Origin of the sequence: Kordiimonas sp. (genome assembly GCF_048260245.1) — a bacterium.
Lineage (GTDB): Bacteria > Pseudomonadota > Alphaproteobacteria > Sphingomonadales > Kordiimonadaceae > Kordiimonas.
This window is the reverse complement of sequence record NZ_JBLXGZ010000020.1, coordinates 1-57,671: the sequence shown is the minus strand read 5'-3', so window position 1 is coordinate 57,671 and position 57,671 is coordinate 1. Positions and strand designations below refer to the sequence as shown.

Below are 57,671 nucleotides of genomic sequence, written 5' to 3'. Positions count from 1 at the left end.
GCGATAACGTCATAGCCCATGTCCAGAAGGTCCTTTACCAGTGGTACCAGCGCATATTTGTCGTTGTCGCGCACGGAAACAAACACCTGTCCTTCGGTCGGCAGTTTTACGCCGGCCGCAAGCTGGGACTTGTAGAAGGCCATGGCGAAGGTCTGGTCGATGCCCATCACTTCACCGGTTGATTTCATCTCAGGGCCGAGAAGCACGTCAACGCCCGGAAAGCGTGCCCACGGGATCACCACTTCTTTTACCGCCACATGGTCGGTAATCGGGTCCTTGAGCACAAAATCTGTCAGCTTGGCGCCCGCCATGACCTGTGCGGCAATCGCCGCAACCGGGTAACCCACGGCCTTGGCGACAAACGGCACCGTGCGGCTGGCGCGCGGGTTGACCTCAATCAGGTAAACCTCGCGGTCTTTCACCGCGAACTGCACGTTCATAAGGCCCACAACGTTCAGGGCCTTGGCCAGTTGTTTTGCCTGACGTTTGATTTCGTTCACGATACCGACAGGCAGGCTGTAGGGCGGCAGGCTGCACGCGCTGTCGCCTGAATGGATACCGGCTTCCTCGATATGTTCCATGATGCCGGCGATATGGATGTTGGTGCCGTCGGATAACGCGTCCACATCTACTTCAATGGCGTCTCGCAGGAAGGCGTCCACCAGCACGGGGCTGTCGCCCGAGACCTGCACCGCTTCGTTGATGTAGCGGTCAAGCCCTTCCTGGTCATGCACAATTTCCATCGCGCGGCCGCCCAGCACATAACTTGGGCGCAACAGCACAGGATAGCCAATGCGGTTGGCAACCTCGATAGCTTCGGCATGGCTGCGGGCAAGGCCGTTTTGCGGCTGCTTGAGGCCAAGGCGTTCAACGAGGTCCTGGAACCGTTCACGGTCTTCGGCAAGGTCGATGGCGTCCGGGCTGGTGCCCAAAATCGGGATGCCCGCAGCCTCAAGCGCGCTGGCGAGCTTGAGCGGGGTCTGTCCGCCAAACTGCACGATCACCCCTTTGACAGTGCCGTTTTCCTGCTCCTTGCGGATGATCTCGATCACATCTTCGGCGGTCAGCGGCTCAAAATACAGTCGGTCCGACGTGTCATAGTCGGTGGAGACCGTCTCAGGGTTGCAGTTGACCATGATCGTTTCATAGCCTGCGTCCGAGAGCGAAAAACAGGCATGACAGCAGCAATAGTCGAACTCGATACCTTGGCCGATGCGGTTGGGACCACCTCCAAGGATGATGACTTTTTCACGGTCGGTCGGGTTGGCTTCGCATTCCGCTACTTCGCCTGCTGCAAATGTCTCGTAAGCCGAGTACATGTATGGTGTGCGGGCGTCAAACTCGGCGGCGCAGGTGTCGATCCGCTTGTAGGTCGGGCGCACACCCATGTCATGGCGCGCCTTGAAGACCTCTGCTTCCGGCACACCGGCCAGCTGGCCAAGGCGGGCGTCTGAGAATCCAAGCATCTTGAGCTTCCTCAGCGCGCGCTCGTCTTTTGGAATGCCGCCGTCGGCGACCGTCTTCTCGGCGTCCACAATGCCCTTGAGCTGGCGCAGGAACCACGGCTCATAGTGTGTGATGGCGTTGATGTTCTCAAGGCTCATGCCCTCACGGATCGCCTGTGTGATGCGCAGAATACGATCCGGCTTGGCGACGCCAAGGTCACGTTTGATCGGTTTCAGGTCGCCTGAGCCGGGCTCATAACCGTCAAACTCGACCTCATTCAGCCCGGTTAGCCCGGTCTCCATCGAGCGCATGGCTTTTTGCAGGCTCTCCGAGAAGTTCCGACCCACGGCCATGGCCTCACCCACCGATTTCATCGACGTGCTCAGCACTTCCTGGCTACCGGCAAATTTCTCGAAGGTGAAGCGTGGCACCTTGGTAACCACATAGTCGATCGTCGGCTCAAACGACGCAGGCGTGACGCCGGTGATGTCGTTGTCGAGCTCATCCAGTGTGTAACCAACCGCCAGCTTGGCGGCGACCTTGGCGATCGGGAACCCCGTTGCCTTGGAGGCCAGCGCGGACGAGCGGCTGACACGCGGGTTCATCTCGATGACGATCAGGCGGCCGCTTTTCGGGTCCACCGCGAACTGCACGTTCGAGCCGCCGGTTTCCACGCCAATCTCGCGCAGTACCGCCACTGAGGCATTGCGCATCATCTGGTATTCTTTGTCTGTGAGCGTCAGGGCAGGGGCCACGGTGATGCTGTCACCGGTGTGCACGCCCATGGGGTCGACGTTTTCGATTGAGCAGATGATGATGCAGTTGTCGTTTTTGTCGCGCACCACCTCCATCTCATATTCTTTCCAGCCGAGGATGCTTTCCTCAACCAGCACTTCGTTGGTGGGGGAAGCATCAATGCCCGAGGCGACGATTTCAAGGAACTCTTCCTTGTTGTAAGCCACGCCGCCGCCGGTGCCACCCATGGTGAACGAGGGGCGGATAATGGCAGGCAGGCCGATCCACTCAAGGATTTCCAGCGCTTCCTCGACCGAGTGCGCGGTTTTACCCCGGCAGACCTCTAGGCCGATTTTTTCCATGGCTGCATTGAAGCGACGGCGGTCTTCTGCCTTGTCGATCGCATCTTCAGAGGCGCCGATAAGCTGCACACCGTATTTCTCCAGCGTGCCGTCCTGTGACAGCGCCAGTGCGGTATTGAGGCCTGTCTGGCCGCCCATGGTGGGCAGCACAGCGTCAGGGCGCTCTTTCTCGATAATCTTGGCGACAACCTCGGGCGTGATGGGTTCCACATAGGTGGCGTCTGCAAGCTCGGGGTCGGTCATGATGGTCGCGGGGTTGGAGTTCACGAGGATAACCCGGTACCCCTCTTCCCGAAGCGCCTTACATGCCTGCGTGCCCGAATAATCGAACTCACACGCCTGACCGATCACAATGGGACCGGCGCCGATGATCAGAATGCTTTTGATGTCGGTTCTTTTGGGCATTGGTGGTCCCTTATGTCTTAGGCTGCGGTTTTATGTTTTTGGATCATGTCCATGAACTCCTGGAACAGATAGAAGCTGTCCTGCGGTCCGGGGCTGGCTTCGGGGTGCTGCTGCACCGAGAAAATCGGCTTGTCGGTGCATTCAATGCCGCACACGGTTTTGTCGAACAGCGAGATATGGCTGATTTTGACATTCTCGGGCAGGCTGTCGCCGTCCACGCTGAAGCCGTGGTTCATGCTGGTGATTTCCACCTTGCCGCTACGTAGGTCCTGCACCGGATGGTTGGCGCCGCGGTGGCCCTGGTGCATCTTGTAGGTCTTGCCGCCGAAGGCAAGGGCCAGAAGCTGGTGGCCAAGGCAGATACCAAAGATCGGCAGGCCGGTGTCGATCAGCTTTTTAACGACAGGCAGGGCATATTCCCCGGTGGCCGCCGGGTCACCCGGGCCGTTGGCAAGAAAGATGCCGTCCGGGTTCAGCTTCATGATGTCGTCAAAGCTGGCGGTGGCGGGCACCACGGTCACCCGTGCGCCGGTCTCGGCGAGGCAGCGCAGAATATTATCCTTGGCGCCATAATCAACCGCCACCACATGGGCCTTGGCGTCCTTGAGCGTGCCGTAACCGTCCTTGACTGTCCATCGGGTGCCGTCCCAGTCGCGGTTTTCTGTTGCCGACACCTCTTTGGCGAGATCCATGCCTTTCAGTCCCGGCCAGTCTTGCGCTTTTTTCATGAGCGCGGGCAGGTCGAACGCACCGGCTTTATTATAGGCAACCACACCTGAGGGTGCACCCTTGGCGCGGATAAGGCGTGTCAGCTTGCGCGTATCGATGCCCGAAATGCCAACGAGGCCAACGCTTTCTGCCCAGTCGTGTAAATGCCCTTCCGAGCGGAAGTTGGCCGGGTCGGTTACATTTTCGCGCACCACAAGCCCGCGTGAGGCCGCGACATCACGTTCCATGTCCTCATGATTGGTGCCGACATTACCTATATGCGGGAAGGTGAAGGTGATGATCTGGCCCGCGTAGGACGGGTCGGTCAGAATTTCCTGATAGCCGGTCATGGAGGTATTGAAACAGACTTCGCCAACAGCGTCGCCCTCTCTACCAAAACCATATCCCCAGAAAACAGTGCCGTCACCGAGCACAAGAACAGCAGTGATATCGTCTGCCGGTGGTTTAGTGGGTAGTGTGGATTCGGTCATGGGGGCGTTTTCCTCCTGCCTCTCGGGTCACACATATCCCTTGATAATCAAGGGATTAGCTGCAGAAACCGCCCGCGTTAAGCGGTTGCTTGGCTGCAGCCAAATTGACGGGACAATAAGCGTAAGCCTCTGGCTGGTCAAGTAAAGATTTTATAAAAATATCTAATAAAATCAATGGGTTAAAAGGACCCTTCTTGTTTGCTTCAGATGCTGGCTTCAGGTATGATCTCGCCTTCCTTTTCGTGGAATTAAGGTGACAGGGCAATGTTACGGGACGAACTCAATCAGGCGATGAAAGCTGCAATGCGGGCGAAAGAAGCGCGCAAGCTGTCGACAATCCGCCTTATTCTTGCGGCGATTAAAGAAAAAGACATCGAACTCAGGACCGCCAATGCGGATGACCGCGACGATGATGCCGTGATCACCGACATCCTGTCGAAGATGGTCAAGCAGCGCAATGACAGCATCAAGGCCTATGAAGAAGCCGGACGCTGTGAACTGGCCGAGCGTGAACGCGACGAGATCGGCACCATTCAGGAGTTTCTGCCCAAGCAGTTGACGGACGCCGAGATCACCTCGGCCTGCCGCGAAGTGGTGGCGGAAATCGGTGCTTCGGGCCTCAAGGATATCGGCCGCTGTATGGCGGTGCTCAAGGAACGCTACGCGGGCCAGATGGATTTCGCCAAGGCAAGCGGTATGATCAAAAAGCTGCTGAACTAGTAGCACAGCGGATTTTTAGAAAAAAAACACCGGCACGGCTTGTTCGTGTCCGGTGTTTTTTATGCGGCATGCCGCGATCAGTGGGGTGGCATTAATCACGGTGTCTCTCTGTCGACTGGTTCACCGGTCTATCGCCCGGCAAGGGTGGTGAGCTCGCTTGTAGGCGCACCTTTCCGGCGCTTCTTGTCCTCTTTTTTATCATGCACTTTTTGCAGGCTGCGCGTGGTGTGAAGTATGATCTCGTCCTGCGGTGCCCATAGCGCGGCAAGTTTGCTCCAGAAACCGACATCACTGTGTTTGGCTTTGTATTTCTTGCCCATTGTTATCCTCCTGTGTGGCTGTTATCATTGATATCGCTGATCTTAGCATGAACACAAATTCATACTTTTAAGTCTGAGGCTTAGTTTTATTAAGGCAAGTCTATGCGCTATCGTTTGCAATCCCTCTCCGGTCTTCTAGCTTTTGACGCGGCCGCGAGGCATGGCAGTTTGACACTTGCCGCCCGGGAACTTGGGCGCACGCAGTCAGCTGTTAGCCAGCAGGTGAAAGGGCTGGAGGAGCAGGTTGGGGTGACGCTTTTCTCTCGGCGCCCGCGCGCTATTGAGCTGACAGGCGCCGGCCGTGTGCTGGCGCGCGCTGTTGCCCGCGCCCTTGAGGGCATTGATGCCTCGGTGAGTGAGATCAGCCGCAAGCATGAGCCCAATGTCATTCGCTTGACCGCCTATCACTCTTTTGCCATGCACTGGCTTATCCCGCGGCTGGCGCGTTTTAACCTCAGGCATCCGGAAGTTGACGTGCGGCTCAATGCTGATGACCGGGTGATTGATCTGGCGGCAGAAGGCTATGACCTTGCTGTCCGTGGTGGCCGCATCGGCTATCTGCCGGAGGGCGCGCAATCCATCCGGGATGAGGAGTATCTGCCGGTTTATGCACCGCAACTCGCGCCGGGCAAGGACCTGACGATTGAAGATGTCAGGAGCTACCCATTGCTGGGCTATGACGTGAAGGACTATCCGCTGCCCGGCAGTGAGGAAAGTAATCATTGGCGGCGTTGGTTTGATGTGAACGGCCTCAAGGGGGCGGAGCCCGTCATCAGTCGCAATTACAGCCATTCCGGCTTGCTGATTCAGGCTGCGCTTGTCGGCGCGGGCATTGGCATTGCGCCGCTGACAAATGCGTCGGAAGCTCTCGCGGACGGGCGGCTTAAATGTGTGCGTGGTGTGCCGCTGTCGGGCAACCAGTGTTTCTATCTTGTTCCGGCGCAGAAGCCCGCGCCGGAGGCAGTGGCCATGTTCGCGTCTTGGATTCGCGACGAGATGGCCGACATGGAAACAAGGCTTGGCGCTTTGAAAGTGGGAGAGGGCTAGATTTTTTGCGCCTTCCAGGCTGTATGGGAATTCACGCTATTATCTAAAGTGACCATGCGCTAAAAGCATGGTTTGCCGAAATATTGTTCTGGTTGGGTAATCGATGGCGCTTAGCCCGCAATTTCTTGATGAACTGAAGCACCGCTTCACGCTCTCTGACGTGGTTGGGCGGCAGGTGAAGCTTGTGCATCGCGGGCGTGAGCATTCCGGCCTGTGTCCGTTCCACAATGAAAAGTCACCGTCTTTCACTGTGAATGACCAGAAGGGTTTTTACCACTGTTTCGGCTGCGGTGCCCATGGCAGCGTGATCGACTTTGTCATGAACACCCAGGGCATGGAGTTCATGGAAGCGGTGGAAGTGCTGGCGGGCGAAGCGGGCATGGATGTGCCCAAGCCAAGCCGCGAGCAGGTGGAGCGTGACAAGAAACGCTCAACCCTGGCCGAGGTGATGGACACGGTAGCCAAATGGTATATGGCGCAGCTCAAGGGCCAGATTGGCCGCGCGGCATACGACTATATCAAAGGGCGGGGCCTGACAGACGAGACACTCACCCGGTTCCAGATGGGCTATGCGCCGGCAAACCGCACCGCGCTCAAGGACGCGATGATCGCGCGTGACATCGGCGAAGATCAACTTATCGAGACCGGCATGCTGATCAAGCCCGAGGGCGGCGGCGCATCCTACGACCGCTTCCGCGACAGGCTGATGTTCCCGATCACTGACCGGCAGGGGCGGGTGATTGCGTTCGGCGGGCGGGCGCTCAGTAAAGATGCCAAAGCCAAATATCTCAACAGCCCTGAAACCACGATCTTCCACAAGGGCGCCACGCTGTATAATTGGGCCAACGCGCGGGCCGCTTCCTATGACGCGGGGCAGGTCATGGTGGTTGAAGGCTATATGGATGTGATCGCGCTGGCGCAGGCGGGTATTGATTATGCTGTCGCACCCCTTGGTACCGCGCTGACGGAAGAGCAGATTTCCCACCTGTGGCAAATGGCCGATGAGCCGATCCTGTCATTTGATGGTGACAACGCGGGCATTCGGGCGGCAGGCCGTGCGGTCGAGCGCGCGTTACCGATGCTCAAAGCAGGCAAGTCGCTCAGGTTTATCATCATGCCGGACGGCGAAGACCCGGACAGCCTTGTGCAGAAAGAGGGCCGTCAGGCGATTGAACGGTTGATCGACAGCGCGAGCCCCCTTGTGAATGTATTGTGGACCAATCTGACGACCGCCGTGGCGTCGGATACGCCGGAGCGCCGCGCGGGGCTGGAGAAAAAAATCTTCGGTGCACTGTCGGAGATTGAAGACGAAAATATCAAAAAACTGTACCAAAGCGAATTCCGTAGCCGCCTGTGGGAACTGTTCAAGCCGGTACGTAAATCCGGTGGCCAGCGCAGTCAGGGCCGGGGCGGGCAAAATGGCGGCTTTCAAAGTGGCGGGTATCAGGGAGGGCGCAGCAAGGGCGGCTATCGTCCGCGCGAGCCAATGGCGACCGGTCTTCTGGGCCAAACCTCTATCGGGCGCGGGCGTGGCAGCGGGCCGGTGACCGACCGGATCGAGAAGGTGATTATCCTCACTCTGGTGCATCATCCGGAGATCATGATCAAACATGAGGAAGAGGTCGCACGGCTTGAGTTCACCTATCCGGGGCTTGACGGCATACGCAATGCGCTATTAGAGAAGGCCGCGCTCGCGGAAAGACTTGACCATGAGGCTGTCATTACCCATTTGGAAGGCAGACCCGAAATGGTGGTTCTTGAGAAATTGATGCATGAGCGCGGATTGCGCGACGACTGGTTTGCGTGGGACGATGCGGCGCTTTCTGATGCGCTGACGGGTTTTGAGCATATTGTCTCGCGATTCCAGCATATTACAGCGGCACACGCTGAATATGTGCAGGCGGAAGCCGATTATGCGGCGGATATGACAGACGAAAATCACGCGCGGTTTGTGGCAGCACAAGAGGCCTACCGCGCACTGGAAGAAAAAGAAGCCGACAAAGATGGCTACCGCCTCGAATCAGGACGGTTTTCTTTCAATTAATATGGTATAGACTGCGATTCGCGCAGATCTGGAGAGAAAATACATGGCAAAAGATGCGAATCAGGACGACGACAAGGACACCGGCGGGGAAGAAACTACCTCTGGCCCGATCGTCGATTCTGCGGAAGCTGCTGTCAAAAAGATGATCGCCAAGGCGAAGGAGCGAGGCTACATCTCCTATGATGAGCTCAATAACGCCCTTCCGACCGAGGAAATGTCATCTGAGAAAATCGAAGACATCATGACGATGCTGTCCGAAATGGGCATCAACGTGATCGACGGCGACGACCCTGACGAACAGGAAGGGGAAGCCGAATCGAAAAAAGATGATGACGAGGAAGAACAGGAAGAGTTCAAACCCGCTGACAAGAAGGAAGCGGGCGACCGCACCGACGACCCTGTGCGCATGTATCTGCGCGAGATGGGCTCGGTAGAACTTCTGTCACGTGAGGGCGAGATCGCCATCGCGAAGCGTATTGAGGCCGGCCGCGCCACGATGATCGAGGGGCTATGCATGAGCCCGCTCACCTTCCGTGCCATTATCGAATGGGCCGAGCGTCTCGAGAACGAAGAGATGCTGCTGCGTGATATCATCGACCTTGAAGCCACTTTGGGCAAAGAGCCCAACAGTGCTGACCTTGAGGACGAAGATGGCGGCGATGTGCTGAAGGAAGGCAAGGAAGGCAAGGAAGGCGAGTCCGCTACCGATGCGGAAGGCAAGGAGCCTGCCAAAGCCGAAGACAGCACGCAGGAGGAGAAAGCTGCCGTGCGCTCGACGTCTGACGAAGATGACGAGGAAGGCGGCGAAGGCGACGGTGAAGCCAAAAGTCGCGACGATGACGATGACGATGATGACGAGGAAGCGGCCATGTCGCTTTCCGCCATGGAGGCGCACCTCAAGCCGGAAACCATCGAGAAATTCCAGCTCATCACCGGCACCTATAAAAAATATGCCAAGCTGCAGGACGCGCGTCTCGCGGCGGCGGTATCCAACGATACGCTGTCGACACCGCAGGAGCGCCGCTTCAAGAACCTGCGTGAGGAATTGATCGCGCTCGTGAGCTCAGTCAAGTTCAACAATATGCGTATTGAAGAGCTGGTAGACGAGCTTTACGGCCTGAATAAGCGCCTGATGAGCTTGTCTGGCCGCTTGCTGCGTCTTGCAGAAAGCCACAAGGTCAGCCGTGTTGCTTTCCTTGAGGAATATCAGGGTAACGAGCTTGAGGAAGACTGGGCCGAACGGGTTGGTAAACTCAAAGGCAAAGGCTGGGCATCGTTTGTTGCTGGCGAAGCTGTTGCCATTAACAATATCCGCGATCAGGTTAGCGAAGTTGTTGGCCGCACTGGCCTGCATGTGGCTGAATTCCGCCGTATCGTACGCACGGTGCAAAAGGGTGAAAAAGAAGCCCGTATCGCCAAGAAAGAAATGGTGGAGGCCAACCTCCGCCTCGTGATTTCGATTGCGAAAAAATATACTAACCGTGGCTTGCAGTTCCTCGATCTCATTCAGGAAGGTAACATCGGCCTGATGAAGGCGGTGGACAAGTTCGAATATCGCCGTGGCTATAAATTCTCGACCTACGCCACATGGTGGATCAGGCAGGCAATAACCCGCTCGATCGCCGATCAGGCGCGCACAATTCGTATTCCGGTGCACATGATCGAGACGATCAACAAGCTGGTACGCACGGGTCGCCAGATGCTGCACGAAATTGGCCGCGAGGCGACGCCGGAAGAACTGGCGGAACGTCTTTCGATGCCGCTTGAAAAAGTGCGCAAGGTGATGAAGATCGCCAAAGAGCCAATCTCGCTTGAAACACCCATCGGTGACGAGGAAGACAGCCACCTTGGTGACTTCATCGAAGATAAAAACGCCATCCTGCCGGTGGATGCGGCGATCCAGAGTAACCTGCGTGAAACCACCACGCGCGTACTGGCATCCCTCACCCCGCGTGAGGAGCGCGTGCTCAGGATGCGGTTTGGTATCGGCATGAACACCGACCATACGCTTGAGGAAGTGGGCCAGCAATTCTCGGTCACGCGGGAACGTATCCGCCAGATCGAGGCCAAGGCGCTGAGGAAACTCAAGCACCCAAGCCGGTCGCGGCAGCTCAGAAGCTTCCTCGATACCTAAGGGTATGGGGGCGAGACGCACATCAAATGGGGGTAGCCTTCGCTGGCTGCCCCTTTTTGTTTTGGCTGTGCTTTGCACCGCCGCCGTGCGGGCAGGCGACTATATAACCATATCCGACAATCATGGTCGCCGCCTTGTTGACACCCAGGTTGATGGTCACGGCAGCTTCCCGTTCCTGCTTGATACCGCTGCGAGCCATACAGTGGTGTACCGGAAGCTTGTCAGCGAGGCGGGGCTGGCGGCGATCCCTTTACGGTCGAGCACGGTTTTTACCGCGACAGGCAGGCGGGAAATGCAGATATACCGCATTACAGCCGTCACGGCCCTTGGAAGGGTGATGCCGGTCGGTGAAACCGTCGCCATGCCGGACCCGGGCGGCGGGCCAGCGACGCCGTATGGTATTCTGGGGGCCGATTTCCTGCGCGGCCATGTTCTGGTGGTTGACGGTGGGCGTGTCCGCCTTTTGTCAGGCAGGGCAGCATTTCAACCCGATACGGACCCTGATTATCGTTGGCACGCTGTCGCAGGGCGGGCAGTGGGGCGCGGCTCGGTTGCGGTGGACGTTGTGGTGGCCGGGCTTGTGATGCCTGCAATCATTGATACCGGTGCGGCTGCAACGGTTATCAACCCGCGTGCGGCTGACCGGCTCAGGCAGGACACATCAGGCGATATTGATTTTAACGCTGCAACCCTGTCAGCGGCAGCGGGGCGCATGCAGGCGGAAAGCCTGCACGTTCCCAGGCTGGACGTCGGCGGTGTGGTGCTTCGGGATGTTGACATTCTGTCGGCCAACCTGCCGGTGTTCACCACCTACGGGGCCGCGCGGGCGCCTGCTATGATCTTGGGCGCCGATATCCTGTTTGGCCAGCCTGTCGCGATCGATTTTGAGCACAGGGTGGTTTATCTCGGCCAGCAAAAAAACTGACTGAAGGCAAGGCTGAGGTCAGGTTTCGCCCTTTCCTGAAGTGGGCGAGGCTGAAAATTTCCACGGCATTTTAGCTAAGTGTTGGTTTTATTCAAAAATTAACATATTAACTTTCTGTTAACCGCGTTTGGGGCGCCTAATTACAATTCTACATGATACCGAAAGGGAACAAGGAAACCTAAGTTTCCGAAGTGTTTTCCCTGCGGCACGCTTCAAGCCAGAACAGAATTTTTAAACCTGGTGATTTTTGGAGCGACCAATATGCCTGTCCTTTCCAGCCTGAATGGCCTGACCTACACCGAGAACGCATCCCCGACATTATTAGATACGAACGTGACGTTCGCGGATGACGAGCAGGATTTCGACGGTGGCACGGTTGTGGTTTCTGGCTTGCTGGCGGAAGATATTGTTTCCATCAACAATGCGGGAACAGGTGTCGGTGAGATCGGGTTTGATGGTACAAACATTACCTATGAAGGCATAATAATCGGGACGGCGGCAGGCGGAGAGGGCGCAAGTCTGACCATTACACTGAATGCCAGCGCCGACAATGCAGGTGTTGAGGCGCTGATCGAGGCGCTGACCTATGAAAATACATCGGATGTTCCGACTGTCTTGCATGGATTGAGCATCAATGTCACGGACGCGGGCGACAATGATTCCCGTGTCGACCAGTTCGTAAGTTACACTGGTGTCCATAATCCGTTCGATGGTCTCGACGTTGGTGCCCGCAGTTCTATTAGCCTTGCCGACGTCGATAATGATGGCGATCTCGACGCTTTCATCGGTGATAACGTGGGGTCCATTCGTTATTACGAAAACACTGGCGATGTGGACAATGCCGAATTCATCCGGCGTACCGGCGAAGATAACCCGTTGGACAGCGTTTTGGTGCAATATGGTTCCGATGCGGCCTTTGTGGACATAGACAACGACGGCGACCTCGATGTGTTTGTTGGCCAAGGGCTGGGTAAACTTGAATTTTTTGAGAATACCGGCAATGCCGATGCGCCTGAATTTACGGAGCAGACCGGTAGCGATAACCCGCTAGATGCGATCAGCTCTACGTTTGCACTGCGCGCGACATTTCTTGATATGGATGGTGACGGGGACCAAGACGTACTGGTTGGTTACCGGCATGGCACAGTTCGGTATTTTGAGAATACCGGCAACGCAGACAGTCCCGAGTTCGCCGAACGCACGGGAGGGGACAACCCACTCAGCAGTATTAATTTTGGCTCCGAATCATATGTCAATCCCTTCGCTGTCGATTATGACGATGATGGTGATATGGATCTCGTGGTCGGTCATGATAATGGCCAGCTTATTTATTATGAGAATACGGGTAATGAGGACAGCCCTGTCTTTACCCGGCGGACAGGAGTAGATAATCCCTTCGATGGCATTGACGTAGGTGACCAGTCGTCGCCCGAAATCGTGGATATCGACAACGACGGTGATCTGGATTTCTTTTCCGGCAACTGGGATGGGCGGATTGTCCATTCGAACTATAATGTTTTCCCTGTCATATCGGTCTATACCATTGCCGTTGATGATCCGGCGAGCTTTGGCGGTGACCTGACGGGTTCGCTGAATGAGGATACGGATACACTCGGTGGTTCCGCGACAGTAACGGACCCTGAGAGTGCCAACCAGTTTACGGCTGAGACGGTGGGCGGCACCTACGGTGAGTTGACGATCGCTGCCAACGGCGACTGGGTCTATGACCTTGACGAAGCCAACACGGACGTGCAGGCGCTGGGTGCCGGCGATACGCTGGGTGACACGCTGACGATTGAAGCGGCTGACGGCACGGAGCAGGACATCACGATCACCATCAATGGTGCGAATGATGCCGCCACCTTCGGCGGCAATCTGACGGGTGCACTGAATGAAGATACTGACAGTGTCAGTGGTTCCGCGACGGTAACGGACCCTGAGAGCGCCAACCAGTTCACCGCTGAGACGGTGGGCGGCACCTATGGTGACCTGACGATCGCTGCCAATGGTGATTGGGTCTATGACCTTGACGAGGCCAACACGGACGTTCAGGCACTTGGTGCCGGCGATACGCTGGGTGACACGCTGACGGTTGAATCTGCTGACGGTACAGAGCAGAGCATTGTGATCACCGTCAGCGGTGTCAACGATGCAGCCAGCTTTGGCGGTACGCTGACCGGTAGTCTGAACGAAGATACTGATAGTATCAGTGGTTCAGCGACGGTAACGGATCCGGAGAGCGCCAACCAGTTCACCGCAGAGACGGTGGGTGGCACCTTTGGTGACCTGACGATCGCGGCAAACGGCGACTGGGTCTATGACCTTGACGAAGCCAACACGGATGTTCAGGCGCTGGATGCTGGTGATACAGTAGATGACACGCTGACGGTTGAAGCGGCCGACGGCACAGAGCAGAGCATTGTGATCACCGTCAGCGGTGTCAACGACGCGGCCACCTTCGGCGGCGACCTGACGGGTAGCCTGAATGAAGATACCGACAGTGTTGGTGGTTCAGCGACGGTGACGGACCCGGAGAGCGCCAACCAGTTCACGGCGGAGACGGTGGGTGGCACCTATGGTGACCTGACGATCGCCGCCAACGGGGACTGGGTCTATGACCTTGACGTGGCCAATGTAAATGTCCAGAGCCTGGGCGCAGGCGATACGCTGGGTGACACCGTAACCGTACAGTCCGCAGATGGTACCGAACAGGATATCGTTCTGACCATCGGTGGGGCCGATGACGCACCCACCGCGCCCAACCTCAGCAGCGCTGAAGTTACGGAAAACAAGGTCGGCGCTTTTGTTGGGACTTTGTCATCCGACGATGCGGAAGGCGGCGTGACCAGTTACCGGGTTGATGACGATCGTTTCCATATTGAAGGCAACCAGCTGTGGCTGAAGGACGGTGTCTCGCTGGATTATGAGAGCGAACAGGAAGTTCGGATCCGGGTGACGGCGCTCGATGAAGAAGGTTTTGCCAGCAGCACGCTCATGCGCATTAAAGTGCTGGATGTGGACGATGAGGGTTACGGTAGTGCCGGTAATGATATGCTTGTCGGAACGTCCTCCGCAGATATGCTTGTTGGCAATGGCGGCAAGGATACCCTGCGGGGCGGAGAGGGTGACGATACCCTGCTGGCCGGCGGCTGGAAGGACGACGGGGACGGCATCTTTGAAGTGGGTGAGCAAAGCGGCGGCACAGATGACAGTTTCCTCTGGAGCGGTGCTGGTAATGACGTGGTGATGGGCGCTGCGGGGGCGGATGTTATCGGCGGCAATGCGGGTGATGACCTGATCCATGCGGGTGACGGCAAGGATACGCTTTTTGGTGCCATGGGTGATGATACGCTGTCGGGTGATGCCGGTGATGACCTGATCTATAATGGTGCGGGTGCGGATAGCGTTGATGGCGGCGCCGGGGATGATACCCTGTGGGCTGGCGCGGGGGACGACATCCTCAGTGGCGGTGCCGGGGCTGACGTTTTCCGCTTCGGCGCCACATCAGGCAATGACACCATCAGCGACTTTGATGTGGATGAGGATGCCCTTGACCTGAGCGCTTGGCAATTTGCTGACCTCAGTGCGCTAAGCGCCGCAGCTAGTGACGCGACAGTAGCCGGTGAAACTGGGCTGCTGATCACGCTGGATGGCGGGCAAAGTATTTTCCTTGTCGGGCTTGATGTAGCGCACCTCGCAGATATGACTGTCACGCTCTGACCTGACGGTACCGCTTGAGAAAAAAGCCCGGCTGTATGGCCGGGCTTTTTGCTATCAAGCTTTTGTCTGCAGCGGTCGCGTGCGGCTCAACTTTCGAACAGGCCGAGGATGGAGGCCGGTTGTTTGTTGGCGATCGACAGGCTTTGAATGCCAAGCGCCTGCCGTACCTTGTTGGCCTCAAAGCTGGCGTTTGTTGACGCGAGGTTGGCATCAACAAGGTTGCCGATACCTTCCTCGGTGGTGTTCGACAGCGCCTCGGTGAAATCCTTGGTTTGCTGCAGGCGGTTTGAGCCTGCGCCAATTTCGGCAAGTGCACTTGAAACATTGGTGAGCGAGTCTTCAATCGCGCTCACCGCGGCTTGGGCTTCGGCCAGCGTGCCAATGCCTTGCGTGGCTGTCAGTGAGACATTATCACCGCCCAGAGAGAGGTCTTGCGCAGCTACTGTCAGGCTGCCGTCACCTTCGGCTCCGCTGATGGCGACAATATCCTCACCGCCTGATTTGACGGCATTGGTGCCGTTAAATTCGGCGCTGCCGACAATGCCGCTGATCTGGTCACGTAGCGCGCTGAACTCATTGTTGAGCGCTTGTCTGCTGGCGTCGTCAAGGCCGGGGTCAGCAGCCGTTACCGCTTTTTCCTTCAACTCTAGCAAGAGCTCAGAGACCCCTTGGCCGGCAGAGAGCGCCACGTCAGATGTAGACAGCGCACGGTCAAGCGAGTTCTTTACACTGCCGAGGCCTGCAAGGTCACTCTCCAGCAGTTGCGAAACCGCGAGTATGGCCGCGTTATCTTTGACATCGTTCACCTTTTTGCCGGTTGCCAGTTCCTTCTGGTCCGTGCGCAAAAGCGAGCTTGTTTTATTCAATGAGCGAACGCCCTGCAAACTGCCAGCGTTGGTATTGATCGAATCAACCATTTCAGCACCATTTCACAATCCCCTTGGTCCCCACCAAAGGGTGATAAACTACCCAGAGGGCATTATGGCAGAAACGCAGGGCTTTTTGAAGGGCTAGCTAAAATTGCACCTTATTTGTCGTGGCTTATGAAGGCGGCAATGGCGTCTTTGAGCGCAAGCACGTCCATCTTGTCGCTAACGGCATAGGGCGTATGGATCGACAGCACCGGCACGCCGAAGTCGATGGTGTCGATATTATAGCGGGCCAGCTCCGATCCAAGGGTGCCGCCGCCAGCTCGCCCTACCTTATAGGTTGATGTCTGCCATGGCACCTTGCGTGCATCAAGCGCCGCGCGGGTCCAGGCGGTAAATTCGCTGTTGGCATTAAAGCCGCGGCCATAAAGCTTGATGTTGACGCCGAAGCCAAGGCGCGGTGCGTTGGTCAGCTCCCATGCACCCGGGCTCATGGGGTTCACACCCGGATTAACATCGATGGAGAGCGCTTTGGATGCCCTGAGTGCTCGTGCCAGATGCGGCTGGCGGTAGTTGTCGCCCAGTTCAGCATACAGAAGCTCACCGATAAGGTCGGTCAGGAATGTAGACGACGCCCCGGTGACATTCACATTGCCGCTTTCCTCATTGTCGGCGAGGTGAATGAGCGTGGTTTGTGGCGGTGTGTTGATTTCAACCGCGGCTTTCAGGCTGGCGAAGGCCGACAACCGGTCATCCTGCCCATAAGCCGCTGTCAGGCGGCGGTCAAAGCCAACGTCACGCGGGCGCGTTGCAGGCACCAGCGCCAGTTCCGCCGAGACAAGGTCAGCCGCGTCGATCCCGTATGTTTCCTTCAGATGCTCAAAAACCCAATCGGCCACCGCAGTTTCGCCGTGTGGGCCAGAAGCGGCAATAGGGTCAAGGTCCTCATGGGCCACAACTTCGCGGGCGTTTTTCTTCATTTGGTCGCGCGCGGTATGCGGCGAAAGGTCCGGGATGATAAAAATGGGGTCATCGGCGTCGAGGCCGATTGAGACCTCAATCATCTTGCCGTCCTTCTGGTCAACACGCCCGACCAGTGCCAGCGGGATGTTAGTCCACTGATAGGTTTTGATGCCGCCATGATAATTGGTCTGGAAAAGCGCGAAACCCTGGGCATTATCCACCGGCCGACCCTTCAATTCCAGCCGGGGGCTGTCGATATGGCTGGCAACCAGCCGTACACCTTTGGCGATGTCGTCGCGTCCACCGATGACGAGTGTGAGTGCCCGGTCCCGATTGTGGATGTAATAGCGGCTGCCAGAGGTGATGCGGTTACCCTGCTGCCATTCGCTAAAGCCCATGCTGCGCGCCATCTTGATCGCCGATGTCACGGTCATCAACTCGGTGCGGGCGCCGTCAAGAAACCGGGCGTAATCCTTTGCCAGTCCCATCGCGTTCGCTACCTTGCCTTTGTCGGCATCTTTCCAAGCGCTGTCGCAGGTGCCTTGGGCGCAGGGCGCGGCATTCGCGGCCTGGGTAATGGATGTTGCACCTACCAGTAGCGCTGTGATGAGCGATTTTCTCAGTGTCACGGGATGGGCCTCCTGTCTTATTTCCCTTTTTATCCTGTCTTAGAATGAGAATTGACCCATTGCAATCACGATACGGTGAACCTATATCGAATTGATACAAGGGGAATAAACCATAGACAGTGGAGGGTTGCAGGATGACCGTATACGGGATGGTCGCATTTATCGTTTTCATCGTGATGGTCTCGGTCGTGACGATGAAAGTCATCTCCGCCAAGGCAGCGGGCAAAAGTACCCAGCAAAAAGACGACGTAGCAAACGCACGCATTGATGCGCTAGAGGAGCGGGTACGGGTGCTTGAGAAAATAGCCACCGACAAAAGTTCCCGGCTTAAGGATGAAATTGACGCGCTTTAAAAATGGTGCGCAGGACGGACGACACAACGCGAGGACAGGATTATGGAAGACGGCCAGATATTTGTATTGACGATCATTTTTGGATCATTCGTTTTTGCGGGCTTCAGTCAATGGATGAAGGCCAAGACTGATGCAATGAAAAACGCCGCCCGTGAGGGCGACAATGCACTCAAGCGTGAGGTCAGAGCGCTTGAGGAACGGGTGCGGGTGCTGGAACGTATCGCAACCGATAAACGCTCGCGCCTGAAGGAGGAGATCGACGCACTTTAGATGTGGCGTTCAGCTTTATAACTTTTGGTGTGTTCCAAAAAGCACAGGGCTGGATATTTTGCAATCTTTGGTGGTTTTTCTTCATCTTTTTCGCGATCAAGGACAGCGTAGGTAAGAGGTGTTATCCAGCATTTTGTGGCTGAGTATGGCTGGCTGTACACGGTTATCGTATTCATTTTTTTGAATTAATCTTAATTTAAGCATTCAGGGCGTATCACTCCAGCCATGGGGTCGAGTTAACTTCACAAACGCAACAGGAGTATGGTTATGCGTTGGAAGATAGCTGACTGGCCGATGATGATAAAGCTTGGGCTTGGTCCCCTGCTCGCTCTCATTATGATGGCCGTAATATCTTGGATAGGAACGTCAAGCCTGAACAATCAGGTTTCACAACTTACCAGTGTTGTAGAAAATAATCTGAAGGGCGGTGCCGAGCTTTCCGAGCTGAGAACCGAACTTTCTTCTGTTAATGGTGAATTATACCGGATCGCGACGCTTCAGGCGGCCGAGGCCGAGGAACTTGACCTCACGGGCGCCATGGAAGCGCTGCGCGGGCGGGTAAACGACATCATTGCGGGGCTTGAAGGCTACAAAACCCGTTACATGAATGACACGGATGCGAGTGCGATCGATCAGTCGGTTGAAGAACTGGCGCAGTACCGTGATTCCATTGAGGTTGTGGAGTCCATGCTGGAAATCGATTTTGCCAGCGCTGTCTCTCTCATGAAGCCGTTCAAAGACAATTATATGAAAGTCAGCAACAACCTGACCGCTGTGGTCGAGCAGGGGGTTGCCGATTCCGAAAGCCGTGCGGTCGAGGCGCAGGAAGATGCATCCGCTTCAACAGCAACTTTCCTTGCTTTTACCATTGGCGCTATTGTTATTGTGGTCGCCATCTCAGTTGTTGTGTCTTTGAACACCATTCGCTCAACGACGGCTATCGCTGCCGCGACGCAGCGCTTGGCGGAAGGCGACAAGAATATCGACACCACGAGCATGCACCGGCTGGATGAACTCGGCGGCATCGTGACCTCGCTCGAATTCTTCCGCGATACCATTATTCGCAACGAAGCGATGCAACAGGAACAGGAAGAAAACCGCCTGCGCGCCGAAGCTGAACAGGCTGCACGCGAAGAGGAAGAGCGTCAGCGTGAAGAAGAGGCGGCCAATCAACTACGCGCAGAAAGACAGCGCGCAGAGGAAGAACGCCGTGCCGCTCTGCTGACACTCGCAGACAACTTCGATGCAAGCGTCAACAGTCTGGTTGCCAGCGCATCAACCTCGGTGAAAAATGTTTACGACAGTGCCGCGGGCGTGTTTGAACGCACGCAACGCACCATGGCGGGTTCGGGCGAACTGGATAATCTCATTCAGACAGTGTCCGGCAGCATGTCGACTGTTTCTGCCGCAACAGAAGAACTGACATCTTCTATCGCTGAAATCAGCCGTCAGGTGCGTGAGTCTGCCAATGTGGCAAGTGATGCCGTGCAGGAAACGCAGCGTACCAGTAAATCGGTGGCAGACTTGTCAGAGGCTGCGAACCGCATTGGTGAAGTTGTCAAACTGATCAATGACATTGCAGAACAAACTAACCTGCTAGCGCTCAACGCGACGATCGAAGCCGCGAGAGCCGGTGAAGCGGGCAAGGGTTTTGCCGTCGTTGCCAGTGAGGTCAAGTCGCTTGCGAACCAGACGGCAAAAGCCACTCAGGAAATAGCGGGTCAGGTGCACCAGATGCAAGCGGTCACGCAGGAAGTGGTGGAAGCTACAGCATCGATCAATCGCATCAATGAGCGCGTGAACGAGATCGCGGGTGATATCTCCGTCGCTGTTGATGAGCAGGGATCGGCCACCAACGAGATTGCCCGCACAGTGCAGGAGGCTACCTTTGGTCTTTCCGGTATCGCGGACAATAGTTCCATTGTGTCCTCAGCCGCTACGGAAAACGGTAAATCGGCAGGCAATATGGTTGAAATCTCTCAATCGCTTCAAGCCCAGTTCGAGGACCTGAGCGGTGAGGTTAATAACTTCGTCGTGAAAATTCGCGCCGAATAAGTCCCACCAAAAAATTTAATATTGGAGTTGTCATGATCAGTAAAATGTTCAGGAAACCGGTTACCTGTGGCCTGATGGCCCTTGCGATAACCACTTTGCCAACCACAGTTTCAGCCGCACCGAGTGAAAAAGATGTGCTGGTTGCAAGTCGGGCACTGAACTTTATCAGCCCGAAACCGTCTGGCGAAATAACAGCTGCAATCATTTATGACGCATCGAACGCAGCGTCAAAAGCTGACGCGGAAGGCCTTGCAGCTATTATCGGTGGCGGCATGAAGGCAGGCAAGGTCACCCTGGTTGGCAAACTTGTCGATGTAAACGACATGGCGGCTATGAAAGGCTCAGCCATTGCCTTTGTAGCCGAAGGCACAGCAGCGCATCACAGCGCGATTGCTGCGGCAGTATCAGGCGCAGGTATCCTGACGGCATCAACCGACTTGTCGTGTGTCCGTAGTGCGCAGTGTGCGCTTGGTGTCAGTACCGATCCTAAAGTCGAAATTTTTGTCAATAAATCCGCTGCGTCCGCAGCGGGCGTGGAGTTCCTTCCGGCCTTCCTCATGATGGTGAAAGAGGTTTGATCGCGGCTGCCACGACAATAGGCGCAACCTCACCCGCGCAGTAGCAGAACCGCATAAATTCAAAGGATCGAGTAAATGACTATGAAAAAAGCTTTGTTGAGCACAACCGCCATTCTGATGGCATCAACCATGGCACAAGCACAAACCATTGATTATGGCGGCCTTGAAATGATGTTCGGCGAGCCGGTTACCGAGGGTGCCACAGGTACCCCGAAACGCGCTTCCGATACGCCGATCAACATGACAATCGTGACTGCAGAAGAGATCGAGCGCAGTGGCGCCCGTGATATTCCTGAAATTCTACGCCGGGTTGCGGGTGTGGACGTTCAGCGCATGGGACAGTTCGGCGCAAGTGTAAGTATTCGTGGCCGTAACCATGACGGACAGCGCCTGCGCGTGCTGATCAACGGCCGTGACACCTTCCGGGCCTATGAAGGCACCACCGTATGGAACTCGCTGCCGGTCTCGATGGAAGAAATTCGCCAGATCGAAGTTGTCCGTGGCCCGGCCACAGCGCTTTACGGTGCCAACGCTGTTACCGGTGTTGTCAACATCATTACCTTCAGCCCGCTTTATGATCGCCCGAACACTGTCACCGCCAAATATGGTGACAATGGCCTTCGTGAGGTCTCTGCTGTTTCCACGCTAGGCCTCGGTGATGCCGGTGGCATACGGCTGTCTGGTGGTTACACCGAGATGGACATTGCAGGTGCAACCCTGACTGCCAGCCAGATACTTGCCCGCGAGGAAGAGCCGGACATGGTGCGTTTCTCAGGCGACGGCCTCTTTAACCTCTCAAGCAGCCTGAAGGTTGGCTTTGAAGGCACATACTTCAAGGGCGATACGCTGGCGCAAAGCCAGTTCGGTATTGCGGATGCAGGCACATCCGAAGACTATTCCCTGCGGCTTTACGCAGCGCTTGACAGCAGCATAGGCCGCTGGACCTTCCAAGCGTTCCAGAACGTCAATGACGAATCCAGGAATAACGTGCTCAACCTCAGTAGTGGCAACTCAGTCGTTTATACTCAGTCTATTGCGGCCAAAACCAAATATGTTGATCTCAGCAACGCACAAAGCCTTGGCGCAACAAATGTGCGTTTCACGGTTGGGTACCGTGAGGACGCCGTTGATCAGTTTGGTAACACCGCCGCATTAGGCACCGGGCAGGTGGGCTACAAGACATTCTTCGTTTCGGGCCTTGCGGATCATACTTTCTCCGATACCCTGTCGCTGGCTGTTTCTGCTCGCTACGACAGCTTGGATGCCTTCCGTACAGCGGATGAGTTGCCATTGGTGGTGCCGTTTACCAACGATGACTTTGGGACCTACAATGAAATCAGCGTAAACGCAGGCCTGACATACAAGATGTCGGATGTTGACACGCTTAAGGTAATGTACGCCCGCGGCTTCCAGGCACCGAACCTGTTCCAGCTTGGCGGCGAGAGTGTTGCGACATCCGTCTTTCCTGGTACGGTCGGTATTGGTGGTTCGCCGCTCGTCGAATCCGCGATTTCAACCCAGTATGAGCTGCAGTATCTGCGTTCGCTCGCTGATATTAATGGTTCCCTCAGTGTGTCGGTCTTCTACCGTAAGGACGCGGACGGTATTGCCCGCAGTATTCAAGGGTCGTTACTCCCACTGGATAACGGCACGCTTTACCTCGGGTCTGATAACATCGGCAACGCTGAGACGCTGGGCTTTGAGGTTGACCTCAAGGGCAAGACCGAAGGCAATGTTGTTTGGGGGCTGAACTATGCGTTTGCGGATACGTCTGATGAGTTGACCCGTGAGAGTGGCTTCACGGCGATTTCCGACGTGTTCCCGATCAAGGCGGACTATTTCGCTGACCGTAGCTCCAAGCACATCGCGACGGCAAACCTCGGTTATGAAGCTGGTAAATTCAGCGCTGATGCGTTGATCCAGTACAAGTCCGGCTATACGTCCTATAGTGGCTTCACCTTAATTCCGGGCGTTATTGACCCCACGCATGATGTGGATGGTGTCTGGATCGGTAACCTTGCAGCCCATTACCAGTTGACCGATAATGTCAAACTGTCGGTGGTTGGCGAAGGCCTGTTTGAGAAAATTCGCGAAGACGCAATTGATGCCTCCCTGGCCGCTGAACGCCGCATCCGCGCGAGCGTCAGCTTCAGCTTCTAGAAGTTTGCGATAAAGAAACCACAAAAGGGCCGGTTCTCCGGCCCTTTTCATTGGGGCAGGGCGTTGGCGGGTGGTGGGACCGCACCAATCCGCAGCAGGATCAGCGCCCGTTCGGTGATGATTTAACGACTATTTGGCACCGGGCTATTTTTCCACTACCCAAGCCGGTCTCCATTTGCTAAATGGTGGCCCGTGGTTGGGGCCTGTAGCTCAGCTGGTTAGAGCCGGCCGCTCATAACGGCTTGGTCGGGGGTTCGAGTCCCTCCGGGCCCACCACTTTCCTATGCATTCTCAGAAAAACCCGGAACATTCTCAGAAATAACTGGGTTTTTCTGGGGTGCTCCCTCCACATGTCTGAAAAGTTGTCTTTTTTAGGGTTCGGTCTGTTGCGTGCGAAGTAGCGGCACAGCGGACAATTAGATTTCCCCTGTTTGGTCAGAAATCGCTATTAGGTCGATGAAGGGAGGTCTGCTCTCGGCCAAAAGCAGATGCTACGAGTCCGCGGTCGTAGGATTATTTCAAGTGCTGGAGGCCAAATGGTGTCTGTCTCGATTTCAAGATACGAAGAATTAATGCGATTCTGGCCATGTCTGAACGTGAGCACACGTTTAATTATCTAGTGGGGACCTCAATCGCGGAAATCAAGACGATACGAAACTGGCAAAAGTGACCGCTCAGCAACCTGAAGTTCTGGCTACTAATCTCAACATCTTTCGCCAGCGCTATCTTGTTTCCACCGGGCAGATGACGCCTTCTTGTCCGCACTGGGCGGTTGCCCAAACATTCGGGTGTATTCGCGACTAAACTGCGAGGCACTTAAATATCCTACCTCGAAGGCTGCTTGGATCAATGCCTCCCCTTTTAAGATCAAACGGCGAGCTTCGAGCAACCTAAGCTGTTTCTGGAATTGTAGCGGGGTGCGCAATGTAATGGCACGAAAGTGCTGGTGAAATGCCGAGCGGCTCATGCCTGCTGCTGCTGCCAGACGTTCAATCTGCACGGGTTGAGCGTAATCGGCCCGAAGGATCGCGACGGCACGTGCAATGCGTTGCGCGTGGCTATCGGGCAATCCGAGGCTCCTAATGGAAGCACCCTGGCGGCCAAATAGCAGCCAATAGTGGATTTCTCGAAGTAAACCATCCTTCAGTACGGCGAGCGATTCCGGTCGATCCAATAATCGCGCCAGCCGAAGAAACACAGTCCACAGATCCTCGTTTGTCTCCAGCGTGACTTGCGATGTATGAACTTCTTGTGTGCTGATGATTAGGTCTGTGAGTACGGTGGTATCCAGATCAAGTGCTATTGCCAAATAGGGGACGGAAGGCGTTGCCTCGCTTATTCGGCTTGCCTCCGGCATATGGCTGGTGATGACCATCGTTTGCCCTGCTGCATATGATGAAGCGCCCTCCGCCGTGTACACTTGCTTGCAACCTTGTAAGACCAAGCAAATCAAAGGCCGCACCAATGTGTACTCCAATCCTCTCGGTGACGAGTGCTTGACCAAGTATAGGCCATCAACAGGGGTGGCTGTGACGCCGTCCACACGGCGGCGCTTTTCCAAATAGTTAAGGATCGCTTGTTTCAGCAGGTCTGACATAGGGCAGATTCTGGCTGTAAAGGCCTTCAAAGTAAAGAAGACTTGGACAATTAGGCAAGAAAATCCGACCTTCTGGCACCCGCCACAATACGCTCTATGCTACACAGTATGTCTTGAAACCAAAAACGGAGAAGCACCGATGATCCACTCACCGCCGTCAGAGAATCCATCGCCCGAACTCAGCTCACACGCCACGCACCGTGGGGTGCAGGTACTGGGAGAGCAAGGCGTTGAAGGTCGCAAAGCATTCTTTATTCAAATCGAAGCACGACCAGGGCATGAGGAGGATATCATGCAAATGTTACGTGACATTCATGCATGTGTTGAAGACGAACCCGCAACGGGACCTTGGTTCGCCATTCGTTTTTCACAGACAAGTTTTGGCATCTTCGAAGCCTTTCCCGACCTGGCCGGGCGCCAAGCGCACGTTGAAGGCGGAGGGGGCGACATTTTCCGCGATCTATCGCGTATGAACACTATCTTGGCAGATGCCGCCAGAGTACATCGTGTGGATGTACTAATGAGCAAGGATACCTTCTCTCATCTCTAGCAAATTTAGCGGCCCATGTCCTGACACCACCGCGTGCCTGTGGGCGGTGGCCACCTTAGTAAAATTAGGTGGCTGCCAGGTCGGTTTAAGACAGCTTGAACTGAAATGCGAAAAGTCAAGCCACACCATTCAAGTCCAGGAACACCTCATAAGTAATCGGATTGTGACGTTTCATGGTGATTATATCTATTCCCAGCTCCCTAGAGAACTTCATGTGTAGAAGCCGATAGGACTTCACGTTCTTTGGGTTCCTTTTTGTAGTTATGCTAGAACAACTTTTCGCAACGTCCTTGCTCGATACTCTGGAAATAGAAACCACAGTGATTATCGGCAACGACTGGGGCGCAACACTTGCCTGGCAGGCAGCACTTTTGCGGCCAGAGAGATTTATTGCGGTCTCGACGATCGGCGTACCTATTATGGGGCAGACGCCGGTTCCGCCTACGCAGGTCTTCCCGCGAACTGATGACGCGCTTTTCTATGTGCACTACTTTCAAGATGAGGGAGTCGCCGAAGCGGAGTTCGAGCAGAATCTGCGTCAGACGCTTCAAAAGATTTACTATGCGGCCTCTGGCGACGCAGGGCCGCGTGGAAATGGGGCAACGACACCGAATCCTTTCGGAATGGTCATGCGCAACAAAGGGTTTCTCGCATCACTGCCTATACTGCGACTCAGCCTACCTTGGCTGTCAGAAGTGGACCTTGCTATCTTTGAGGCTGACTACTCGAAAAGTGGTTTTAGAGGTGAGCCTAACCTTTATCGTAACCTCGACCGGAATTGGGAGCTCCAGACAACCTTCTCGGGCCTACTGCTAGATGTTCCCGCGCAATTTATGATCGGAACTCGAGACACCGGGCTGGCGATTCCCGGCATGAAGCAAATAATCGAGGCGCAGAAGTCGCTAGCACCTCAACTCCGTGATCCCGTCTATTCGGACGGCTGCGGTCATTGGGCGCCGCAGGAATACCCCGATCAGGTCAGCAATCTGTTGGCGAATTTCTTGGAAGGGGTCTGTTGTTAGTATCGCCAAATACTGCATTGAGTGGACAAGTTTAGTCACGTATCCAAAGTTCTGCGTCTAGCGCAGGTTGGCGCGGAAGGATAGGAAATTTCGTGCCCGCAGGAGGCATTTGCCACGTTGCTCCGTTGTACTTTTAGTAGGCAAAGGAGTAGGCAGTGCGGATCAACATTCTTTTCAGCGTATTGGCATTTACAGCAATCTATTGGGCACCTTCCGGGGCGACGGATAAGGGATTTTATCCGAATCTGGATGACGAAAAACAGTATAGTGAGTACTGGGAACAACAGTATTTGTTCGACAGTGGTGCCCTTCTGACGAGTCAATTCCTGATCGCCAACTTACCCATAAGCGAGCACCACGGCATGGTGGTTGCGACACTGAAGTTGCCAGAGCGCGAAACAATTGTGGTCAAGAATGGTCGGAATAGAGATGGCTGGAGTTACAACAGCGTCACCAAAGGACTGGGTATTTTTCAACACGAGATTTGGCCAGAAAATGACGCATATCTAATGCGACTGAAAAATACCGCGGCGGAAGTCGATGCTGCTATTTCAATTGTCCCTGACACCGCCGTTGTAATGCCTGAAGGCAACGCCTATGGCCTCCCAAACATTACACTCTATGCAGCCCCAGCGATCGCGTTTGGTCGTTGGAGGGCAGGCCCGGAAATAGGTGGGGAAGGTGACGAAGGCGACTGGACCCCTCTCGGTATAGGGGTGGGATATGGACTTCACGTGCGTCAAAGCAAGGCACCAAACGCCGTGATCAAACGGTGGCAGAAGTTTATCCCCACAGAGAATTCATCAGCAACAGTTCCGATATTGAACTTTTTCGAATTTTGGGACGGCCGCACAGTGGCCGTATTGCTACTCCACCGGCAAAAAAACGGGTGGTGGCGACAGGTAGTAGAATGTTCGACTGCTGCAGAGATAGCGGACGCGTCTGTGGCATGCAGCAACGATGAAACATTCATTGACGGAACCTTCGGTAAAGCCACGCAAGTCGAAGAATTCAATCTACAGGATGAACTTAATGTGTTTGAAAGAATGGCGGCCGGTTCCTTGGCGGACATTTCGCGGGCGCGAGCAAAAGTGCCTTACCGACTGAGGATAGAAATTGACCAGGATGTTCTGGATTTGCAGGGTGAAGCTCTTCTGGAGGACAACAAATTCACGGCGTACGATGAGGCGCAGCGAAAAGCTCGACGTCGTCGCTAAGCGGTATGCAGACAGCCGGTGTGCGTTCATGGTCGGCCAAGTTTCATCTTGGGCCTCAAAATTTGCGCTCTACGTATACACCAATTGTTCGGGGTCTTGGGGGTGTGACTTGATTGTTTCTGGAGACAGTAAAAGGATTGCCATAGGAAAAAGTATTGGCTCGGCTGTCGGTTAAATTTTCAGCGTAGAGGCCGACCTTCCAATTTGTGTTCGAAAGCTCAAGGCGCGCGTTTACGATGCTGTAATCTCCCATTCGGGCACTGTTGACCTCACTGAAAGTAAGTACAGAATCCCCAGTGAAGCTGTATGTCGCACTCACTGTTGCAAGCCAGTTACTATTTACATCAAACTGATATAATGCTGCTAGGCTAATGGTGGGTTCGGGAATGGCAGGAAGTCTATCGCCCGGTTCAGCCCCCAATGACGGGTTCCCGCTTTGCAGTTCGCTATCATTCCAGAACAGAGAACCGCTCACTTCCAATCCACTAACTGGCCGGGCAGAGAACTCAATTTCAAATCCCAGGTTTCGCGCATCGCCCACGGTGGTGATATACGGCAGACCAGAGTATCCAAGTTGATCGGACTGAATATTCAGCCACCGTATATAAAATGCGGCAAAATTCAGGGATAGGTCTCTGTTGAACCAGTAGGATTTGAGGCCTACTTCATAGTTGAGCAATTCGTCTGATCGCAGTTCTACGGGCTCGAAATCGTCACTTTGATGGCTGATCCCGTCAGGTCTTGCAAGAGCCTCAAAAGGGGAGAGAATGTTGAAGCCGCCCTCTCTGTATCCCATGCTGATTTGTGCGTAAGTCTGAATATCCTCTGACCATTGATAGCGAGCTGCGATCTTCGGGATGAGTTTTGTGGTAGCTTTTCGTTTTTCGTGGGTCTGCGGTTTTTCAGCAAGCACAAACTTAGATGTATTGTCCAGTTCAATGGTGTTGCGGGCATATCGGATACCCGCTGTGACGCTGAACTTCTTGCTGACGCGATAGGAGGCTTCACCAAAAAGCGCAATATCTTCAGCTCTCTCTATCCGTTTTTCGGCGAGAATTATTCCCGGAGCTCCGCCGTCTGTCGCGGCCAGCATCAATCTGTCACTATCGCTTGTACTGTGAAGGTAATAGAAACCGGCAAGCCACTCAAATTGAGAGCCGCCGCTTGATTGAAGTCTGGTTTCATGCCCGAAAGTGTTTATGTCTTCCCGTGTGAAGTAGCCCAAGGTACCCGGTTGCGCATTGCCCAGAAAATCATGACCATCCCCGATCTCAATCAGGTTACCGGGAAGATATTCATCCTCCGAGAGGTTTTTCAGCCGCTCGGCAAATGGCAAGCCCTCTGTCGCATCAAAGGTTTCGCTTAACGTGCGATCAACAAACGATGTAGCACTCGTGAGCTGAAGTGAACCCATTTTGCCTTTAAGAGTGACGGCGCCATGCACGAAGTTGTCGCCATAAGGTTCTGATAGTTGCAAGGAGCGGTTATTACGCCCGAGCTCCTCGAAATAGTACTGGCTATCATCGTAGCGAATAGCCTGCAAATTGATGGATGTATCCAGGACCCAGGCGTTGTTGATTTGCCATCGCACACTTGGCCGAATTCCATAGATATCCAGATCGTTCAGGTTTTCGAGACCGCGCGCGATATCGTCGATGTAGCCGCCGCGCATGTGGCCATAACCGGATATGCGAAATCCTAGCTTGTCAGTCTTGAGCGGGGTGTTGAAGACCACATCAATGTTTCCGTTATGCCCGCCTTGTTTGGTGATGCCAACGCCCAATCTCGCCTTACCGAAGGTATCGTTCAGCACCGGCTTAGCTGAAATTACGCGGTAAAGACCACCGAGCGAGCCAGCGCCATAAAGAGTGCCCTGCGGCCCTCGCATCAACTCAACGCGCTCAACGTCAAACAACCGAATGTCAGGGTTGGTGTCACTGAAATTGATGGGGGTGTCGTCGAGATAGACGCCGACCATCGTTGTTGTGCGGTCCGCATATGGGCCATCAGAAAGCCCTCGAATAAAAATCTTGTTGCGCCCTGGGCCCAGGTTGGTTGTCGAAACGCCTGCAAGGTGAGCAGAAAGAGATTGCAGGTCATACGAGCCCAGATCTTCTAAAACCAGCGACGAGACGCCGGAAACGCTCGCTGGCAGCCCAAAGCTTGTTTCTGGTCTCTTGGTGGCGGTGACGACCAAATCTTCTACATACCCGGGTCGTTCGTAGTTTACTTCGAGCTCGGAAACATCCGTTTTTTTAACCGTGTGCTGTTCACGCTTGAAAATCTGGACCGAACTTGTGGTGATGAAGCGAAAAGAGAGCCCGGTATCTTTTAAGATTGACCTTAGAGATGCTTCTTTAGATATGTTTCCAGACGTGCCAAATGATTGTGTTTCCCCAAGATCAAGGCCCGAGAAACTAATGGACAACTTCGCCTCTTCAGCGAATTGATATAAGACCGCATCTAGGGCGCGGGGGGCAATTTCATAGGTCTTGATCTGGACGAGCGCCTGGGCAGATGACGGCGCGAGTAAACAATTTGCGGTTAGCAACGCCGCTATGGCTACAGATGTGTGCACCGGTTAGTCTCGTGCTTCATCTAACCAATAGCCTTGACTATCTTTTCGCACGGTGAGATCCAGGAATGCAGCAAGACTTGCCAGCATTTCTTCGATATCTGATACAACCAACGAGCCGGAGAACCGTTTTGACGCGAGACCCTGATCCTCAATTTTTATTGAGGTTTCTGGGAACAGAACTTCAAGTTTTTCTACTACGGTTGCCAGCGGCTCATCCTGGAAAGCGATAGAGCCGCTCGTCCAGAAGCCTATCGTCTCAGCGGGAGTGGACTGAATTTCAGGGGCATCCTGACCTTCGCGGTAGAGCGCGACGGTGCCGGGTTCAATGAGCAAGGGGGCTTGTTGAGTAACCTCTGGGGCAGCTGAGGACGATATCGCTACGAGGCCCTCATTTACCGCAACTCGGTCGAAATTCTCTCCCTTTATGACTTCAAAGCGTGTGCCGACTACCCGGACTTTTCGCGAGCCGATGTCTACGGTGAAGGGGCGGCTCGAATCTGAGACAACGCTGAAAAAGCCGCGCCCACGGATAAGGTCAACGTTTCGGCCGTCAGAATTTATGCGCACGCTGATACTGCTCCCGGCAAACAGTGTCACCCGGGAACCATCTGCCAGTTTTACGTTCCTAACGTCTCCTGCATCAGCGGAATATACCTGTTTAGAAACCTGAGTATCGTAAAATGTGCTGCTGGGAAAAATCACCACAAAGAGAAGAGCGGCCACGGCCACAAGCCCGGTTGCAAGTTGAGGCCATCTCCAACCTGACCAAAAAGGCTTGTCGTGTGCAATCTTTCGAGACGGAGCGAGATCCTTAGGGAATGCTGTGCGTAAATGCGTTTCGTAAGTTGAGACGTTTCGCATAGACATTGCGACATGCTCATATGCGAGTGCATGTGAAGGGTCTTCCAGCAGCCAATCCATATGCGCTGCATGGTCCGCCTCGGAGGCGTTGCCCGACATCAACAGAGCATACCATTCAGATGCATGCTCAATCGTTGCAGGAGCTATATGTCGTTCTTCGTTCGACATCCCACTTACTCTTTCATTTACCATTAAAACGGAAACAACTTCGTATTGCCTCCAATTATTTGTCCTTCAGGGTAGCGATCGCTTTAATACCTCTGATCATGTGTTTTTCAACGGTACTTCGGGGTATGCCTGTCCGTTCCGAGACTTCTGCGTGTGACAACCCTTCGATCCGATGTAACAAGAATATCTTTCGAGTTTTTTCAGGCAACTTGTTTAGTACTCGCAGCAATGCCTCAACTTGTTGTTTCGCATCCAGGGCTCTGGCGGGGTCGACGCTTTGCGTGTGGCTCAAAGAATCGTCAGCGCCAGCTGTGTAGAGCTTACCCCAGGCGTCCTCTCGTGCCGCGCGCGCATTTTTGCCCCTTACCCGGTCAATCACCAGATTTGAAACGATGCGAGCCAGTAGGGCCTCAGGCGAGGCAATTGCACCGGCATCATAGTTTTTTTCAAACCGAATAAACGCTTCTTGCACTACCTCTTCCGCTTCATCCCCGTCTTTAAGCTTAGATGTAGCAAAACGGAGTAGAGAGGCCCTACGGGTCCGAAACAGAGTATCAATCGAGACTTCGGCTGACGCGTCGCCGTTACTCGTTTTCTTGCTGCTTTTTTTCCAGTCGAACATATGAGCCGTTTTTTCCTCAATATTGGGCGGAGCCTACCCCATGAGTACAGGTTTCGAAAGCTTAGAAACCGAGCTGAATTTTTTTTATTTTTGGTGGAGGCGATGATCTGGCTGCTCCGTTCTCCATCTACCGCATCAACCACTACTTGGAGTAAGCCAATGACTGCAAACAATAAAAATTCGATCAATGTAGCCATGATTGGCTTAGGTAACTGTGCGAGTTCACTCATTCAAGGCATCTATTATTACGCCACTGATCGCGAAACGGATGCAGCGGGGTTAATGCACAGAGAGATTGGCGGCTACACACCCTCAGATATCAAAGTCGTGGCGGCTTACGACATTGATAAGCGTAAGGTAGGTAAAGACGTGGCGGATGCCTTGTTTATGGCGCCAAATTGTACGGCCACCTTCTTTCCCGACATTCCACAGCAAAACGTGATTGTTCAGATGGGGCAGGTTCTGGACGGTTACTCTGACCACATGGCAAATTATCCTGACGGGCGGCGCTTCATTCCATCTCAAGCTTCAGAGCCAACCAAGGCAGATGTTGTAGCCCATCTCCACGAAGCCGGGGTGGATGTCATGATGAATTACCTGCCTGTCGGGAGCCAACAAGCAACAGAATTCTATGCCGAATGTGCGCTTGAGGCTGGTGTTGCCTTCGTAAACAATATTCCCGTTTTTATTGCCAGTGATCCCGTTTGGGCCGGACGGTTTGAAGATGCGGGCATCCCGATCATTGGGGATGATATCAAGGCACAGGTCGGTGCAACGATTGTGCATCGTGTGCTCACGGATTTGTTTGCAAAACGTGGCGTTGCTCTTGATCGGACATATCAACTTAATACCGGTGGCAATACCGACTTCCTGAACATGAAAGACCAGAGCCGGCTGGCCTCCAAAAAGAAGTCGAAAACCGAGGCCGTTCAGTCGGCGGCGGCCCATAGGCTTAGTGACGAGAATATCCATGTCGGCCCAAGCGATTATGTTGCCTGGCAGAACGACAACAAAGTCTGCTTCATTCGAATGGAGGGGCGCCTGTTTGGTGACGTTCCGATGAACCTTGAGTTGAGGCTTTCTGTAGAAGACTCCCCGAACTCTGCAGGGGTAGCGATTGATACCGTACGCTGCGCCAAGGTGGCGCTGGACCGTGGCCAGGGCGGTGTTATTGAAGGTCCCTCCGCTTTCTTCTGCAAACACCCGCCGATACAGCACACAGATGAATTGGCGCGCTTGATGACCGAAGCATTCATTGCCGGCATTCACGTCGAAACACTGGCTTTCGGCACTGATTTTTCAAGCGCATTGGCGGGTTAAGGTTGCGGTCGTGTGCCCACAGCCTACCAGGGCCTTCCTCCCTGGGCGCTAGGTATGCTGTGGGCATTTCGTGATGCCGTTGAACGATCTAGGACATTTTAATGCTTTCGGAAGATGCACCTTCAACACCCCAGTATGGGCGGCCCGTTGAGATTGAGGAGGCCTCAAACCATTATTGTATTCACCGCATGGCGAACGTGGTGGTTTCAATAAGTTTGAAGGTGGGAGTAAGCCCGAATGCGGTCTCGGTCGCCGGGCTGCTTTGTGGTTTGGCCGCTGCGTATTGCTATTACCATTTGCCGCAGTCGCAGTATGTTCTTGCAGGGTTCATGTTGATGATCGGCTGGCACATCCTCGATGGTGCGGATGGCCGTCTTGCCCGGGCGACTGGAAAAGCAAGCGCCTTTGGCCGCATAATTGATGGTGTTTGTGACCATCTGGTGTTCGGGGCCGTCTACATTGTCTTCGCGCTCCATCTTATGGAAACAGGGCGTGGTTTGTCATCTTGGTGGTTGGTTCTTGCCGCCGGCCTTTCGCACGCAGTTCAGGCCGCTGGATACGAGGAGCGACGTCAGAGGTATCAACGCCGCCTGAAACAGTTGGATCGTGGGCAAATGCAAGGCGGCTTGCTTCACGTTCGAGGCCGGAAATCAATATTGGCGACAATTTACGACTTCGCGCAGAAGTTGGTTTCGGGCGGCGACTATGGGCTGGACGAAGCGTTGGCGATGCAAAAAAAAGACGATGCCCGCGAGATTATCAGAGGCACCGCCCCGATGGTGCGTGCATGGGCCATATTGAACGCTAATAACCGGACCTTCCTGATATTTATTTTTGCGTACATGGGAAAGCCTGCTCTGTACTTCACGTTTGAAATAATAGTGCTGAATGCTGTGATGTTTGTCTTGCTCGTTGCCGAGTGGTTGCAAGAATCTTCGCTTGCTGTTCGCCTTAAAATCTCTCCCGATCCATGATGCAGTCATTGGAGGATATCCGCGATATCCTGCGGGGCGCGGCCGCTTCTCTGGGAGGTTTTGGTAGCCGGTTGACCGCACGCCTGGTGTTGATGGTGATTGCCGGCACACTGTACGGCGCGGAACCTGTCGGCATTCTGGGGCAGGTCGCGGCAATCGTCGAGATACTGGCCGCTGTCGGCACGATGGGGTTGAAGCGCAGCCTGCCGCACATGCTCAGTGAAAGCGCGGATACGACCAAACAGTTTCAGATTATCAAATGTGCATTGGGTATGTCCCTTTTGCTTGCGTTGTCCATGTCCGGATCGCTGCATCTGGTGTGGCCACTTCTGTTTCCCGACGTGGACATGCCTGTATTGTTGCTGCTTGTGGTGCCGTCTCTGATATTTGCGGAAGTTGCAGGGGGAGCCATTCGCTTCAAACGCATCATCCGGTTTGAAGTATTGGCCCGTTGCGTTCTTGAACCCTGGAGCTTTTTGCTGGCAGCCATTGCCCTTCATTTTATCGGCTACAGGGAGGAAGGCTTACTGCTGGCATATGCGATTTCCATGTTAGCGGCAGCGATCGGCCTTGGCTTTGGGATAACAGCCTCTTACTCGATACGGGCGATGCTGGCAGCGCCGGTCAATAAGAAGCTTGCCAGCCTGGTGGTGCGCCGAAGCTTTCCCATGGGAATGAACGAGCTGGGGGTCATAATGCTCAGGCGACTGGATATACTTCTCCTGTCGCTGGTGGCGGGCCATCAGGCGGCGGGCGTATATTATATCGCGCAGCAAATTGTAACGGTACCGCATAAAATCCATCAGCTGTTCGAGCCAATGATGTCGCCTGTGCTTGCCAAACTGCATCACGCGGGTGAAGTACGCACGACCCAAGCCAAACTGGCGGGCCTTTGCCGTTGGGTATTTACGTTGCAGCTCGCGCTGACAGTGCCCTTCGTGGCCTTTTCGGATGAATTGTTGGGGCTCTTTGGAGGCGGGTTTGCAGTTGGCGGCTTGGTTTTGGCGTGCCTTCTCGTTGCGGAGCTGTTTGATGGCAGCTTCGCTCTTTCTGAAATTGCGCTGCAATACGCAAAGCCTGCAGTACCGCCCCGGCTCGTGATGGCAGTGCTTGGTATAGAAATAGCCGCAGTTTACTATTTGGGTGCGCGCTGGGGGGCGGAGGGGGCCGCTCTGGGCTTTTTGATTGCGATGGTGTTTTTTGCTGCGGCAAAGCTTGTAAGCCTCAGAAAATACTTGGGCATATCTATCGTCGATGTAGCTTATCTGCCGCCGTTCATAATAGCGGCCTGCCTCCTGGCACTCCTGGTCATGCTTCAGGGGCAAATGAATTTTCAGGCATCTTCTGCAATACTGGGCGGTATCATTCTGTCTGTAGCACTGTATTTGTGGGCCATCAGCAAAATCGCCATCACAAAACAGGACCGGTTAATCTGGGCCCAGCTCAAAGAGCGTTAGTTGCAAGCCAGTTTGATGCAAGTTCATGCATTTCGGGGCAATCGACATCAATCCACTGGCTATCGCCAATGTCTACACCAATGGCCTTGCCTTCAGCAGCCAACAGCTTCATGCCGCCAGAGATTGAACAATCCCCGCTGTCATTAAGGCTTCTCGCTATCGCATCGAACAAGCTTGCATTTGCATGAAACACACCGGTGTCGAACGCATTGTACATTGCAATGTCTTTTCCGATATCACGGATATTTCTACCAGCCAGCCGTACCTTCGTAACGTCGTTCAGATCGACGAACGGGTTGGCCAAACGCCTGTCTATACCTAAAGCAACTTCGTGAGGGCCGAGCGGTTGCGCCAGAAGCCGTTGATACAAGCTTGGCTCCACAAGATGATCACACATGGTCAAACAGAAACGGTCGTTGAGCAGCGGCGCTGCTTTCAATACCGAGAGGCCGTTTGCATACATAAAGTCCGGGTTGAAAATGGTCCGGATAGTCCAACCCTTACGATTTGATAGCTGACATAGGAATTCTTCAAGGACACGGTGCTGATATCCCGTCACAACGGTAACTTGTGTAATTCCCGCCGACAGGGCCGTTTCTATAGCGCGTTCAATCAGTGGGACGCCTGCCAGACTTACCAGAGGTTTGAGATTACCTTTGGCCTTGAGCCTTGAGCCCATGCCAGCAGCGACGATTAAGAGATCTGTAGTCATGTTATATATTCCACTGAAGGCTCAGGCTGGCTCCATTGTTTCTGGTTTGAAAATGAAGGAAGAACCGCCCAGGACACTAGCAAGCAGCCCCAAAAACAAGAAGGGTGCTCCTGACCCACTATGCGTGGTCAACGGAATCGCACGTGAAGTACCTCCACGGGGTGGGTGAATATCATTGAATTTGAACTGAACAGATACCAACGGACGGGATAAGGAACCCGAGACAGCCGGTTTTTCTGTGCTCAGTTTTCACGACCCGATCAAATTTGGTGGTGGTTGGAGCTTATTTGTCCAAGTATTTGCAGATAAATGGAAATTTTAATTTCGTCAGATTTATTTTGAGTGCCAATCCCAAAAATATGGAGGCGATCTCCTCGATCCTTCGTTTGTCCAGCAGAAGTAACTCGCAACCCAGAATGGCAAAACGACAGGATCATTTATGTCTTCGCTTAACTACCTACTTGCAGCTGCGTTAACCACAGCCGTTTCGACTGTCGCTATCGCACAAGAGAGCAGGATATCCGGACGCATTATCAATGCGGAAACCAAGAGGCCAGCGGCTGGTGCTACGGTTACAGTTACCGACAGACAAGGTGAGGTGATTGCTTCGACCCTTGCCGACGAACAAGGTAATTTTTCCGTCAGTACCAACTCAAGCGGGCTAGTGACAGTAACCGTAGAAAGCGGTGGCTATCAGTCAGCGCGCGAGAACAACGTCGACCTGTTTGCAGACAAAGGTACGATTGTTGACTTTGCGCTGCGCCCTTTGGACGACATTGAAGAGATCAACGTAGTAGGCAGCCCGATCGCGACATCGCGTCAGGGCTCAATTACAAGCCGGACCCTTAGCCGTGAGGAAATTCGCCGGGCTCCGGGTACGGCGGGCGATATTTTCCGCGGCCTGAATGCTTTGCCTGGCGTGAATGCGACAGGTGCATATTCCAGCTTTTCGGTGCGTGGCCGAGGCCCAAAAGACAATATCATTCTGGTGGATGATATCCCGTTTGGCCGAACCACCCATTTCGATAATTCTATCGGTGAAGAGGATGAAGTTGCCAATGGCGGGCGCTATTCGATTTTCGGTCAAAACGTGGTAGGGCAGGCCGAATTCATACCCGGCGGCTGGGGTGCGGCTTACGGCGGCTTAAACGGTTCGCTGTTGAAACTTAAATTGGCCGAAGGTAACCGCGACACACCCTTTGTCAGCGGCAAGGTCGATCTGGCGGGCGCAGAACTTCTGTACGACGGCCCGAGCGGTATCGACGACAACACAAGCCTGCTGCTGTCTGTGCGGCACTATGACTTTGGACGGTTGCTGGATCTGATCGGAGCTAAAGACGTTGGCCGTCCGGTGATGACCGATGTATTGCTCAAAACTGTGACCCGTATTGATGAAGACACCAAATTGAAGGTGATCGGTATCTTTGCGCCGGAGAAAAATACACGGGATACTTCCCATGTCGTGGAAGCGGAAGCGCCGCTCGATTACATGTTGTTTGAAAGCAAGCAGGATGCCGGTGCACTTGGGGTCACGCTCGAACAGCTTGTCGGGGACACCGGCGAATGGCGGAACACGGTATACTACCGGTTTGGCAAGGAAAATACCTACCAGGGGGAAGCTTTCCCTGAGCTTAGTGATTCACCCAAGGACCCTGACGCGATCCCTGTTGAAGAGCGCATTATCTCATCGCGTGAAGATGAGAAGGAATTCGGTTGGCGGAGTGACTATTCGCAAGATAACAAGTTCGGTCGCTTTCAGGCGGGTTTGAGGCTTACGCAGATCTCTACCGATTATCGTCAAAGTCTGAGCAGGGATTACGTCCAGTACGTGTTTGACACCGACGATTACCGCCCGTCAGAGGGTCAGAACTACATCCTGCTGACACCGGAGCTGTATGACTCCGCTTTCAAGAAGAGCGGTATCCGTGGTACGGCTTATCTAGATCAATCGTTTGACTATGGCAGCGTCACCGTAACACCGGGCGTGCGGTTGGAGTACGACGACTTGCTGTCGTCAACAACCGTCTCCCCAAGATTGCAGGTGGACTGGCAGGTGAATGAGCGGGCCCGCGTTAATATGACGGGTGGCCTCTATTACCAGGCGCCGAGTATGCTGGAAATTGCGGCAGACCCCGCCAACGTGGATCTGGACCATGAGCGCACACTGCAATTCAGCACAGGGCTCGATTATTATCTGGGTGATAATTACTCGATGCAAATCGAGGCATACTACCAGGATATGGACAAACTTATACCGGACGGAGACCGGGTATCCGGACGGCTGTTCAACAGCGGAAAGGGTTGGGCCGCAGGTTTTGACTGGGTTGTCCGCAAAGATTTCTCGGATCGTTGGTCAGCCTCTGCGCGCTATAGCTACAACAAGACCAAAATTGATGACGGAGATGGTAACGGATACCACCCTTCGAAGTTTAACAGACCGCACCTTGGTAATATTACCCTTAATTATGAGCTGAATGAAAATTGGTCCTTCGGTTTGCAGTATCAGATCGCTTCTGGCCGTCCGAGCGAAGCTTACATCATTCATGAAGATGTTATCCCTGAATCTGGCCTGTTGCGGTATTCGCGGGAAATTACGGACTCATACTTTGGCCGGAACGCCTATTTCTCCACGCTGAACTTCAGGGCCGATTATCAAACCCAGATCGGCGGCGTCCGGGTGAGAGCGTTCCTCGATATTGTGAACGCGCTGAACCGCAGCAACATCGACGACGTCGACTTCAGTGAAATCGATGGGTTGGTCGATAACGAAGGCATGGGAATCATACCGCAATTCGGACTTGCATTCGAGTTCTAGAGTTACCTTGAAAGACTCTCGAACTTACCGGGCAGTGGCGCTCCCACCACTGCCCGGCCCCGCCTTCTCGTTCAAATGACCGCGCAGATTCAAACGTTTTATCAGGCGAAATCAGATACGGTCCGGCCGTTCTCTGAGGCTTGGAAAACCCAAAACAATGAGACTTAGGTTGAAGTTGCCATGAACGACGAGACAATGAATTTTGACGGAAAAATTGAAAAGCTCCCCGCCATTGCACCAAGCAGGGCTGCGCTACCTAGCGCCAGTAAGCTGCGTGTCGCCTTGTTCTCGGGTAATTACAACTATGTCAAAGACGGCGCCAATCAGGCGTTGAACAAGCTTGTGGCGTTTCTCGAAACTCAAGGGGCACAAGTACGTGTGTATTCTCCTACTGTGGCGGAGCCTGCTTTTCCGCCGGCGGGGACACTCATAAGCGCGCCGTCTATTCCTGTGCCGTTCCGTACCGAATACCGGATAGCTCTTGGCTTACCGCGATATATCAAACGCGATCTTGATGCATTCAAGCCAAATATCATCCATATTTCCGCGCCTGATCCATTATGCAGGGGCGCGGTCAAATACGGCAGGAAGCGTGGCCTGGTGACGGTTGCGTCCGTCCATACGAGGTTCGACACCTATCTGCGTTATTACCGGCTGGGGGCGCTCGAGCGGTATCTCAGTACCAAAATCAACAAGGTCTACAACCAGTGTAACGAGATCTTTGTGCCTACGCCGTGCATGGAAACCACCATGCGGGAAACCGGCGTGACTGTTCCCATCAAAAAATGGAGCAGGGGCGTTGACGACAAGCTCTTTAACCCGGCACAGCGTGATCTGACGTGGCGTAAAACGCTCGGATTTGAAAAGCAGGATGTTGTTATCAGCTTTGTCGGCAGGCTAGTGCTGGAAAAGGGGCTGGAACAATTCGTTGCGGCGATTAATTTCCTGCGCCGCAAAGGCCTTACGCCGCATGTCATGGTGGTAGGTGACGGTCCGGCGAGAAAATGGTTCCAGCAGAGACTGCCTGACGCAAAGTTTTTGGGCTTTCTGACAGGTAAAGAACTTGCCCGCGCATATGCGTCGTCAGACATTTTCTTCAATCCTTCCAGAACCGAAGCTTTTGGTAACGTAACACTTGAGGCAATGGCGTCGGGTGTTCCTCAGGTCTGCGTCGATGCGACCGGGAGCCGCTTTCTGGTGCGGCATGCTGAAACCGGCTTCCTTGCGCCGCCTGATGATGCGACCGCGATGGCGCAACACCTTGAAGAGCTGATTACAAACCCGTGTTTACGACGTGCCTTCTCCGCGGCGAGCACGGCGCGCAGTCGACACTTCCACTGGGACAATATTTTGCTGGAGGTGCTCAGCCATTACCAACGTTCACTAGTGGGCAAAGCGGAACAAACCAACATCCTTTAAAGGCATAAGGGCGAACGATGAAATTATTAGATGTTGCCGAGTTTTACAGTGATCAGGGTGGTGGCGTAAAAACGTATATTCAGCAAAAATTGCACGTCAGCCATCACCTTGGGGTCAAGACTGTCATTGTGGCTCCGGGGACTGAGGACCGTCGGGAACAACGCGAAAATGGCACCATCATCTGGGTGAAGTCACCCCCGATCCCGGTGGACAGGCGCTACCATTTTTTTAACAATTATCGCGCCATCCATGACATCCTGAATTCTGAGAAGCCGCAGATTGTTGAGGGTTCCTCTCCCTGGCTTGGGGGGCGCGCAGTTTCCCGCTGGCAAGGAGACGCTGTGAAGTCGTTCTTCATTCACCAGGATCCGGTTTCTTCATACCCGCAGCTATTGCTGGAAAATATTCTCAAGCCTCAACATGTAGATTGGCTCTTTGCCTGGTTCTGGCGGTACATGCGCCGGTTGGGAGATACTTTTGACACGACGGTCGTCAGTGCGCCCTGGTTCGCTGAGCGCCTTGCCGGACTGGGGTTAAGACGCCCCACGCCTATCCCTTTCGGAATTGAAAAAGGTTTATTCTCCCCTGCGCTCAGAAATGAAAACCTGCGTCGTCACCTGTTGGAGCGGTGTGGCATAACGGACCCGGATGCCCGATTGATTTTGAGTGTATCCCGGCATCACCCTGAAAAGCGCATCGGTACGATGATCGACGCCGTGGCGCGGGTGAATAAAACGCGCCCCGTGGGCCTGTACCTGATCGGGGATGGCCCGAGGCGAAAAGCCGTCGAAAAACACGCAAGGTCAGCGAGCGGGGTCTATGTAGCAGGGCAGGTGAGAGACAGACATCTGCTTGCGAAAATTTTGGCCAGCTCGGATGCAATGATCCACTGCTGTGCTTCGGAAACCTTCGGTCTCGTGATTGCCGAAGCGCTCTCCTCGGGCCTGCCCCTGATTGTTCCAGATCGGGGTGGCGCCTTTGACCTTGCAGATAAAAGCTACGCGGAAGTCCACAAGGTCGGCGACGCCCGGTCTTGCACTGATGCCATTGTTCGTCTTTTCGAACGGAACCAAGCCCAATTACGAGCGGCGGCCGCACGCGCCAACGTTCGGACATCTGCTGATCACTATGAGCACTTGTTCAACCATTATGCTGGCCTGATGAACTCCACAAGCCGAGAGCTGCAAGCTGCTTGATCGCCTCCGGGAAGGGAAAATCAACCGTGACCCAACCAAGCTTTGACGTAGCCATGCTGGCAACACCGGAAATAGACTACTATGCCAATGACACCAGCGAGAACTGGCGATCCTATTGTCACAGGCACGGCTACAATTTTGTGCTCTGGCGAGAGGCTGTCCTGCCGGATATGCACCTGATCTGGTCAAAGATCGAGCTCATGCGAAGACATATCGAGCAAACGGAAGCCGATTGGCTTGTGGTCGTCGATGCCGATACCACCGTCAACTTGCCAGGCCTTCCCCTGAGCTATCTGACTGAAAAACATCCGGACAAAGACTTTATAATTTCCGAAGATGTCTCCCGACGGATGGGGCTGCCTGTCCCTCTTTGTACGCTGTCCGTGAGGCTGTCCCGCAGTTGGCGTGCCCCTAATTGTGGTTTCATGATGATAAGAGCGAACGAGTTTGGCCTGCGCTTCGTCACAAAGTGGCTCCTGCACGGTCGCGGAGACTATGCCCATGTGGCTGATATTTTTCCGCGGGAACAGCGCATTCTCTGGATGACATTGTTTCGGACAGAAGCGGACAAAATAGCGGTGCTGGGGCCAGAAGTCATGCGCATTGGCAATAACAGGGTACTGGATCGTTACTTCACCAACTGGGATGGTGCCTTTGTCCTGCACGACAAGAGGCTGCCCCGAAATATTCAAGCACGAACGCGTAGGTAATTCCCGGATGGCTAAGACAAAAAGAAAGTCCATGCTTGGTCCCGTCGTGTTGGCGTTACTGGCGGGGGCGTGCCAAGTCTCTGCCGCCGATACTGGCTGCAATGAAAAAAAAGACCAATGGCTTGAAGTGCAGGTGGAAGGCCTGATGGACACACTTGGTGATGTCGTCGTTGAATTACATCCTGATATTGAAGGCGATTATCTGGACGTATTAGTTGATAGAATTCGCGTACCAACGGCACATGCATCTCAGACATTATGTTTGGCCATGCCTGCGCCAGAAAGCTACATAGTGGTGGTGCTTCACGATAGGAATGCCAATCGAAAGCTGGACATAATCGACGACGGTTTCGGCTTCTCGCAAAACCCCACGCTGAGTTTGGGAACGCCCGGACGGGAAGAGGTCGCCTTTGTCGCCAAGCCGGGCCGAAATGCAATGGTCATCATTCTGAACTATATGCAGGGCTTTGGCGCGTGGCCGCTTGATCAGAAAAAGAGAAAGCAGATTGAGCGGCGACGACGTTCTCATCGCGGCTAACACATCTTGGCGCGTCTGTGAGAAAAGACCCTCAGTCCGGTTACCAACAAAACCATAGTATTCAAAACCTGTGTGATTGCGGAACTCGTCAGGAAAAGTGCTCCGACTGCTGTTGCCGCATTCGGAAGATACTCCGACAAGGTGACCGCGAGGCCCAGCAGGATCAAATCTTTATTGGGAAGGAGAGGGATACGAGTTAGCACCATGCGGGCTGCGATAAAGCCCACCCATACCCCTATCGGAATGTCCGGGATCACAATACTCCACTGGATCACCAGCAGGCTTTCGAAAACAACAATCCTGGCGCCGTGCAAGGTGGCAATACGCAATACCTGAGGTTTTGAAAGTGTGATGATATGGTGCCCAAAAAATACGAAAAAGGGGACCAGCAATATTCCAAACGACGCAGCGCCGATGAGGATGGGTAGGGTGTCCGGGGCGTGTTGGGTCAGAAGCCCTAGCTGATCCGATAGCATAAAAAACACTGCTATGATCAAGGCCGCGACAGCGGATACCGCGGCCGAAATGAGATTGTTGTCTTTAACGACATTAAAGGCTGCCTTCATGGTCACGCCGATATTCTGTTTGGCCCACAGGAGAAAGAAGGCTTCGCCGCTGTAACCGATGATCACATCATTTAGCGCCTGTTTGCGTAACAAAACGGCGAGCACGGATGAGCCCTTGGAGCGGAAGGCGGGCCAGAGCGGGCGGTAAATCAACAGCTCGCTATAGGGCAGCAGCAGAAAGCTCGCGAGCAGGATACAATAGTAGGCAGGGGCGGTCGGCACGTTTTCCCACAGGTCTTTCCAGCCGATCAGGGAAAGCTCATGCAGAAGGTATAAACACAGCCCGCAAAGCAACAATAGTTGCAACAGCTTTGCCACATGTTCAGTTGCTGGCGCCGCCATGAAACGCGCGAGTTTTTCCGTCATTCACCTTCCCGTCAAAGTCTTAGCTGCCGCCATACGAAAACTAGAACGTCGCCGACAGGCAAACACCTCCAACCTGCCTGCGGGAAAATGCCGGTTTCACGGCGGCGTTTTTTTAAACTTCTTTGGAGGTGCGCAGCAAGGGAGGACGTCTACTGCTCTGAAGCCCGTAAAAATTGTCTGCATAGCTGAATGATCATCGACCTCTATATCGCCAAGCATGTTTCAAAGCGGCTTATTGCCATTATGCTGCTTATCGTTGGGTTGTTGCTTGTCGAGAACATGTTCAGACTATTTCAGTTCTCGTTGCAGACCGGCGCCCCCGCTGCCGCAGCTGTTGCGATGCTGGTGTACTTATTGCCCGAATATTTGGCGATTGGAATTCCGATAAGCCTGATGTTGGCGATCATGCTCACCTTCCTCAAGCTATCCAAAGACAATGAACTGACCGTGATGTCCGCCGGACAGGTCTCCCCTTTTCGGCTTCTCCGGTTGCCCTTGATGTTTGGAATACTTCTTGCTGCTTTAAACGCGCTCCTCGTTGGCTATGTGGAGCCGATGGCGGAATTTCGATTTGCGGAACAGAGTTATAAAACGCGAAGCGGTGCGTTTGGGAAAGCCATTGCCGCTGGTGCTTTTACCTCGATCGGTGCGGACCTGACATTACATGTAGGCTCGATCTCGCCACATAGCGGGGAGTTGAACGGCATATTTCTGGAGTTCAAGGACGACGCCGGGAGGGTTTCATACCTGACGGCTTCGCGCGGCATTTTTGTTCAGTCAGGAAACAAGGATTTTATCATTTTCCGGCTCTATGACGGACAGATCGTTACCACGGAAAATGTTGACGAGACAAAACCTGCGACGATGGAATTTGACCGTTACGATCTTGCTGTGGCACTGCCAGAAATCCCTCAGTTCAGGCGCCGCGGTGAGGCGGAAAAAGAACTCACCTTCACTGAATTGATCGAAAAGGCGAGGGGCACAGGTAGCGAACTTCTTGATGCCCGAAGTCTGCTGGGGGAGGCCCAGCGGCGATTTATTCTGGTGTTGGTGCCACTGCTTATTCCGTGTCTGGCTGTCGGGCTTGCAGAGCCGCCCGTGAGAAGAAATTCTTCCCTTCAATTGATGGTCGGGGTTTTCGTTTTGCTTGTCTTGATAAAGGCCTTGGATTTTGGTTCGAACATAAAATCCATCCCGCCTGCCGTCGTTCTGTGGCCCGCTTTTTTTGGTTTTGCGTTATTCAGCATCCGGGCTTTTTACGTTTTTGGTTTTACTGCGAGCGGCCACCCTCTGGCAGCCATATACGCTTTCACGGATACCGTATCGAAAATGATAAAGAGGCGAAAAAGGTTTACCGTCTCAAACTAGTAGTGTTCCGCGTCCAACTTGCTCTTCAGGTCATAAGAATATGAAAAAATTGTTGTTCAGTATCCACGATGTGACGCCACACCATTTTGATAGGCTGCTGGAAATCGATACATTTTTGCAGCAGACCAACGTCGGGCATAATTACGCGATGTTGGTGGTTCCGAATTTTTGGGGTGAATGGCCGCTGGAGAAACACCCTGAATTTTGTGAATGGTTGAGGCAAAAATCAGACAGTGGTGTTGAGATGATCCTGCACGGTTTTTTCCACAAAGACGATTGCCAGCATCATAATCATATTGATCGCCTTAAGGCCAAAAAACTCACAGCTGGGGAGGGGGAGTTCCTTGGCCTGTCTGCTTCAGAGGCGACCGAGCGGGTGCAGGCAGGCCTGAAATGCCTTGAAGGCGTCCTTGGCCACGAAGTTTCCGGCTTTATTGCTCCAGCGTGGCTGTATGGAGAGGCCGCGCTGAATGTATTGCACGAGCAAGGATTTAAATTTGCCGAAGATCATTGGTGTCTCTGGTCTCCGGACACAGGTAAAGAGCTGCTTAAAAACTCGCCGGTGATTTCATATGCCAGCAGAAGTGTGCCAAGGATCATCAGTTCACTTATTTGGTCTAAACTTGCCACAAAACTACTTGCACCTATGGACGTCATCCGGATGGCTTTGCATCCTCACGACTTTGACAAAAAGGTCCTTGTGAACGAATTTGATCGAGCTCTCAATGCACTGCTGAAACATCGTACTCCGATGACTTACGCGGCGCTTTTAAACCCAAATGATGTGGGTTGACCTCCGTGCAGTACGTATCTGGTATCCGCCGGGGTTGCCAATCTTTGTTGCGGACTGGGTATTGGATATGCATATGGAACTGGTTTTTGGGAACATTTCTATTGGTGGCGTAACCCTAAAGGAGGGTGTGCATCGCCGAGCCTCCGGGTGACCGGGCGATGCACCTGCGCTATGGTCGACTGTTTGCGCATGGCCAGATAGAGCGCGACGATGCCGCGGCACCAGTCCTCATATTGGTGCCAGCTGGCCCGGTAGGCGTGTTTGGTATTCTCAGAGCGCGCCATCGAGGAGAGTTCGCGCACGCGGGCATAGACTTCATTGAGGTCGCTGGGGTGTGGGAGGCCATAGTCAGGGGCGCACCCGGCACACAAAACCTAGTGTTCGACATTTCCGGAGTGGTGGTGCCGGAGGCAACGGCAAAAGCGCTTGATACCGATGATGCCCAGATCGCAAAGTTTGTAGCACTAATGCGTAAGATCGGGCTCGATCGTTTCGTGCTCGGGAGTGACTGGCCGGCAATCGGCCGTATTGCGCCCTATTTTTCACTGATGCGGGAGACGCTGCCGGTCACTGATGCCGAATGGTCCCAATTGTGCGGTAATGTTGCCCCCTACATTGCAGCATCAAAGGTAAAATAAACGAACAAAGGGCGGGCTGTTCCGGTCGCGGGCGGCCGGAACAGCTACGCAACAAGTCCCAGTACAATCATCCTACCGTTTTTTCTTTTAGCAGAGAGGCCTGTAGGGCGGGAAGATCCTCTATCAGGTCAAATTTGACTGCTGCCGGTGATGTCGTGTGGCTAGCGTTCGTTTCTCAGGAGAGCAAATGGCCGACCGGTCATTGTCTCGCATCGGTTACTTTCCTAGGCATTTAGAACAGGCAACGTGACATGTTAGTATGTCGTACGAAAACTAATCAGATCAAAGTGTCCCCGTTTCAAACGAAAGTAGAAGCAATTAGTCCGCATTGACTGTGCAATCCAGTTGCTCTGATCACATGCTCAGTTTCCGTTGAAACCGATACATTGAACACCCCTAGAGTTTCCAGCCATTTCTGAGAACTCTTGTGAATTTCCAGCTTTTTCTGAGAACTCTCATTCCTTTGAGAGTGTCGGTTTTCACGGAAACCGAGAATATTTTCAGGTGCGTGAGAAATTTCACTCGAACATCGGCTGATATCTGTGATCCCCGCGATGTTGCAGCTTGGTTTCTGTCCGCGCCCGGCCAGGAGGGGACCTTTAAAAAGCGTCAAGGCAAAGATGGATTGCGGCTTTTTTGATATGCGGGGCGGCTTCTTATACGCTCTACATAGGCCGCTACTCTTTTGCTCGGGGCCTTCAGCCAGCCAAATTGAACGGCCATATCCAGAATTCCACCAAACACGACATCAGCAGCGGTAAATCCGCGCCCCAATACCCAATCCGTTTCTGGTGTCATCGCTTCGATCGTCGCAAGACATCGCTTCAGGTCGCCAAACCCCGCTGACTTTGCTGGATAGTCCTGTATTCCCAGCGAAGCGACTGTAAACATTGGTTCCAGCGTTGTGCCGGGTACAAACAGGTACCGATAGTATTTACCGCGCTCGGCAGTGCCCAAAGCAGGGGCGAGACCCTTTTCGGGAAATTTGTCTGCAATATATGCGCATATTGCTGCGGTCTCGGTCACAACGACATCGCCGTCCACCAGAGCGGGTATCTTACCCATGGGGTTGATGGCCCGATAGTCCGGGGTGTCGGTATCACCATTGGCGAGATCGACCACTATTTGTTCATGGACAACATCAGCCTCCAGCAACATCCAGTGTGTTGTGATCGCCCGGCTCATAGGGTTGAAATAGTGTTTCATAGCAAACTCCTTCTGCTCGTTTGCTTGAAACCTAATGGCTGGGACTGACAAAAACTGTCAGCATTTTAGTCTGGTGAACCAAAATGTCAGCTTTGGGTCGCCTCGGCCAGTCGCGGCTGCAACTGGTCGAGGCGAAACGTTTTTTCGGACCCCTTCGCTGGCGCACAGGTGTGATGCTGCCTGCAGCGCAGGTTTAATATTCGGCTGGTGCCTCTTTTGCGAAAGGCAGGCCGCTGAACTTGACCGTGGTCAGAGCACCAGCGTCATTCAGAACAGGCTGCAGGTAATTCGAGCCGGGCAGTTCCGGGTTTTCAGTATCATGGACCTTGAGGCAGCTTTCACGGGTGACGGTGACCTTAGACGTGTTGACGCCAAGGGTTGCAGTGAAGCCATCTTCGACTTTTGCAATTGTCAGGGGGAAGAGACCCGGAAGGGTATAATTGCCGGGCAGGTCGGCGAGGGCTGCTTCTGAAAATGCGGGGCATGCTTTCTGCTGCTGGTTCTCATCGACGTGATAAACGGCATACAGTTTTTCAGACCAGTCCTCGGCAGGGTTATCGAGCAGGATATCCAGCACCGTATACATCAAGGCATGGCGGTATTCGATATGGTCCGCATTGATGAAGGCATACACGCCGGCCTTTTTGCCGGGAATGATGGCATTGATAGCGGACATGCCGTCGATACTGCCGGTGTGCATCACAATTTTCTCGCCCTTGTAGTCGTAGACAAACCACGCAAGGCCGTACGAGAAGTAAGAATGGTCAAGCGTCGCCGCAGCAGGGTAGATCGCACTCGGGTCCATCAACATTTGCGGCGCGAACATCTCGCTCATCGCAGCTTCAGACACCAGGCGTTTGTCGCCGACCATGCCGCCGTTCGCGAGGAAGCGAAGCCATTTTGACATGTCGGATGGTGTTGAATTGATCATGCCCGCAGACTGGCTGAATTCGATATAAGGGTATTCAATTTGATAGAATTGCCCGTCGATATACCGGTGGGCTTCCGCGCGGTTTTTGCGCGCTTTCACATCCGCGTCCAGTAGCAGGGTTTCCGTCATCCCGAGCGGGTCGAGGATGCGTTCTTTGACGAATTCATGAAAGGGTTTGCCTGAGACCTTTTCAACCACAAGGCCAGAGAGCGCAAAGATGGTGTTGTTATAGTCCCACGCTTGGCGAAAACTGGTTTGCTGCGGGTTATTCGGCAGCATTTCCCATGCTTCAGGCAGGCTCTCGCTCAAGAACACGTTGATATTGCTGAGTTGGGAGACCCCACTTCGGTGGCTCAGGACATCGCGGATGGTCAGGTTTTTTTCCACATAGTCTTCATTCAGGTCCAGTTCCGGGACGTGTTTGATCACCGGGTCATCCCACTTGACTTTGCCGTCATCCGCCAGCATGGCCAGCGCCATGGAGGCAAAAGCCTTGGTAGTGGAGCCGGCTTGGAAGAGCGTGTGCTCATCAACTTGATTATTGTTGAGAACCGATTTGATGCCGTAGCCGCGACTGAGCAGAATTTCTCCGTCCTCGACGATGGCAAGCCCAAGGCCCGGCGCATGCCATTTTTCCATCGCGGTTTTGACAGCACTGTCAAAACCTTCTGGCAGGTCAACTGCGAGTGCAGCGGGCGCTGTCGCGGCAATACCAAGTGCCAAACAGACGATTTTTTTCATGGATAGGCCTCCCTTCAGGCAAAAATCAGGTGAACGCAGCATGTCTGCTTTGTCCGATAAAATTCATGATGGTGTAGCCGAATGCACCTTATAGGTTTTTCGGTGAAAACACGGCCTTCGAACTGTTTGCCGCAGCCATGGCAGCTAAGGCTGGCAAGCTCATAACACGGGCGTTTGATGCGATAAATTCGGGCAAACCATCACCACCATTTATCCTGTTTTTTATTCCTGTTCTGAATGATTCGATCCTATAGCCGCCTTAATGGTAATTTCAAGCATTTTTTAACAGTGTTAATTTATATTATTCATCAAATAAAACCGTATTACTCTATTTTTTGCATTAAAATATAATTTAAACAGCCTGAAGTCGGTTAAGGGCAGCATAAGGCACCTTTCCCGGGCGAGGGGGCATCCGGAACCCCTCATAAGGGGCCGAGAAAGGCCAGACTGCCAGTCATGGTCATTACGGCTTGTCCGCCAGCCGGTCTGCCAGGGGTTCCAGATGCCACGCCCGTGTCAATGAGGGGCATAAGGGTGCTAGCCAGAAGGATGATGGGCAGCAAGCGCTGGACCAAAACCGTTATGCTGGTTCTTGAGGACGGGAAGCAGCATCACATACCAGCCGATGAAGTAGCAGTTCCCCGTTTGCGCTCATGGGACAGATTACCGGTTTTCCCTGGACCTGAGTGCATACCCAAAATTGGCATTCACGCCATATTCTTCGCTCGGCTGCTTCCAGAAAGTCTTTCGACTATTTGTAATAAATGCTTTCCGTGATGCCTTCGCGGTGGCACAGCTCAGCTATGCTGCTTTCACCGCGCAAACAATCAAGCACAGTGCGGATATTCTCCTCCGCGCTATATTGCTTGCGGGCCTTGCGGCGAATGTCTTTGAGCAACTTCTCTTAGACACCTGGGAGCTATTCATGAGAAAGTTCCATACGCTGGCTGGTCGGACAAGCCAAGCAGGCAGAGGAACCCGTCTTACGTCAATAGCTTGTCTGTTAGTTCGACCTTGGGAGATAAAACAAGAAGCTCAAACGAACAAATGCGAGATCAGGACGTATAGTTGAAACCTATCAAGTGTATTGCATGTAACTGCAGTACAAAGAGCCAGACTGCGACAACCAGGAGAGTGCAATACCCCCGCCACACCGGCCCCCATACTCCTTCACGCCACATTGAAATAACAGACCATGTGGGGACAACTGAGAATACCGCCGCAAACACGGATATTCCCAAAGCAGCGACTGCCATTGGTGAGGGAAATTCCTGCAAGAGTTCACCCCGCTGTATGGTACCCAGGATTGCAAGACCCAAGGTAACCGGGAAAGCTACCCATAAGAGCAGGCTGGCCAGGATGCGGCGGCGTGCCTTCTTAACCGTCAGGGGATCATCTTTCGCAATACGGCGCATGGACCGTACCAGCAAGACAAGAGCACCGATGAACAAAAACACGAAAGTGGCGACAATCAATATCAGTCGGTTTTCAGGAGCTTGATACCAAGAGACCTTGTCATAGGAGCGAAGTGCCTTCAGGTAAATTACGTCACCGGCGTCATTCTCAACGAACTCATAATAATCTTCTTTATCCACCGCCCGAAACAGGTTTGGCTTCACTTCGGCAGCCTTCACTGGACCGCTATCAAGGTGCAAAATCAGGTAACCGTCTTCATCTGAGGTTACTTTTGATGACCCCATAAAGAGTGAATTCAGGACTTCAATGGAGCTATAGTTACGACGCGTGTTTTGGTAGTATCCAACATATTTGTCGGCTCTGCTAGCAAAGTCTGCCGCAGGTGAAATGGGCTCTGGCGTTACTGTTTTATCACCAAACAATCGGGTTACGATTGCTTCTTCCATATGCTTGTATAGCTTTGCACCAGTTGTTGTGTTTGTTGACATCAAAAAGCCGAACTGCAACTCAGGATACCAGCCCATCTGGGAATGGAAGTGAATCGTTCCACCATTATGACCAATGCGGTTATGTGCGCCTATCTTCCTGTGTTGGAAAAAACCGTGATAGTTATTCACGGTGCCACTGGCATTCAAAGGTGTCAGCGCAGAGTGCATAGTCGCGCATGTTTCAGGCTTCATAAGGCGTACCTCACCCAAAGTACACCCCAACATATGAGCCAATAGGAATTTTGCCATATCGGTCGCTGTTGACGAGATCGCACCCGCCGGGCCAACGCCTGAGATAAGCGTAAACTTGTTATTCTGTCGAATGCCGTCTTCATCGGCGACGAAGCCCTTGCTGACGCGTGACAGTAAGTCCGGATCAATCCGACCGGGAGATCTCTCAAGCAACGGCTCTCGGAAAGTGCTGTCATTCATTCCTAACGGTTTGAAAATGTTGTCTTCGATATAATTTTCATAAGGCATGCCACTGACGTTGGCGATGATTTGCCCGGCCAAAGCCGTTGCGTAATTTGAATAGGCAAAAACCTGACCTGCGGGCCGCACCCGCTTTGGCTGATATCTGATCAGGTAGTCCTTCAAAGGCAATACCTTGCCTGGATCAACCTCAAATAGATGGCCAAGGCCTTCATCTTCAAAGCCCGGCGTATGCGCAAGCAAATGTTTCAACCGAATAGGGGCGCCAAAAGCCTCCGTTATCTTCACGTCCACAAGATAGTCGTTCACATCGGCGTCAAGGCTGACTTTGCCCTGTTCGACCAACTGCATGATGGCAGTCCAAGTGAATGTCTTGGAAATCGACCCCCACCGAAACAACGTGTCCCTAGCTGTGACCTTTATGCCATTTTCCGTGTCTGCATCCCCAAACCCCTTAGCATAAATCATCTCTCCGTCGCGAACGAGTGCGATGGTGGCGCCCACCACTTTGAATTCCTCCATTTTCTCCCGCATCTCGCGTTCAATAAAGGCTTCAAGCGGCTCATCAGCGGTCGCAACTGGCTGATCGTTTACATCCTGCGCAGATGCCATCCCAATCATCAAAGAGGCAGCCAACACAACGGCCGCAGAGACAAACCTCCGTACCCCCGGAAACACCATTATTCTATTCGCCATATTTATCCTCCCCATCTTTAGGCCGATGTCGTCGGCGGCCTAATGGTGTTGTCCTGGCAGGTTTCGTAAATATCTTTATTTATCGTTCTCTAGTTGTTCAAAGGTCTTGTTGCCAATCGGATATTGCTGCCAACCATCAAAGTCAAAGTGCCACCACTCATATTCATATACCTTGAAACCATCGCGTTCCATCTCCTGCTTCAGCAGATCTCGGTGCCAGCGCTGCAGTGAGGTACCCCCCGGATAATGGGGATAAGAGCGCTCCGACATTTCGTCATACAGACCAACCATTTCTATGGGTTGGCCTGTTTCCAGATCATACAGGGTGATATCGATCGCACAGCCCCGGTTGTGGCGGGAGCCATGTGCCGGGTTGGCGACGAATATTTTCTTGTCCTCCGGGGTTGCGTCCCAGAAAACCTTGGTCACATACCAAGGCCTGTAGGCATCATGGATCAGAAGACCATAGCCCAGCTTTGCAAATCGCTTGCTGATGCGTCCCAGTGCCAGAGCCGCCTTGCGCTGCATATATGCCTTTGATTGCGAATACACTGGTGTGGCCAAAAAGTTATTGTCCGACGCATACCGGATATCGAGCTTTATGTTGTCGGCAAACTTTGTCACATCAACCAAATCGCTTTCCACGAATTCGCCGTCCTCGACAGGCGGTTTAGCCTTTAGTGCGTCTGCTAACAGTTCATCAACAGGCCGCTGTGGGTCGATCTGAAACACACCGTTGCTTACGCCGGCATTGGATCTGCGTTCGAATATAATTCCGCCCAGGTCAGCAGATTCCACAAGGTTATTTTCCGAAGAACGGTGGAACCGAAGCTCTTCATTGGGGTACAAACCATAAGCGGGGAACTTGAACACATCCTCGTTCACTCTCTCCAGCGGATATTCGGTACCCCATTCGATGAGCGCATGAAGCTTGCCATATTTTTCACTGATATAGAGAATGTTATGGTCTTCGCCGTATTCCCCGAAGTAAGGCGCAAATGCAGCCGTATCATAATTGGGTTTAGCGGAAGGATAGCGCTGATAAACTTCGCCAAAAGCCTCAATTTTCTGCGGCGTTATCTTCACGCTGTTATCATACGACATCAGGCCATCAATTACGATTCCGTTCCTGCCCTGCATCAGTTGCAGTGCCAAGCCTCCGGCGCGTTCGAAATAGAGGTTTCCATGCCGTTCCCGAATGGCAGCGCGATTGGTGTTGCTTTGATATTCGCCCACAAGCGCATCTGCGACTTCGGGGCCAATGGCGCGGGTAACCTCAAATGAGGGAGCAGGTTCACCTTTCTGCATGGCCAAAGCATAGCTCAAGGCATAATCAGCAATTCTTTTTACCGCGCCACTCGTAAAATCCATGTTAGTGGAGGCCACAACGCCGAGCTTGCTTTGTGGCAATAATCTCAGTTGGGAAGAAAATCCATATATGGCGCCACCATGACCGACTGATTTCTCGCCATGAAAGGTTTCCACGACAAATCCGATGCCGAATTCGCGACTTCTAGCACTGTGAATGCCGCTTGCTGGCGTCCACATCTGCTGCAATGTGTTTGCTTTGAGAATTCTACCCGCCGCACCTTGGCCGTTATTAAGCAACGCCCAAACGAATTTGCCAAGATCGTCCATTGATGCATACAAGTTGCCTGCGGGGGAAATGCCGAGCGAGAAGTTCGGAGCAGGGAAAGGGCGGTCATGATACCGCCGCATATAGGCTTCCGGCATTCTCGCATTCAGCGCATCCGACTGGTCAAAACTGCCTTCCACGCCAAGTGGTTGTAGAATCCGGGTCTGGATAACCTCATTAAACGGCTGACCGCGCATAACTTCGACGATACGGCCAACAACTGTTACAGCAGCATTTGAATATTGTACCTTTGTGGCTGGTTCATAAACCAGTTTCGTATCATTCAAGCTTTCAACCACATCGGCAACCGAAGGCTCATTCGCATCAAAATAGTTACCGATTGGGGGTTCCCTTACCAAGCCGGATCGGTGAGACATCAGCGCCTCAACGGTAATGTCCGAGTTGAAGGGGTTGTCGGGTGCAAATGTAGGCAGATAAAGCGAAACGGGCGCATTAAGATCAACAATGCCCTCTTCTACCAGTTGCATCAAAGCAATGTCGGTAAACAGTTTCGAAATAGAGCCAACACGATAAATCGTGGAGCGGCCAATATCGCCGACAGTGTCTTTTGTGCTTGAACCATAGCCCCCAGACCAAACAGGGCCGTCTTTGCCAATAATCTGGATGGAAAAAGCAGGCAGTTCTTTTTGATCAACATACTGGTTGATAGTTTTATCAAGCGCGGAAAACTCTGAACTGGCAGTGGCCATTTGGGCCAAACCTATAAGGGCCAATAAGAAGATACCCTGTTTGATACTGAACCTCACTGCGTTCCTCCCGTATTCACTCTGCGGAAAAGTCGGCGCTGTTTCCGCTTCAATGATGCTGTATATAAAGCGCCCCATCCTCAGCTCGCCTTTCCGATCAGAGGTGAACTTGCAGCAGCATTCGTTGAGCTACCTATTCGTGGAAAGTTCGCTAAGCCGCAAAATGGTAGATCACATCATTTTTATATTGTACAGCCAGATTGTTAAAATATGTCATTTTTGACGACTATTTAAACTAAAAAATTAAAATACGGCTGCTTAAATATAATTTTATGGCTGTTTTATTTTTCTCTGATGTCTCAGGGCCGCCTCATCGGTATTGAAGGGGAATGGAATAATATATTCTGTTATATATTATGTCTTTAATGGATATATCGCTCTCTTTTCTATCTATATATGTTGCCTTCTGATAAATTATAATATTTTATTCCACCCGAGAGGTGCTGTCATTTGATTCAGGGCAGCCACATCAGCAGAAAGGCACGATGACAATGGTTCAGAGGCGAGATTTTCTGAAAGCGGCGGGATTGGCTGCGGTGGCCGCGGTGGCAAGTAATACGGTTGGCGCGCAGGCGAAGCAGCCAGCGTCCAAACCATCCGTTCTGAAACCGAAACGCCTGAAGCGCGGGGACACGGTCGCCATTGTCGCGCCTTCCGGCGTCACGTGGGAGAAGTTCACGCTACAGCTTTCCATTGAATCGCTCGCTGTGCTGGGCCTCAAGGCCAAGGTGTTCCCGCACGCTATGGACCGGCATGGCTATCTGGCGGGCACAGACGCTGACCGCGCCGCGGATTTGATGGCAGCATTCAAAGACCCTGACGTGGACGGCATCTTTTGCCTGCGCGGGGGGTGGGGCGCGGCGCGGCTGTTGCCGATGCTGGACTATGACATCATCCGCGCAAACCCGAAGGTGCTGATCGGCTATAGCGATATCACCGCACTTCACACTGCCTTCGCGGCCAAAGTGGGCATGGTCAGCTATCTGGGCCCTAACGCCGGGTCATCATGGTATGAGTTCGAGGCCGAGATGATGACCAAGCTGCTGGTTGACGGCAAAAAGCTTGAGTACCGCACGGAGCCGAAAAACGACGGCACGCTTGTGGCGCGCAAGAACCGTAGCCAGACTATTGTAAGCGGTACGGCGGAGGGCTGGCTTGCAGGCGGTAACCTCACCGTGTTTGTCTCCCTCATGGGATCACCCTATTTCCCGACTCTTGACGGCGCGATCCTGTGTATTGAAGACATCGGCGAGAAGATCTACCGCGTGGACCGCATGATCACACAGCTTGCGCTGGGCGGATGCCTTAAGGGTCTGAAGGGCATTGTGCTTGGCGGCTTTACCGACTGCGGGCCGGATGAGAGCGAACCCTATGGCGGCTTCACCCTTGGCGAAGTGTTCGAACAGCATTTTGGCGGTCTCGGCATTCCGGTCTGGTCTGGCGCGCAGTTCGGCCATATCAGGGACAATGCCACCTTGCCGCTTGGTGCACGCGCGCGTATTGACGGCGGCAATCGCACGCTTACCTTGCTTGAAAGCGCTGTCGCCTGAGCGGCAGCGCCTTTGTTTGAAGGGGCCTAGTAGCCGATGGCAGCGCCGTCCTTGCGCATTTCGCTTGCGCCCCAATAGACGCCGGTTTCGGGGTCACGGTAGATGGCCTGATAGCCACCAAACGGGCCGGAGGTGATGCGAATTTTATGGCCCTTGGCCTGAAGCGCTGCCACCACGTCTGGCCGCATGCCGCTTTCAAGTTCAAGCGTGCCGCCGTCTTTCATACGCGCTTCCCATGTGGGCTCGGTAGACCCGTCATGGTGGAAGCGGGCAGCGTCACCGGCGTCCTGTACTGTCAGGCCGAAGTCCACCATATTGACCACGATTTGTGCGTGGCCTTGCGGCTGCATGGCACCGCCCATCAGGCCAAAGCTCATGAGCGGCACACCGTCCTTGGTCATGAAAGCTGGAATGATAGTGTGGAACGGGCGCTTGCCCGGCGCATAAACGTTGGCGTGGCCCTCCGTTAGCGCAAACTGCGCACCTCGGTCCTGAAACATGAAGCCAAGACCATCCGGTGACAGGCCGGAACCCATGCCGCGGTAGTTGCTTTGGATGAGGGAGACCATCATGCCGTTCTCATCCGCCACGGTCATATAGATGGTGTCACCTTTCCTCAGTTTCGGGTCGCCGTGGTCAACCTCCGCCATCGCTTTGTCGGGGTTGATCAGCTTGCGGCGCTCCGCGGCATAGTCTTTCGACAAGAGGCCATCAAGCGGAATGTCGGTGAAGTCGGGGTCGGCATAGAATTTGGCGCGGTCCTCGAACGCCAGTTTCTTGGCTTCGACCATCAGGTGCAGGGCTTCAGCCGAGTTCTGGCCGAGGGAGGCGAGGTCATAGCCTTCAAGGATATTCAGCATCTGAAGGGCGGCGATGCCTTGCCCGTTTGGCGGCAGTTCCCAGATGTCATAGCCGCGGTAGTTCACCGACACCGGTTCAATCCAGTCGCTATGATGGGCTTCAAAATCCGCTTTACGGAGCGGCCCGCCAATGCGCTTGAAATAGGCGTCCATCACACCTGCGATCTCGCCCTTATAGAAGGCGTCACGCCCGCCCTTGGCGAGCTTCTCGTATGTGTTCGCAAGCGCCGGGTTCTTGAAGACGTCGCCTTCCGCCGGGGCTTCACCATCCACAAGGTAAACCTTGCGGTAGTTGTCGATCTCCTCAATCACGCCGTCGGCATGCAGTTTCTCAAACGCCATTTGGCTGCGGCCCATATAATAGGCAATCACCTGCGTGACCGGGAAACCCTCGCGCGCATAAGCAATCGCGGGCGCGAGGTTCTCTGCCATATCAAGCTTGCCGAACTTCTCATGCAGGCTGAACCAGCCGTCCACCGCACCCGGCACGGTCACGGAAAGGCTGCCCCAGTTGGGGATGATGTCGG

General features: G+C 53.7%; 42 protein-coding genes, 1 tRNA gene and 1 pseudogene (1 of these 44 running past the window's edge). 27 read left to right on the top strand and 17 right to left on the bottom strand.

Going from position 1 to position 57,671, the window contains the following annotated elements; translation table 11 throughout:
* Positions 1 to 2,948: the 5' portion of a carbamoyl-phosphate synthase large subunit gene (carB, locus tag ACN0VM_RS11425; protein ID WP_417451015.1), read on the bottom strand. It extends 304 nt beyond the left edge of the window; 2,948 of the gene's 3,252 nt are visible here — the first part of the coding sequence; it begins with the start codon at positions 2,946 to 2,948; the stop codon falls past the left edge of the window.
* Between the two features lie 17 nt (positions 2,949 to 2,965).
* On the bottom strand, positions 2,966 to 4,147 hold the full coding sequence (gene carA / locus ACN0VM_RS11420; RefSeq protein WP_417451014.1) for a glutamine-hydrolyzing carbamoyl-phosphate synthase small subunit: 1,182 nt from the start codon (positions 4,145 to 4,147) through the stop codon (positions 2,966 to 2,968).
* Between the two features lie 264 nt (positions 4,148 to 4,411).
* On the opposite strand from carA, the gene ACN0VM_RS11415 reads away from it, so the two are divergent.
* Positions 4,412 to 4,867, top strand: a complete 456-nt coding sequence (locus tag ACN0VM_RS11415; protein ID WP_417451013.1) for a GatB/YqeY domain-containing protein — start codon at positions 4,412 to 4,414, stop codon at positions 4,865 to 4,867.
* Positions 4,868 to 4,995: 128 nt separating this feature from the next.
* Here ACN0VM_RS11415 and ACN0VM_RS11410 read toward each other — a convergent pair whose 3' ends face one another.
* Entirely contained in the window at positions 4,996 to 5,187 is a 192-nt protein-coding gene (locus ACN0VM_RS11410; protein WP_417451012.1) for a hypothetical protein, read from the bottom strand.
* Positions 5,188 to 5,289: 102 nt separating this feature from the next.
* Here ACN0VM_RS11410 and ACN0VM_RS11405 point away from each other — a divergent pair, with 102 nt between their 5' ends.
* The 5 genes from ACN0VM_RS11405 to ACN0VM_RS11385 all read left to right on the top strand — a co-directional run bounded on the left by ACN0VM_RS11405 (position 5,290) and on the right by ACN0VM_RS11385 (position 15,057).
* Entirely contained in the window at positions 5,290 to 6,234 is a 945-nt protein-coding gene (locus tag ACN0VM_RS11405) for a LysR substrate-binding domain-containing protein (protein ID WP_417451011.1), read from the top strand.
* Positions 6,235 to 6,337: 103 nt separating this feature from the next.
* Positions 6,338 to 8,278 carry a DNA primase gene (dnaG, locus tag ACN0VM_RS11400; RefSeq protein WP_417451010.1) on the top strand — a complete coding sequence of 647 codons (1,941 nt, stop codon included), beginning with the start codon at positions 6,338 to 6,340 and terminating at the stop codon, positions 8,276 to 8,278.
* Positions 8,279 to 8,321: 43 nt separating this feature from the next.
* The gene (gene rpoD, locus ACN0VM_RS11395; protein WP_417451009.1) at positions 8,322 to 10,412 is read left to right on the top strand and encodes an RNA polymerase sigma factor RpoD; all 2,091 of its coding nucleotides are present in this window, start codon (positions 8,322 to 8,324) and stop codon (positions 10,410 to 10,412) included.
* Between the two features lie 4 nt (positions 10,413 to 10,416).
* A complete protein-coding gene (locus ACN0VM_RS11390; RefSeq protein ID WP_417451008.1) occupies positions 10,417 to 11,337 on the top strand; it encodes a retroviral-like aspartic protease family protein in 921 nt (306 codons plus the stop codon).
* 261 nt (positions 11,338 to 11,598) lie between these two features.
* Positions 11,599 to 15,057: a VCBS domain-containing protein gene (locus ACN0VM_RS11385; RefSeq protein ID WP_417451007.1), complete on the top strand. Its 3,459-nt coding sequence runs from the start codon at positions 11,599 to 11,601 to the stop codon at positions 15,055 to 15,057.
* Between the two features lie 86 nt (positions 15,058 to 15,143).
* On the opposite strand, the gene ACN0VM_RS11380 is transcribed toward ACN0VM_RS11385, so the two are convergent.
* Positions 15,144 to 15,974 carry a flagellin gene (locus tag ACN0VM_RS11380; protein WP_417451006.1) on the bottom strand — a complete coding sequence of 277 codons (831 nt, stop codon included), beginning with the start codon at positions 15,972 to 15,974 and terminating at the stop codon, positions 15,144 to 15,146.
* A gap of 110 nt (positions 15,975 to 16,084) precedes the next feature.
* On the bottom strand, positions 16,085 to 17,518 hold the full coding sequence (locus tag ACN0VM_RS11375) for an aminopeptidase 1 (protein WP_417451005.1): 1,434 nt from the start codon (positions 17,516 to 17,518) through the stop codon (positions 16,085 to 16,087).
* A gap of 134 nt (positions 17,519 to 17,652) precedes the next feature.
* On the opposite strand from ACN0VM_RS11375, the gene ACN0VM_RS11370 reads away from it, so the two are divergent.
* The 6 genes from ACN0VM_RS11370 (at position 17,653) to ACN0VM_RS11345 (ending at position 23,210) form a co-directional block, all read left to right on the top strand.
* Positions 17,653 to 17,871, top strand: a complete 219-nt coding sequence (locus ACN0VM_RS11370; RefSeq protein ID WP_417451004.1) for a hypothetical protein — start codon at positions 17,653 to 17,655, stop codon at positions 17,869 to 17,871.
* A 42-nt stretch (positions 17,872 to 17,913) separates the two neighbouring features.
* The gene (locus ACN0VM_RS11365; RefSeq protein ID WP_417451003.1) at positions 17,914 to 18,141 is read left to right on the top strand and encodes a hypothetical protein; all 228 of its coding nucleotides are present in this window, start codon (positions 17,914 to 17,916) and stop codon (positions 18,139 to 18,141) included.
* Positions 18,142 to 18,408: 267 nt separating this feature from the next.
* Positions 18,409 to 20,196, top strand: coding sequence for a HAMP domain-containing methyl-accepting chemotaxis protein (locus tag ACN0VM_RS11360; protein ID WP_417451002.1), 1,788 nt, complete (start codon positions 18,409 to 18,411; stop codon positions 20,194 to 20,196).
* 32 nt (positions 20,197 to 20,228) lie between these two features.
* On the top strand, positions 20,229 to 20,774 hold the full coding sequence (locus ACN0VM_RS11355) for a hypothetical protein (protein WP_417451001.1): 546 nt from the start codon (positions 20,229 to 20,231) through the stop codon (positions 20,772 to 20,774).
* A gap of 75 nt (positions 20,775 to 20,849) precedes the next feature.
* Positions 20,850 to 22,934, top strand: coding sequence for a TonB-dependent receptor plug domain-containing protein (locus ACN0VM_RS11350; protein ID WP_417451000.1), 2,085 nt, complete (start codon positions 20,850 to 20,852; stop codon positions 22,932 to 22,934).
* A gap of 199 nt (positions 22,935 to 23,133) precedes the next feature.
* Positions 23,134 to 23,210 (top strand) — tRNA-Ile (locus tag ACN0VM_RS11345).
* Between the two features lie 427 nt (positions 23,211 to 23,637).
* On the opposite strand, the gene ACN0VM_RS11340 is transcribed toward ACN0VM_RS11345, so the two are convergent.
* Positions 23,638 to 24,531 carry an AraC family transcriptional regulator N-terminal domain-containing protein gene (locus ACN0VM_RS11340; protein ID WP_417450999.1) on the bottom strand — a complete coding sequence of 298 codons (894 nt, stop codon included), beginning with the start codon at positions 24,529 to 24,531 and terminating at the stop codon, positions 23,638 to 23,640.
* Positions 24,532 to 24,670: 139 nt separating this feature from the next.
* Here ACN0VM_RS11340 and ACN0VM_RS11335 point away from each other — a divergent pair, with 139 nt between their 5' ends.
* The 3 genes from ACN0VM_RS11335 (at position 24,671) to ACN0VM_RS11325 (ending at position 27,320) form a co-directional block, all read left to right on the top strand.
* Entirely contained in the window at positions 24,671 to 25,081 is a 411-nt protein-coding gene (locus tag ACN0VM_RS11335) for a hypothetical protein (RefSeq protein ID WP_417450998.1), read from the top strand.
* Positions 25,082 to 25,371: 290 nt separating this feature from the next.
* The gene (locus ACN0VM_RS11330) at positions 25,372 to 26,103 is read left to right on the top strand and encodes an alpha/beta fold hydrolase (protein WP_417450997.1); all 732 of its coding nucleotides are present in this window, start codon (positions 25,372 to 25,374) and stop codon (positions 26,101 to 26,103) included.
* Between the two features lie 155 nt (positions 26,104 to 26,258).
* Complete coding sequence (locus ACN0VM_RS11325; RefSeq protein WP_417450996.1) at positions 26,259 to 27,320, top strand: hypothetical protein; 1,062 nt, start codon at positions 26,259 to 26,261, stop codon at positions 27,318 to 27,320.
* Positions 27,321 to 27,375: 55 nt separating this feature from the next.
* Here ACN0VM_RS11325 and ACN0VM_RS11320 read toward each other — a convergent pair whose 3' ends face one another.
* The 3 genes from ACN0VM_RS11320 to ACN0VM_RS11310 are packed head-to-tail and all read right to left on the bottom strand — an operon-like array spanning position 27,376 to position 31,549.
* Positions 27,376 to 29,898 carry a TonB-dependent receptor gene (locus tag ACN0VM_RS11320; protein WP_417450995.1) on the bottom strand — a complete coding sequence of 841 codons (2,523 nt, stop codon included), beginning with the start codon at positions 29,896 to 29,898 and terminating at the stop codon, positions 27,376 to 27,378.
* 3 nt (positions 29,899 to 29,901) lie between these two features.
* Positions 29,902 to 30,927, bottom strand: coding sequence for a FecR family protein (locus tag ACN0VM_RS11315; protein ID WP_417450994.1), 1,026 nt, complete (start codon positions 30,925 to 30,927; stop codon positions 29,902 to 29,904).
* A 55-nt stretch (positions 30,928 to 30,982) separates the two neighbouring features.
* Positions 30,983 to 31,549 carry an RNA polymerase sigma factor gene (locus tag ACN0VM_RS11310; protein WP_417450993.1) on the bottom strand — a complete coding sequence of 189 codons (567 nt, stop codon included), beginning with the start codon at positions 31,547 to 31,549 and terminating at the stop codon, positions 30,983 to 30,985.
* 159 nt (positions 31,550 to 31,708) lie between these two features.
* On the opposite strand from ACN0VM_RS11310, the gene ACN0VM_RS11305 reads away from it, so the two are divergent.
* The 3 genes from ACN0VM_RS11305 to ACN0VM_RS11295 all read left to right on the top strand — a co-directional run bounded on the left by ACN0VM_RS11305 (position 31,709) and on the right by ACN0VM_RS11295 (position 35,300).
* Complete coding sequence (locus ACN0VM_RS11305; protein ID WP_417450992.1) at positions 31,709 to 32,869, top strand: inositol-3-phosphate synthase; 1,161 nt, start codon at positions 31,709 to 31,711, stop codon at positions 32,867 to 32,869.
* Positions 32,870 to 32,970: 101 nt separating this feature from the next.
* Entirely contained in the window at positions 32,971 to 33,843 is an 873-nt protein-coding gene (locus ACN0VM_RS11300; RefSeq protein ID WP_417450991.1) for a CDP-alcohol phosphatidyltransferase family protein, read from the top strand.
* Complete coding sequence (locus ACN0VM_RS11295) at positions 33,840 to 35,300, top strand: lipopolysaccharide biosynthesis protein (RefSeq protein ID WP_417450990.1); 1,461 nt, start codon at positions 33,840 to 33,842, stop codon at positions 35,298 to 35,300. Before ACN0VM_RS11300 ends, ACN0VM_RS11295 begins: the two co-directional genes overlap by 4 nt.
* On the opposite strand, the gene ACN0VM_RS11290 is transcribed toward ACN0VM_RS11295, so the two are convergent.
* Positions 35,287 to 36,012 carry an NTP transferase domain-containing protein gene (locus tag ACN0VM_RS11290; protein ID WP_417450989.1) on the bottom strand — a complete coding sequence of 242 codons (726 nt, stop codon included), beginning with the start codon at positions 36,010 to 36,012 and terminating at the stop codon, positions 35,287 to 35,289. The two genes, ACN0VM_RS11295 and ACN0VM_RS11290, sit on opposite strands and share 14 nt — an antisense overlap.
* 439 nt (positions 36,013 to 36,451) lie before the next feature.
* On the opposite strand from ACN0VM_RS11290, the gene ACN0VM_RS11285 reads away from it, so the two are divergent.
* From ACN0VM_RS11285 to ACN0VM_RS11265, 5 genes are all read left to right on the top strand, one after another.
* Positions 36,452 to 38,827 carry a TonB-dependent receptor gene (locus tag ACN0VM_RS11285; protein ID WP_417450988.1) on the top strand — a complete coding sequence of 792 codons (2,376 nt, stop codon included), beginning with the start codon at positions 36,452 to 36,454 and terminating at the stop codon, positions 38,825 to 38,827.
* Positions 38,828 to 39,007: 180 nt separating this feature from the next.
* Positions 39,008 to 40,246, top strand: coding sequence for a glycosyltransferase family 4 protein (locus ACN0VM_RS11280; RefSeq protein WP_417450987.1), 1,239 nt, complete (start codon positions 39,008 to 39,010; stop codon positions 40,244 to 40,246).
* A gap of 17 nt (positions 40,247 to 40,263) precedes the next feature.
* Complete coding sequence (locus ACN0VM_RS11275; RefSeq protein ID WP_417450986.1) at positions 40,264 to 41,442, top strand: glycosyltransferase; 1,179 nt, start codon at positions 40,264 to 40,266, stop codon at positions 41,440 to 41,442.
* 26 nt (positions 41,443 to 41,468) lie between these two features.
* Positions 41,469 to 42,152: a hypothetical protein gene (locus tag ACN0VM_RS11270; RefSeq protein WP_417450985.1), complete on the top strand. Its 684-nt coding sequence runs from the start codon at positions 41,469 to 41,471 to the stop codon at positions 42,150 to 42,152.
* A gap of 7 nt (positions 42,153 to 42,159) precedes the next feature.
* The gene (locus tag ACN0VM_RS11265; protein ID WP_417450984.1) at positions 42,160 to 42,690 is read left to right on the top strand and encodes a DUF2141 domain-containing protein; all 531 of its coding nucleotides are present in this window, start codon (positions 42,160 to 42,162) and stop codon (positions 42,688 to 42,690) included.
* Here the strand turns inward: ACN0VM_RS11265 and ACN0VM_RS11260 are convergent.
* A complete protein-coding gene (locus ACN0VM_RS11260; RefSeq protein ID WP_417450983.1) occupies positions 42,687 to 43,622 on the bottom strand; it encodes a hypothetical protein in 936 nt (311 codons plus the stop codon). The two genes, ACN0VM_RS11265 and ACN0VM_RS11260, sit on opposite strands and share 4 nt — an antisense overlap.
* Before the next feature lie 189 nt (positions 43,623 to 43,811).
* Between ACN0VM_RS11260 and ACN0VM_RS11255 the strand changes: the two genes are divergently transcribed.
* From ACN0VM_RS11255 to ACN0VM_RS11245, 3 genes are all read left to right on the top strand, one after another.
* The gene (locus tag ACN0VM_RS11255; RefSeq protein WP_417450982.1) at positions 43,812 to 44,990 is read left to right on the top strand and encodes an LptF/LptG family permease; all 1,179 of its coding nucleotides are present in this window, start codon (positions 43,812 to 43,814) and stop codon (positions 44,988 to 44,990) included.
* 40 nt (positions 44,991 to 45,030) lie between these two features.
* Complete coding sequence (locus ACN0VM_RS11250; protein WP_417450981.1) at positions 45,031 to 45,783, top strand: DUF2334 domain-containing protein; 753 nt, start codon at positions 45,031 to 45,033, stop codon at positions 45,781 to 45,783.
* Positions 45,784 to 45,941: 158 nt separating this feature from the next.
* A complete protein-coding gene (locus ACN0VM_RS11245; RefSeq protein WP_417450980.1) occupies positions 45,942 to 46,421 on the top strand; it encodes a hypothetical protein in 480 nt (159 codons plus the stop codon).
* A 609-nt stretch (positions 46,422 to 47,030) separates the two neighbouring features.
* Here the strand turns inward: ACN0VM_RS11245 and ACN0VM_RS11240 are convergent.
* From ACN0VM_RS11240 to ACN0VM_RS11220, 5 genes and pseudogenes are all read right to left on the bottom strand, one after another.
* The gene (locus tag ACN0VM_RS11240) at positions 47,031 to 47,627 is read right to left on the bottom strand and encodes a glutathione S-transferase family protein (RefSeq protein ID WP_417450979.1); all 597 of its coding nucleotides are present in this window, start codon (positions 47,625 to 47,627) and stop codon (positions 47,031 to 47,033) included.
* A 193-nt stretch (positions 47,628 to 47,820) separates the two neighbouring features.
* Entirely contained in the window at positions 47,821 to 49,299 is a 1,479-nt protein-coding gene (locus ACN0VM_RS11235; protein WP_417450978.1) for a serine hydrolase domain-containing protein, read from the bottom strand.
* A 754-nt stretch (positions 49,300 to 50,053) separates the two neighbouring features.
* Positions 50,054 to 50,197 (bottom strand): annotated as a pseudogene (locus ACN0VM_RS11230) (IS3 family transposase); the annotation flags it as partial.
* 157 nt (positions 50,198 to 50,354) lie between these two features.
* Complete coding sequence (locus tag ACN0VM_RS11225; protein ID WP_417450977.1) at positions 50,355 to 52,331, bottom strand: serine hydrolase domain-containing protein; 1,977 nt, start codon at positions 52,329 to 52,331, stop codon at positions 50,355 to 50,357.
* Between the two features lie 75 nt (positions 52,332 to 52,406).
* Entirely contained in the window at positions 52,407 to 54,677 is a 2,271-nt protein-coding gene (locus tag ACN0VM_RS11220; RefSeq protein ID WP_417450976.1) for a serine hydrolase, read from the bottom strand.
* Positions 54,678 to 55,219: 542 nt separating this feature from the next.
* Between ACN0VM_RS11220 and ACN0VM_RS11215 the strand changes: the two genes are divergently transcribed.
* Positions 55,220 to 56,284: a S66 peptidase family protein gene (locus ACN0VM_RS11215; protein ID WP_417450975.1), complete on the top strand. Its 1,065-nt coding sequence runs from the start codon at positions 55,220 to 55,222 to the stop codon at positions 56,282 to 56,284.
* A 26-nt stretch (positions 56,285 to 56,310) separates the two neighbouring features.
* Here ACN0VM_RS11215 and ACN0VM_RS11210 read toward each other — a convergent pair.
* Positions 56,311 to 57,671: gamma-glutamyltransferase family protein (locus ACN0VM_RS11210; RefSeq protein WP_417450974.1), on the bottom strand; the 1,361-nt coding region annotated here is incomplete at its 5' end.

Excerpts from the sequence above, each read along its gene's own strand:
- carA (WP_417451014.1), bottom strand. The coding sequence starts at position 4,147 with ATGACCGAATCCACACTACCCACTAAACCACCGGCAGACGATATCACT.
- ACN0VM_RS11415 (WP_417451013.1), top strand. The coding sequence starts at position 4,412 with ATGTTACGGGACGAACTCAATCAGGCGATGAAAGCTGCAATGCGGGCG.
- ACN0VM_RS11410 (WP_417451012.1), bottom strand. The coding sequence starts at position 5,187 with ATGGGCAAGAAATACAAAGCCAAACACAGTGATGTCGGTTTCTGGAGC.
- ACN0VM_RS11405 (WP_417451011.1), top strand. The coding sequence starts at position 5,290 with ATGCGCTATCGTTTGCAATCCCTCTCCGGTCTTCTAGCTTTTGACGCG.
- dnaG (WP_417451010.1), top strand. The coding sequence starts at position 6,338 with ATGGCGCTTAGCCCGCAATTTCTTGATGAACTGAAGCACCGCTTCACG.
- rpoD (WP_417451009.1), top strand. The coding sequence starts at position 8,322 with ATGGCAAAAGATGCGAATCAGGACGACGACAAGGACACCGGCGGGGAA.
- ACN0VM_RS11390 (WP_417451008.1), top strand. The coding sequence starts at position 10,417 with ATGGGGGCGAGACGCACATCAAATGGGGGTAGCCTTCGCTGGCTGCCC.
- ACN0VM_RS11385 (WP_417451007.1), top strand. The coding sequence starts at position 11,599 with ATGCCTGTCCTTTCCAGCCTGAATGGCCTGACCTACACCGAGAACGCA.
- ACN0VM_RS11380 (WP_417451006.1), bottom strand. The coding sequence starts at position 15,974 with ATGGTTGATTCGATCAATACCAACGCTGGCAGTTTGCAGGGCGTTCGC.
- ACN0VM_RS11370 (WP_417451004.1), top strand. The coding sequence starts at position 17,653 with ATGACCGTATACGGGATGGTCGCATTTATCGTTTTCATCGTGATGGTC.
- ACN0VM_RS11365 (WP_417451003.1), top strand. The coding sequence starts at position 17,914 with ATGGAAGACGGCCAGATATTTGTATTGACGATCATTTTTGGATCATTC.
- ACN0VM_RS11360 (WP_417451002.1), top strand. The coding sequence starts at position 18,409 with ATGCGTTGGAAGATAGCTGACTGGCCGATGATGATAAAGCTTGGGCTT.
- ACN0VM_RS11355 (WP_417451001.1), top strand. The coding sequence starts at position 20,229 with ATGATCAGTAAAATGTTCAGGAAACCGGTTACCTGTGGCCTGATGGCC.
- ACN0VM_RS11350 (WP_417451000.1), top strand. The coding sequence starts at position 20,850 with ATGACTATGAAAAAAGCTTTGTTGAGCACAACCGCCATTCTGATGGCA.
- ACN0VM_RS11340 (WP_417450999.1), bottom strand. The coding sequence starts at position 24,531 with ATGTCAGACCTGCTGAAACAAGCGATCCTTAACTATTTGGAAAAGCGC.
- ACN0VM_RS11335 (WP_417450998.1), top strand. The coding sequence starts at position 24,671 with ATGATCCACTCACCGCCGTCAGAGAATCCATCGCCCGAACTCAGCTCA.
- ACN0VM_RS11315 (WP_417450994.1), bottom strand. The coding sequence starts at position 30,927 with ATGTCGAACGAAGAACGACATATAGCTCCTGCAACGATTGAGCATGCA.
- ACN0VM_RS11310 (WP_417450993.1), bottom strand. The coding sequence starts at position 31,549 with ATGTTCGACTGGAAAAAAAGCAGCAAGAAAACGAGTAACGGCGACGCG.
- ACN0VM_RS11305 (WP_417450992.1), top strand. The coding sequence starts at position 31,709 with ATGACTGCAAACAATAAAAATTCGATCAATGTAGCCATGATTGGCTTA.
- ACN0VM_RS11300 (WP_417450991.1), top strand. The coding sequence starts at position 32,971 with ATGCTTTCGGAAGATGCACCTTCAACACCCCAGTATGGGCGGCCCGTT.
- ACN0VM_RS11295 (WP_417450990.1), top strand. The coding sequence starts at position 33,840 with ATGATGCAGTCATTGGAGGATATCCGCGATATCCTGCGGGGCGCGGCC.
- ACN0VM_RS11290 (WP_417450989.1), bottom strand. The coding sequence starts at position 36,012 with ATGACTACAGATCTCTTAATCGTCGCTGCTGGCATGGGCTCAAGGCTC.
- ACN0VM_RS11285 (WP_417450988.1), top strand. The coding sequence starts at position 36,452 with ATGTCTTCGCTTAACTACCTACTTGCAGCTGCGTTAACCACAGCCGTT.
- ACN0VM_RS11280 (WP_417450987.1), top strand. The coding sequence starts at position 39,008 with ATGAACGACGAGACAATGAATTTTGACGGAAAAATTGAAAAGCTCCCC.
- ACN0VM_RS11275 (WP_417450986.1), top strand. The coding sequence starts at position 40,264 with ATGAAATTATTAGATGTTGCCGAGTTTTACAGTGATCAGGGTGGTGGC.
- ACN0VM_RS11265 (WP_417450984.1), top strand. The coding sequence starts at position 42,160 with ATGGCTAAGACAAAAAGAAAGTCCATGCTTGGTCCCGTCGTGTTGGCG.
- ACN0VM_RS11260 (WP_417450983.1), bottom strand. The coding sequence starts at position 43,622 with ATGACGGAAAAACTCGCGCGTTTCATGGCGGCGCCAGCAACTGAACAT.
- ACN0VM_RS11255 (WP_417450982.1), top strand. The coding sequence starts at position 43,812 with ATGATCATCGACCTCTATATCGCCAAGCATGTTTCAAAGCGGCTTATT.
- ACN0VM_RS11250 (WP_417450981.1), top strand. The coding sequence starts at position 45,031 with ATGAAAAAATTGTTGTTCAGTATCCACGATGTGACGCCACACCATTTT.
- ACN0VM_RS11245 (WP_417450980.1), top strand. The coding sequence starts at position 45,942 with ATGCACCTGCGCTATGGTCGACTGTTTGCGCATGGCCAGATAGAGCGC.
- ACN0VM_RS11240 (WP_417450979.1), bottom strand. The coding sequence starts at position 47,627 with ATGAAACACTATTTCAACCCTATGAGCCGGGCGATCACAACACACTGG.
- ACN0VM_RS11235 (WP_417450978.1), bottom strand. The coding sequence starts at position 49,299 with ATGAAAAAAATCGTCTGTTTGGCACTTGGTATTGCCGCGACAGCGCCC.
- ACN0VM_RS11225 (WP_417450977.1), bottom strand. The coding sequence starts at position 52,331 with ATGGCGAATAGAATAATGGTGTTTCCGGGGGTACGGAGGTTTGTCTCT.
- ACN0VM_RS11220 (WP_417450976.1), bottom strand. The coding sequence starts at position 54,677 with ATGGCCACTGCCAGTTCAGAGTTTTCCGCGCTTGATAAAACTATCAAC.
- ACN0VM_RS11215 (WP_417450975.1), top strand. The coding sequence starts at position 55,220 with ATGACAATGGTTCAGAGGCGAGATTTTCTGAAAGCGGCGGGATTGGCT.